Annotated in this window: 37 protein-coding genes; 12 read left to right on the plus strand and 25 right to left on the minus strand. The window is 74.5% G+C overall.

What is annotated here, in order from left to right:
- Positions 1-107 precede the first annotated feature (107 nt).
- Positions 108-3,644, minus strand: a complete 3,537-nt coding sequence (locus PV682_RS40275) for an ALF repeat-containing protein (RefSeq protein ID WP_319737400.1) — start codon at positions 3,642-3,644, stop codon at positions 108-110.
- Positions 3,645-4,044: 400 nt separating this feature from the next.
- On the opposite strand from PV682_RS40275, the gene PV682_RS40280 reads away from it, so the two are divergent.
- Positions 4,045-4,536 (plus strand): hypothetical protein, encoded by a 492-nt coding sequence (locus PV682_RS40280; protein WP_319737401.1) that lies wholly within the window; start codon positions 4,045-4,047, stop codon positions 4,534-4,536.
- A 96-nt stretch (positions 4,537-4,632) separates the two neighbouring features.
- Here the strand turns inward: PV682_RS40280 and PV682_RS40285 are convergent, their stop codons facing one another.
- Positions 4,633-5,247 carry a helix-turn-helix domain-containing protein gene (locus tag PV682_RS40285; RefSeq protein ID WP_319737403.1) on the minus strand — a complete coding sequence of 205 codons (615 nt, stop codon included), beginning with the start codon at positions 5,245-5,247 and terminating at the stop codon, positions 4,633-4,635.
- Positions 5,248-5,362: 115 nt separating this feature from the next.
- Here PV682_RS40285 and PV682_RS40290 point away from each other — a divergent pair, with 115 nt between their 5' ends.
- Positions 5,363-7,384: an NADPH-dependent 2,4-dienoyl-CoA reductase gene (locus PV682_RS40290; RefSeq protein WP_319737404.1), complete on the plus strand. Its 2,022-nt coding sequence runs from the start codon at positions 5,363-5,365 to the stop codon at positions 7,382-7,384.
- A gap of 21 nt (positions 7,385-7,405) precedes the next feature.
- Positions 7,406-7,945 (plus strand): PadR family transcriptional regulator, encoded by a 540-nt coding sequence (locus tag PV682_RS40295; RefSeq protein WP_319737406.1) that lies wholly within the window; start codon positions 7,406-7,408, stop codon positions 7,943-7,945.
- A 1-nt stretch (position 7,946) separates the two neighbouring features.
- Here PV682_RS40295 and PV682_RS40300 read toward each other — a convergent pair whose 3' ends face one another.
- Complete coding sequence (locus PV682_RS40300) at positions 7,947-8,468, minus strand: hypothetical protein (protein WP_319737408.1); 522 nt, start codon at positions 8,466-8,468, stop codon at positions 7,947-7,949.
- Between the two features lie 216 nt (positions 8,469-8,684).
- Between PV682_RS40300 and PV682_RS40305 the strand changes: the two genes are divergently transcribed.
- Entirely contained in the window at positions 8,685-9,365 is a 681-nt protein-coding gene (locus PV682_RS40305) for a glycoside hydrolase family 75 protein (protein ID WP_319737410.1), read from the plus strand.
- Here the strand turns inward: PV682_RS40305 and PV682_RS40310 are convergent.
- From PV682_RS40310 to PV682_RS40380, 15 genes are all read right to left on the minus strand, one after another.
- On the minus strand, positions 9,362-10,528 hold the full coding sequence (locus tag PV682_RS40310) for a macrolide family glycosyltransferase (RefSeq protein WP_319737413.1): 1,167 nt from the start codon (positions 10,526-10,528) through the stop codon (positions 9,362-9,364). The genes PV682_RS40305 and PV682_RS40310 overlap by 4 nt on opposite strands.
- Positions 10,529-10,688: 160 nt before the next feature.
- Positions 10,689-11,324 carry a CatB-related O-acetyltransferase gene (locus PV682_RS40315; RefSeq protein WP_319737415.1) on the minus strand — a complete coding sequence of 212 codons (636 nt, stop codon included), beginning with the start codon at positions 11,322-11,324 and terminating at the stop codon, positions 10,689-10,691.
- Between the two features lie 90 nt (positions 11,325-11,414).
- Positions 11,415-11,822 carry a dihydroxyacetone kinase phosphoryl donor subunit DhaM gene (gene dhaM, locus PV682_RS40320; RefSeq protein ID WP_109361226.1) on the minus strand — a complete coding sequence of 136 codons (408 nt, stop codon included), beginning with the start codon at positions 11,820-11,822 and terminating at the stop codon, positions 11,415-11,417.
- Positions 11,819-12,439, minus strand: a complete 621-nt coding sequence (gene dhaL / locus PV682_RS40325) for a dihydroxyacetone kinase subunit DhaL (RefSeq protein ID WP_319737450.1) — start codon at positions 12,437-12,439, stop codon at positions 11,819-11,821. The genes dhaM and dhaL overlap by 4 nt, the downstream gene beginning before the upstream one ends.
- A 2-nt stretch (positions 12,440-12,441) precedes the next feature.
- Positions 12,442-13,434: a dihydroxyacetone kinase subunit DhaK gene (dhaK, locus tag PV682_RS40330; RefSeq protein WP_319737419.1), complete on the minus strand. Its 993-nt coding sequence runs from the start codon at positions 13,432-13,434 to the stop codon at positions 12,442-12,444.
- A gap of 144 nt (positions 13,435-13,578) precedes the next feature.
- A complete protein-coding gene (locus PV682_RS40335; RefSeq protein ID WP_319737421.1) occupies positions 13,579-14,460 on the minus strand; it encodes a metal ABC transporter permease in 882 nt (293 codons plus the stop codon).
- On the minus strand, positions 14,457-15,308 hold the full coding sequence (locus PV682_RS40340; protein ID WP_319737422.1) for a metal ABC transporter ATP-binding protein: 852 nt from the start codon (positions 15,306-15,308) through the stop codon (positions 14,457-14,459). Before PV682_RS40340 ends, PV682_RS40335 begins: the two co-directional genes overlap by 4 nt.
- An 11-nt stretch (positions 15,309-15,319) precedes the next feature.
- On the minus strand, positions 15,320-16,258 hold the full coding sequence (locus PV682_RS40345; RefSeq protein ID WP_319737423.1) for a metal ABC transporter solute-binding protein, Zn/Mn family: 939 nt from the start codon (positions 16,256-16,258) through the stop codon (positions 15,320-15,322).
- Positions 16,259-16,381: 123 nt separating this feature from the next.
- Positions 16,382-16,813, minus strand: a complete 432-nt coding sequence (locus PV682_RS40350; RefSeq protein ID WP_407705822.1) for a Fur family transcriptional regulator — start codon at positions 16,811-16,813, stop codon at positions 16,382-16,384.
- Between the two features lie 92 nt (positions 16,814-16,905).
- The gene (locus PV682_RS40355) at positions 16,906-17,217 is read right to left on the minus strand and encodes an ArsR/SmtB family transcription factor (RefSeq protein WP_055720305.1); all 312 of its coding nucleotides are present in this window, start codon (positions 17,215-17,217) and stop codon (positions 16,906-16,908) included.
- A gap of 53 nt (positions 17,218-17,270) precedes the next feature.
- Complete coding sequence (locus PV682_RS40360; RefSeq protein ID WP_319737425.1) at positions 17,271-17,573, minus strand: hypothetical protein; 303 nt, start codon at positions 17,571-17,573, stop codon at positions 17,271-17,273.
- 207 nt (positions 17,574-17,780) lie between these two features.
- Positions 17,781-18,545, minus strand: a complete 765-nt coding sequence (locus tag PV682_RS40365; RefSeq protein ID WP_319737426.1) for a class I SAM-dependent methyltransferase — start codon at positions 18,543-18,545, stop codon at positions 17,781-17,783.
- Between the two features lie 94 nt (positions 18,546-18,639).
- On the minus strand, positions 18,640-19,848 hold the full coding sequence (locus tag PV682_RS40370) for an aminotransferase class V-fold PLP-dependent enzyme (protein ID WP_319737427.1): 1,209 nt from the start codon (positions 19,846-19,848) through the stop codon (positions 18,640-18,642).
- Between the two features lie 5 nt (positions 19,849-19,853).
- Entirely contained in the window at positions 19,854-21,173 is a 1,320-nt protein-coding gene (locus PV682_RS40375) for a pyridoxal-phosphate dependent enzyme (protein ID WP_319737428.1), read from the minus strand.
- A gap of 7 nt (positions 21,174-21,180) precedes the next feature.
- Positions 21,181-22,647 (minus strand): alanine racemase, encoded by a 1,467-nt coding sequence (locus PV682_RS40380; RefSeq protein WP_319737430.1) that lies wholly within the window; start codon positions 22,645-22,647, stop codon positions 21,181-21,183.
- A gap of 238 nt (positions 22,648-22,885) precedes the next feature.
- Between PV682_RS40380 and PV682_RS40385 the strand changes: the two genes are divergently transcribed.
- The 8 genes from PV682_RS40385 (at position 22,886) to PV682_RS40420 (ending at position 34,503) form a co-directional block, all read left to right on the plus strand.
- Positions 22,886-24,451, plus strand: coding sequence for an ABC transporter substrate-binding protein (locus PV682_RS40385; RefSeq protein WP_319737432.1), 1,566 nt, complete (start codon positions 22,886-22,888; stop codon positions 24,449-24,451).
- The gene (locus PV682_RS40390) at positions 24,448-25,398 is read left to right on the plus strand and encodes an ABC transporter permease (RefSeq protein ID WP_319737434.1); all 951 of its coding nucleotides are present in this window, start codon (positions 24,448-24,450) and stop codon (positions 25,396-25,398) included. The genes PV682_RS40385 and PV682_RS40390 overlap by 4 nt, the downstream gene beginning before the upstream one ends.
- Complete coding sequence (locus PV682_RS40395) at positions 25,395-27,848, plus strand: ABC transporter ATP-binding protein/permease (RefSeq protein WP_319737435.1); 2,454 nt, start codon at positions 25,395-25,397, stop codon at positions 27,846-27,848. Before PV682_RS40390 ends, PV682_RS40395 begins: the two co-directional genes overlap by 4 nt.
- A 15-nt stretch (positions 27,849-27,863) precedes the next feature.
- Complete coding sequence (locus PV682_RS40400; RefSeq protein ID WP_055720490.1) at positions 27,864-28,529, plus strand: TetR/AcrR family transcriptional regulator; 666 nt, start codon at positions 27,864-27,866, stop codon at positions 28,527-28,529.
- A 104-nt stretch (positions 28,530-28,633) separates the two neighbouring features.
- A complete protein-coding gene (locus tag PV682_RS40405; protein WP_319737437.1) occupies positions 28,634-30,229 on the plus strand; it encodes an MFS transporter in 1,596 nt (531 codons plus the stop codon).
- Entirely contained in the window at positions 30,216-30,962 is a 747-nt protein-coding gene (locus tag PV682_RS40410) for a class I SAM-dependent methyltransferase (protein ID WP_319737438.1), read from the plus strand. Before PV682_RS40405 ends, PV682_RS40410 begins: the two co-directional genes overlap by 14 nt.
- Positions 30,959-32,758: an ABC transporter ATP-binding protein gene (locus tag PV682_RS40415; protein ID WP_319737439.1), complete on the plus strand. Its 1,800-nt coding sequence runs from the start codon at positions 30,959-30,961 to the stop codon at positions 32,756-32,758. The genes PV682_RS40410 and PV682_RS40415 overlap by 4 nt, the downstream gene beginning before the upstream one ends.
- Positions 32,755-34,503 carry an ABC transporter ATP-binding protein gene (locus PV682_RS40420; RefSeq protein ID WP_319737440.1) on the plus strand — a complete coding sequence of 583 codons (1,749 nt, stop codon included), beginning with the start codon at positions 32,755-32,757 and terminating at the stop codon, positions 34,501-34,503. The genes PV682_RS40415 and PV682_RS40420 overlap by 4 nt, the downstream gene beginning before the upstream one ends.
- 92 nt (positions 34,504-34,595) lie before the next feature.
- Here the strand turns inward: PV682_RS40420 and PV682_RS40425 are convergent, their stop codons facing one another.
- From PV682_RS40425 to PV682_RS40455, 7 genes are all read right to left on the minus strand, one after another.
- On the minus strand, positions 34,596-35,621 hold the full coding sequence (locus PV682_RS40425) for a methyltransferase (RefSeq protein ID WP_319737441.1): 1,026 nt from the start codon (positions 35,619-35,621) through the stop codon (positions 34,596-34,598).
- A gap of 240 nt (positions 35,622-35,861) precedes the next feature.
- Complete coding sequence (locus tag PV682_RS40430; protein WP_319737442.1) at positions 35,862-36,647, minus strand: thioesterase II family protein; 786 nt, start codon at positions 36,645-36,647, stop codon at positions 35,862-35,864.
- A complete protein-coding gene (locus PV682_RS40435) occupies positions 36,644-37,756 on the minus strand; it encodes a cytochrome P450 (RefSeq protein WP_319737443.1) in 1,113 nt (370 codons plus the stop codon). The genes PV682_RS40430 and PV682_RS40435 overlap by 4 nt, the downstream gene beginning before the upstream one ends.
- Positions 37,753-38,856: a Gfo/Idh/MocA family oxidoreductase gene (locus PV682_RS40440; RefSeq protein WP_319737444.1), complete on the minus strand. Its 1,104-nt coding sequence runs from the start codon at positions 38,854-38,856 to the stop codon at positions 37,753-37,755. The genes PV682_RS40435 and PV682_RS40440 overlap by 4 nt, the downstream gene beginning before the upstream one ends.
- Entirely contained in the window at positions 38,853-39,968 is a 1,116-nt protein-coding gene (locus PV682_RS40445) for a saccharopine dehydrogenase NADP-binding domain-containing protein (RefSeq protein ID WP_319737445.1), read from the minus strand. The genes PV682_RS40440 and PV682_RS40445 overlap by 4 nt, the downstream gene beginning before the upstream one ends.
- Positions 39,965-45,385, minus strand: coding sequence for a non-ribosomal peptide synthetase (locus PV682_RS40450; protein WP_319737447.1), 5,421 nt, complete (start codon positions 45,383-45,385; stop codon positions 39,965-39,967). Before PV682_RS40450 ends, PV682_RS40445 begins: the two co-directional genes overlap by 4 nt.
- Positions 45,382-46,690, minus strand: a 1,309-nt coding sequence (locus PV682_RS40455; RefSeq protein WP_319737448.1) for a phosphopantetheine-binding protein, incomplete at its 5' end; no start/stop codon positions are given. The genes PV682_RS40450 and PV682_RS40455, both read right to left, overlap by 4 nt.

Genomic DNA, 46,690 nt, shown 5'->3' on the forward strand with positions numbered 1-46,690 from the left:
GCGTGGGGGGGGGGGTGTGTCTTGGGGTTATGTGTGTTTATGTGGTTATCGGGGGGGGGGGGGGGGGCGGGGGGCCCCCCCCCCCCCCCCCCCCCGACGGGATCAGGTCACGTCCGCGGACACGTCGCCGACGCCGACGGGTACGCGGTGATGACGCGGTACTTCTTGCTCTTGTACCGGGTCACGATGCACAGGAACTTCTCCCCGCCCTCGCCGATGGCCTCGGCGTACTCGGCGGCGAAGACCTTGTTGCCCGCGCTGACCTGAGGCGTCTGGCCCTTGACGCGCTCCCACGCGTCGTCGATCAGTCCCAGCACCTCGTCCTGGCCCTTGTTGACGAAGACGCCGTGCAGCGGCTTGTCCGGGTTGGGCCGGGTGTGCTCCATGATGTGGTCGATGCGGTGGGAGTTGCCCTGCGGCATGTAGACGAGGCCGCCGGGCGACTGGAAGATGTCGTTGCCCAGGTTCTGGAAGTTGGTCGGGCAGGAGGTCCCCGCCGCGAGCGCGGCCCGGGCCAGCGGCCGGACGCACACCGGGAACTGCGGCGTCTTGCCGAACAGCCGGCGGAAGAAGTCGTCCGCCTTGGTCAGCCACTTGCCGCCCTTGACCCCGGCCGCGCCCCATCCGGCGAACGGCACCATGCCGGCGCAGGACAGGCCCGCGTCGATCGCGTTGCCCTCACCGGCGTACCACAGGCAGTTGGCGCCGTCGGCGGCCTCGCCGAAGCCGGGGATCAGACCGAGGACGTCGAGGGTGAAGTGGCCGCCCTCGGAGAGGACCTGCCCCCAGTCGATGTCCTCCAGTTCGGCCATGTACGCGGCGAACTCCTCGTCCTCCGCGAGCAGTCCGAACTCCTCCGCCTCGGCCGCGGCCTCGGCGAAGTGCTGCCGGATCTCCTCCTGGAGCTTGCGGAACGCGACCTCGCCGGCCTGCGTCGCCGCCTTGCTCGCCGCGGCGGCGTCCTCACCGGCCGCGATCTTCGACGCGTACGCGGCGTCGGCCGCCGCCCACGCGTCGCTCGCCGAGACCTGCGCGGCGGCGGCCGAGGAGCGGGCCTGGCCCGCCGACACGTCGGCGCGCACCACGGCGGCCTTCGCGTCGGCCTCGGCGGCCCGCGCTGTCCGCGCGGACGCCGCCGCCTCGGCCGCGGACTTCTCCGCCGCGTCGGCGTGCGCGTCCGCCTGCCGGGCGTACTCGCCGGCCTCGGCGGCCGACTCCTTGGCCTGCTGCTCGTACCGGGCCGCGTCCTCGGCGGCCTTGCGGGCCTCGGCCGCCACCTTCGCGGCGAGCAGGGCGTTCTGCTGAGCCGTCGCGGCCACCCGCGCCGCCCCGGCGATCATGCCCTGGAGCCGGGACACGTGGGTCGCGGTCAGCCGGTCCTTGCGCACCGCCCGGTACTGGTCGACCTCGACGAACCGGTGCAGCACCTCCGGCGGACCGGCCAGCGCGACGTCGGCGGCGGCCTTCAGCTCGGGGCCGCCCGCGCTGTACAGCTGTACGGCGCGGACTCGCTCGTCGCTGGTGCGGGCCGTGTAGTACCCGGTGTGGACGAACTCCCGCATCGCGTCCGTCGAAGCGGAGTCCAGAGCGGCCTGCCCCGCCTTCTTCACCCCGGGACCGGCACCGGTGATCAGCTGCGTGATCCGGATCCGGTAGTCGTCCCGGGCCGCCTGGTGCTGGCCGGTCGCGATGAACGCGCTGATCCGCGCCGCGTCACCGTTCAGGGCCGTCTTCGCGGCCGTGCGGACCGCCGCGTACTCCGACTCCCAGGCCAGGTTGACGGTGCGCGCGTACTCGTCGCGCCGTACGGCCTCCGGCAGCCCGGTCCTGACGTATTCGACGACCAGCGCGTCCGAACCGGCGAGCGCCGCCTCGGCGGTGGTGACGCTCCAGGGCCCGCGCGTCTGCGCGATGTGCAGCGCGACCTTGCGGGCCTTGCCGGCGATCAGTGTCAGATCGGCGCCCGGCGCGGTGACCTCCTCCGCAAGGGACCGCGCCTCCTCGTCGGCCGCCCGAGCTGCCGTCGCCGCCTGCTGCTCACGCGTCGTGCGCTCGGTGTCGGCGCGCTTGAGCGCCTTGGCCTGCTCGACGTCGGCGTAGCGGCGGTCGGCCAGCTCCGCCGCCTCGACCTCGCGGGCGACGTCGTAGGTGGCCTTGGCCTCGACGACGGCCGTGCTCGCCGCGTCGGCGGCCTTCTTCGCCTCGGCCGCGTGCTTGGTCGACTCGGTCGCGGCCGTGGCGGCGTCACCGGCGTGGTCGGCGGCCTCCTCGGCGGCCTTGCCGGCGTTGCGGGCGTGCACCGCCGCCGAGTTGGCGGCGTCCCGGGCCGCGCGGGCGGCCTTGCCTGCCTTCGCCGCGAGCGCGACGGCACGGTTGGCCGCGCGGGTCGCCTCGGCCGCCTGGCGGCGTGCCTCGGCCGCCGCCGCGCTCGCCCGCTGGGCCTGCGCGCTGGAGACGTTGGCGTGACCGCTGGCGGCCTGTGCCGCCGCCGCGGCCAGGTCGGCGTTGGTGCCCGCGCCGGCGGCGGCCAGCGCCGCCTTCCCGGACTCGTCGGCGGCGATCGCCGCCTGGTCGGCGGCCTTCGCGGCGGTCTCCGCGCCCTTGGCCGCCGCGTACGCGCCCTCGGCGGCCTTGCGGGCGGCCGACGCCTTGGTGGCGTCGGTGGCCGCGTCGGCGGCGGCACTGCGCGCGCTCGCGGCCGACTGGGCGGCGGCGGACGCGGCGGACGCGGCCTGGGCGGCGGCGTTGGCCGCGATCCGGGCCGAGGTGTTGGCCGCCCGGGACGCGCTGATCGCCTCCTGCGCGGCCTTCGCGGCACCGTTCGCGGCGTCGGCGGCGCGGCCCGCCGCGTTGGACGCCTTGGTCGCGTCCTCCTTCGCGGCGGCGGTCTCGGCGGCGGCCTTCTGCGCCGCCTCCTTGGCGAGCTTCGTCGCCGCGATCGCCCGCGCGGAGGCCTCCTTCGCCGCCTCGGTCTCCACCTTCGCGAGCCGGCCGGACTCCTCGACCAGCTTCACCAGGTCCTCGATCGTGGCCAGCTCCTGGTCACGGGAGAGCGCGATGTACCGCCCCACCTCCAGGAACTCGGTCACGTCCTCCGGCGTCCCGTCGAGCGCGACCTGCGCGGCCTCACGCGTCGCGGGTCCGCCGGCGGACAGGATCTGCACGACCTCCACCCGCTCGTCGTTGCGGCGGGCGTCGTACTGCTCGTCGGTGATGAACCGCTGTACGTCCTCGGCGGTGCCCTCCAGAGCGGCCTGGCCCGCGCTCTTCACCTCGGGGCCGCCCGCGCTGATGATCTGCGTGGCGCGCACCCGCTGGTCCTGCTCCAGCGGCGCCCGCCAGCCCGACGCGATGAACGCGTCGAGGTCGGCGGGTGTCCCGGCCAGGGCGCGTTCGGCGGCCTCCCGGACGCCCCGGCCGCCCGCCGAGAAGATCTGCACGGTGGCCACGCGGTCGTCGGACAGCTCGGCGACGGCCCGTTCGCTGTCGAGGAACGCGCGCACCTGTGCGTCCGAGCCCAGCAGCGCGGCCTCCGCCGCGGCCCTGACGCCCGGCCCGCCGGTCTTCCAGGCCCGCAGTACGTCGCCCCGGGGCGTGCCGGGGATGTGGTCCGTGCCGACCGGCTCGCCGGGATCCGGCGGCACGGCCGCCTGCGCGGGCGTCGCGAGGACACCCGCGAACAGGGCGAGGAGAAGAGTGAGACAGAGCGCTCGTGCGGAATTACGTATTCCGTATGTTCTGTATCCGTGCGTTCTGGATGCGTGTGTTCTGTATCTGTGTGTCAAGACGGGGTCAAATCCTTTCTTTTCCACAGGAAGTCAGGACCCCGGAGCGCCGGGGCCATCCGGAGAATACGTGCTCTCCCACCTGGATGAAGGCTTGATGACGTACGATCGTGGCCGAGATCGACACGGTCGAACACGGGGGAATCATGCCAATGGAACGTAAAGCGCGGTGGGTGGAACCGGCGTGATGCCGTATCGGAGAATTTCCCCCTGAACGGCCCGTTTTCGTGCACTCCTATTCCCACACCGGAAGGAATCCATGGTGATTTCCCGCGCTCAGAAAATCCTCATCGCCGGCGCCGGGGTCGGCGTCGCGCTCACCGGGGGCGCCGCGCTCGCCATCGCCGCGCCCAAGGCGGCACCCGCCGCCGGGGACGAACCGCCCTACGCGGTGGAGAGCTTCGCCTACCCGGACGCGGCCCGCATCCAGGCCGAGCAGGGCATCAAGCTGGTCCGGGGCGACGGCCGCATCACCCTGGTGGCCTGCGACGACGCGGCCGACCAGATCAAGGTCCTGTCCCGGGCCGGCACCGGGGACTTCTGCTTCGCGGCGACATCGGCCACCGGGTTCCTCACCCTCGAACTCGCCGACGTCTTCGCCGTCCAGACCGAGAGCCACCCGGTCCGCGTCGAACTGAGCGCCGAGGGCCAGACCGAGACCGTCGACGTTCCGAAGAACGACTTCCAGGGCGTCGGCGAGGGCATCGGCAAGCCGCCGACGGTGCTCCTGGAGATCCGCGTCACCGGCTGACGGGGCGCCGAGGGGCGGGCGGCGTCGCGGGGGTCGCGGGCGGTGGGCGTCAGCTCTTCCGCGGCACGGCGCCGCGCCTCCTCTCCGGGGCGGTGATCACCTCGGCCCGCCCTTCAGGGCCGTGGAGCTGATCTGCCGGACCTGCGGCAGGGTCGTGACCATGTGGGCGACCACCCGGTCCGTCAGGCACGCGTGCTGGTGCGGGACGTCCCCGGGGAAGCGGGCGAAGTCGCCGGCCGCGAGGTCGACCGGCTCGGTGAGCGGGCCGGTGCGGAGCCTGCCGGTGATGACGTAGATGTGGTGGAGCGTGCCGGGTGCGTGCGGGGCGATGGGCTCGGGCCGGCCCGCCGCGCGTTCGAGGCGCAGGACCAGGGTGCGGACGTAGCCCGAGCCGTACACCTCGTCCAGGAGGCGCTCGGACCAGTTGCCGGCGGCGGACCACTCGCCCTCGTCGTGGCGCTGGACGTGGACGGGCATGCCCCACTCGGTGAGCAGGCGACGGGCCGGGACGTCCAGCGCGGCGCCGAGCAGGGAGAGCGTCTCGACCGTCGGGTTGCCGGAGCCCTGCTCGATCTTCGAGAGCGTCTGCTTGGACAGTCCCGAGCGCCGGGCCAACTCCCCCAGAGACATGGCCCGTTCGAGCCGGAACCGGCGGACGTTGCGCGCGACGAGGTCGTTCTCGTGGTCCGTGCCGTCACTTTTGATGTTCATGGCGTCAATGTTGGCGGACGGGAGTCCACCCTCGCGGCGAGTCTCTTTTGCAACTAGTTGCATAATGGCATCCGGCCCTCTACAACGGAGGGGCACACCCCCGAAGGAGGGCGCCATGAGTCCCAGTCGCTACCCGCATCTGCTGAGCCCGCTCGACCTGGGCTTCACCACGCTGCCCAACCGCGTCCTCATGGGCTCGATGCACGTCGGCCTGGAGGAGGCCGAGCGCGGCTTCGAGCGGATGGCCGCCTTCTACGCGGAACGCGCCCGCGGGGGAGTGGGGCTCATCGTCACCGGCGGTATCGCCCCCAACGACGAGGGCCGCCCGTATCCGGGAGGCGCCAAACTCACCACCGACGAGGAGGCGGACCGGCACCGGGGGATCACCGACGCCGTGCACGCGGAGGGTGGGCGGATCGCTCTCCAGATCCTGCACTTCGGCCGGTACGCCTACCACCCCGACCTGGTCGCCCCCAGCGCGGTCAAGGCCCCGATCAGCCCCCACACGCCCCGCGAACTCACGGCCGCCGAGGTCGAGAGGACCATCGACGACTACGTCCGCACGGCCCGCCTCGCCCGCGCGGCGGGGTACGACGGCGTCGAGATCATGGGCTCCGAGGGCTACCTCATCAACGAGTTCATCGCCGCCCCCACCAACCACCGCACCGACGAATGGGGAGGCCCGTACGAGAACCGCGTCCGGTTCCCCGTCGAGATCGTCCGGCGCGTCCGCGAGGCCGTCGGCGAGGACTTCATCCTGATCTACCGCCTCTCCATGCTCGACCTCGTCCCCGGCGGCTCCACGTTCGACGAGGTGATCACCCTCGCGAAGGCGGTCGAGGCGGCCGGCGCCACCCTCATCAACACCGGCATCGGCTGGCACGAGGCCCGCATCCCGACCATCGCGACGTCGGTGCCGCGCGGCGCGTACACGTTCGTCACGAAGAAGCTCATGGGCGAGGTGACGATCCCCCTCGTCACCACCAACCGCATCAACACCCCGGAACTCGCCGAGGAGTTGCTCGCCGACGGCGTCGCCGACATGGTCTCGATGGCCCGTCCGATGCTCGCCGACCCGGAGTTCGTGAACAAGGCGGCGGCCGGCACCCCCGAGGCCATCAACACCTGCATCGGCTGCAACCAGGCCTGCCTGGACCACACGTTCAGCGGAAAGATCACCTCCTGCCTGGTCAACCCCCGCGCCTGCCACGAGACCGAACTGACCCTGTCCCCGACCCGCCTGCGCAAACGCGTCGCGGTCGTCGGCGCCGGCCCGGCGGGCCTCGCCTGCGCGGTCACGGCGGCTCAACGCGGCCATGGAGTCACCCTGTTCGACGCCGCGAACGAGATCGGCGGCCAGCTCAACGTGGCCCGCAAGGTCCCCGGCAAGCAGGAGTTCGACGAGACGATCCGCTACTACGCCCACCAGTTGACGGCCCATCAGGTCGACGTACGCCTCAACACCCGCGTCGAAGCGGACGACTTGACCGGCTACGACGAGATCGTGGTCGCCACCGGAGTCGTCCCCCGCGTCCCCGACATCGAGGGCGTCGACCACCCCAGCGTCCTCGGCTACCTCGACGTCCTGCGCGACGACGCCCCCGTCGGCGACCGCGTCGCCATCCTCGGCGCGGGCGGCATCGGCTTCGACGTCGCCGAACACCTCACCGACAGCGGCGACAAGGCCCACGAGAACCCGGCGACCTACTTCCGCGCCTGGGGCGTCGACCCCGACCACACCACCCCCGGCGGCCTCACCACCCCCGACCGCCCCACCCCGCCCCGCACGGTCCACCTCCTCCAGCGCAAGCACACCAAGGTCGGCGCGGGCCTCGGCAAGACCACGGGCTGGATCCACCGCACCGAACTCAAGCACCGGGGCGTCACCATGACCCCCGGCGCGACCTACGACCGCATCGACGACACCGGCCTCCACATCACCGTCGACGGCCACAGCACGGTCCTGGAGGTCGACACGGTCGTCCTGTGCACCGGACAGGAACCCCGCCGGGACCTCTACGACGCGCTGGTGGCCGCGGGCCGTACACCGCACCTGATCGGCGGCGCCGACGTCGCCGCCGAACTCGACGCGAAACGGGCGATCAAGCAGGGCACGGAGATCGCCGCCGCCCTCTGACGCTCTCCCTAGGATGACCGCATGTCACTCCCGCACGCGATCCTCACCGCCCTGCTCGAAAAACCCTCGTCAGGGCTGGAGCTGACCCGCCGGTTCGACCGGTCGATCGGATACTTCTGGTCGGCCACGCACCAGCAGATCTACCGCGAGCTGGGAAAACTGGAGGCGGAGGGCCACATCCGCACCCTCCCCTCCGCCACCCCCGCACGCGGCCAGAAGAAGTCCTACGAGGTCCTCCCCGAGGGCCGCGCCGAACTCGCCCGCTGGACCGCCGCACCCCAGGACCCCAAACCCCACCGCGACGCCACCTTCCTGCGCCTGCGCGCAGCGGCCGTCGTCGGCACGGCCGGCCTCGCAGCCGACCTCGCTCGCCATCTCGCCCTGCACCAACGCCAGTTGGCAGAGTACGAGCAGATCGAGACCCGCGACTTCCCGCCCGGAGACGACAGCGCGCAGGCCAGGCTCCAGCACCTGGTCCTGCGCGCGGGCATCGCCCTGGAGACGTTCTGGATCAGCTGGCTCACGGAAGTACTGGCAGAAGTCCCCGAAGGGGACGCCTGATTCAGAGCCGGTACGGCCGGCGCCGGCGCCGCAGGAACCACCCCGCCGCCACCACCCCGAGCCCGGTCAGCGCCCCGCCCGCCGCGAGCGTGACCGTGCCGTAGTCCTTGATCCCGCCCCCGATCCCCCCGAGGACACCCCGCGTGGGCGCGGTGGTCGAGGAGGCGGTCGGGGTCGTCGACGCGGACACGATGATCGTCTGGGACCCGGCGTTGCGGCCGTCCGCGCAGTGGACCATCACCGTGTACGTGCCGGGCGTGACACTCGTCCACGCCGCCGACTGGCTCACCGTCGTCCCCGACAGCGCCACCTGCCGGCCCTGGCTGAAGCTGGTCTGGCTGCTGGTCAGCAGGGACGCGGTGCCGTAGTTGCCGCTCACCTGGCTGATACAGGTGCTGGTCACCACCGACACCGTCGACCCCGTCGTACTCACCGAGATCCCGGCCGCGAACGCCGGACCCGCGGCCAGCGCGACGGCCGCCGCGCTCGCCCCGGCACCGACAAGAAGCTGAAGTGTGCGCATGCGGCAAGCCAAAGCGGCCCGCCCGGGGCACGCACCCCGGGAGCCGCCGGGCAGGTGACGGATTCCTTCGTACGGCGCAACCGGGCACCCGGCCCTTCTGCCGGGCCGTCAGCGCGCGTGCACCGTACGGCCCCCTTGAGGTGGCCGAGGTGGCGGGAGGCCGCCAGATTTACCTGAGTGTCCGTCAAAGTCCCCCCGCGGAGAGGGTTTCTCTACGTGCGTCCCCAGTCGTTGACACTCGCCGTCGCCTGCCTCGCCCTGCTCGCCCCGACCTCGCCCGCCGTCCCCCAGGCGTTCGGCCTGCCCACCTCCGAGGGCCCCGTCGCGGCGGCCGACCTGCTGGCCAAGGTGCGGGGCTGCGACCCCGTCTCGCGCGGCAAGTACCGTACGGACGACGGCGCGCGGCGCACCGTACCCGTCTGCGGGACCCGCGACGCCGTGTTCTGGAAGGCCGACATGGACATCGACTGCGACGGGCGCCCCGGCCGGCACTGCAACCGGGCCGCCGATCCGCTGTTCGCGCCGGTCACCGCCTTCCAGCAGTCCGACGGACGCCAGCTCAGCGCGGAGACCCTGCCCTACATCGTCGTCCCCATGAAGAGCGCCACCTGGAACCACCGGGACAGCGGGGTGCACGCCGGTTCCGTCGCCGCCGTGATCTACCGGGGCCGGGTCCAGTACGCCGTGGTGGGCGACACCGGACCCGACGACATCATCGGCGAGGCGTCCTACGCCACCGCCAAGGCCCTCGGCATCCCGGCGGACCCGCGCACCGGGGGTGTGTCCTCGGGGGTGACGTACATCGTCTTCAAGGACTCACGGGTCAAGCCGATCGAGGACAGGGCGGAGGCGCTGGCGGTGGGGGAGCGGCTCGCGAAGCTGTTCGTCCGGAGCTAGATCAGCTCCTCGACGAGGTCAGCCGCCCGGCCCGTCCCCCCTTCCTTGCGGGCCGCGTCCCTCAACTCCGCCGACCTGCGCGCCACTTCGGGGTCGGAGGTCAGCTCCAGCAGGGCACCGCGCAGGGCCTCGGCCGTCGCGTCCGCCGTGTCGAGGCGGCGGGCGATGCCCAGCTCGACCAGCCGGTCCGCGTTCATGAACTGGTCGGTCGCCTGCGGGACGGCGATCATCGGGACCCCGGCGAGGAGGCCCTCGCCGCAGCCGCCCATGCCCGCGTGGGTGACGAACGCGTCGGCGCGGTCGAGGATCGCCCGCTGCGGCACCCAGGAGTGGACCTCGACGTTCGCCGGGATCGTCCCGAGGTCCGCCGGGTCGGTGTACTTGCCGATCTGGAGGACCACGTGCCAGCCGGGCAGGTCACCGAACGCGGCGATGCACTGCCGGTAGAACTCGGCCTGGCGCGTGAGCGCCGAGCCCAGGGACACCAGCAGCACGTTCTCCGCGTCGGCCGGGCGCGCCCAGTCCCCCTCGGCGGGGTCGAAGCAGGGGCCCACGAACGTCACCGTGGACATGTCGACGCGGTCCGCCTGCGGCTGCATCGCCCGCGTGATCGTCGCGACCGTGTGCGCCGGACGGCCCGCGAACTCCTCCATCGCGAGCGTCGACGCCCCGGACTCCTTGAGCCACGCGTCGAACCGCGCCCGGTACGCGTCCGCGCCCGGCAGCGCCCAGATGTGCGCGGCGACCTCCGTCTCGTACCCCTCCCAGGCCACGAAGGTCGGGGAGAACAGCATCAGGGGGCGGCCCTGGGACTCGGCGAGGACGCGGGCCGGGTACGCGCCGATGTCGTACAGGTAGAGGTCGGCCGGGTCCGCGTCGTAGACGACGCGGAGCTGGGGGAGGGCCTGGACCGCGTCGTCCAGGAACACGGACATCGCGCCGATCGGGTCCTCCGGCCAGTCGTTGTCGGCGACCGGGAGGACGGACGTGTACGGGACCAGCTCCGCGCCGGTCGGCTCGATGAGGTGGGCCACGGCGGGGTCGTTCGCGTAGGTCACGCGGTGGCCGCGGGCGACCAGTTCACGGATCACGTCGAGACTGGGCAGGACGTGGCTGACGGCGGGGATGCCGACCATCGCGATATGGGCACGGCGACGGGACATGGACGATCACACTCACTTCGGATCTAGGGATTCAGGACACGACGAAGCGCGGCCCGGCGGCATCGCGCGGGGCGCTGTGAGGGCCGTGTCAGCCGTAGATCTGAAGGAATCCGTACATGGAAACGACCTTAGCCCGGTCGGGTGGCGGCGCGCATCCGGATTACGGCGCCGCCGCTTCGAGTTCGTCGACGCTCCCCGACATGATCGTCCGCACGTGCGCGGTGATGTGCTCCAGCGGCCAGTCCCACCAGGCCAGCGCCAGCAGCCTCGCCACGTCCTCGGCGCCGAACCGGGAGCGGATCAGGCGGGCCGGGTTGCCGCCGGCGATGCCGTAGTCGGGGACGTCGGAGGTGACGACGGCACCGGTCGCGACGATCGCGCCGTGCCCGATCCGCACCCCCGGCATCACGGTCACGCCGTTCCCGAGCCACACGTCGTTGCCGACGACCGTGTCGCCCCGGTTCGGCAGGCCCGTGAGCAGGTCGAAGTGGTCGGCCCAGGCGCCGCCCATGGTCGGGAACGGGAACGTGGAGGGGCCGTCCTGGCGGTGGTTGGCGCCGTTCATGATGAACCTCACGCCGGTCGCGAAGGCACAGAACCGGCCGATGACCAGCCGTTCCGGGCCGTAGTGGTAGAGGACGTTGCGCGTCTCGAAGGCGGTCGCGTCGTCCGGGTCGTCGTAGTACGAGAACTCCCCGACCTCGATCAGCGGGGATGTGACCAGCGGCTTCAGCAGCACGACACGCGGCTGGCCGGGCATCGGGTGGAGGGTGGCCGGATCGGGCAGCACGGGCATGGCGGTCTCTCTCAGGAGGTGTACGGGGGCGGGGATGCCGCGTCCATGATCGTCCCGTGACGCCCGCCCCGCCCACCGCATGACCGCCCGTCACACCTTCCGGTACGCGTACGCCTCCCCGGCCGCCGCCTCCACGGCCGTCAGGTCCGCGCCGGTCGCCGCCGTGACCGCCGCCGCGATCGCCCCCTCCACGAAGGGCGCGTCCAACAGGCGGATGTCGTGCGGCAGTTCGTCGTCCTCCAGGAGCGCCTTGACGGTGAGGACGGCGCTCCCGAGATCGGCGAGGACGGCGACCCCCGCACCCCGGTCGACCTCGGCTGCGGCCCGCGTGATCAGGGCGGCGCTGGTGCCGAACCCGCCGCCCTCGGTGCCCCCGGCGGCGGCCACGGGTACGGCCGTACCGTCGCCCACCAGACCGCGCGCGAGGTCCGCGACGGACTGTGCGACGGCGGCGCTGTGCGAGACCAGCACGATCCCGACGAGCTTCTGATCGCTCATGGCGTTTCCTCCCCTTGCCCTTCCCCTCGGGTGTCGGCCAGCGCGGCGATCAGCAGGGCCGACGACGTCGCCCCCGGGTCCTGGTGACCCACGCTGCGCTCACCGAGATAACTCGCGCGCCCCTTGCGCGCCTGGAGCGGCACGGTCGCCGCCGCCCCCCGCTCGGCCGCGGCCCGCGCCGCCGCGAACCCGGCGTCGAGCGCCTCCACGGCCGGCACCAGCGCGTCGACCATGGTCTTGTCGCCCGGCGCGGCCCCGCCGAGCCGCATCACGGCCTCCACCCCGGCCCTGAGCGCCGCCGCGAACTCGGCCTCGCTCACCTCGGGCGCGTCCCCGAGGGCCTTGCCGGTGCCGCGCAGCAGCGTCCCGTACAGCGGCCCCGAGGCGCCGCCGACGGTGGATATGAGCTGCCGCCCGGCGAGCTGGAGGACGGCGCGCGGCGTCGCCGGCTCGTCCTTCTCCAGGACGGCGGCCACGGCGGCGAAGCCGCGCCGCAGGTTGGCGCCGTGGTCGGCGTCCCCGATGGGCGAGTCCAGCTCGGTGAGCCGGTCCGCCTCACGGTCGATCGAGGCGGCGGCGATGGTCAGCCAGCGGCGGAAGAAGTCGGCGTCGAGCATGGTCACATGCCCCAGCGCAGCCCGGCCGTGCTGACCGGCGCCTTCCACAGCCTCAGCAGCTCCTCGTCGACCTGGCACAGGGTGACCGACGCGCCGGCCATGTCCAGCGAGGTGACGTAGTTGCCGACCAGCGTGTGCGCGACGGCGACCCCGCGCGCGGCCAGGACGCGCTGGACCTCGGCGTTGAAGCCGTACAGCTCCAGGAGCGGCGTCGAGCCCATGCCGTTGACCAGGACGAGGACCGGGTTGCGGGGGTTCAGGTCCTCCAGGATCGCGTTGACCGCGAAGTCGGCGATCTCCCCGGACGTCATCATCGGACGGCGCTCGCGGCCCGGTTCGCCGTGGATGCCGATGCCGAGCTCCAGCTCGCCCGGCGGCAGGTCGAAGGTGGGGGAGCCCTTGGCGGGGGTGGTGCAGGCGCTCAGGGCGACGCCGAAGCTGCGGGAGTTCTCGTTGACCTGCCGGGCGATCGACTCGACGCGCTCCAGGGGCCGGCCCTCGTCGGCCGCCGCGCCCGCGATCTTCTCCACGAACAGGGTCGCCCCGGTGCCGCGCCGGCCCGCCGTGTACAGGCTGTCGGTGACCGCGACGTCGTCGTCGACCAGGACCTTCGCGACCTGGATGCCCTCGTCCTCGGCGAGTTCGGCCGCCATGTCGAAGTTCAGGACGTCGCCGGTGTAGTTCTTCACGATGAACAGGACCCCGGCCCCGCTGTCCACGGCCGCCGCCGCGCGGACCATCTGGTCGGGCACCGGGGACGTGAAGACCTCGCCGGGACACGCCGCCGACAGCATGCCGGGGCCCACGAAACCGCCGTGCAGCGGCTCGTGCCCCGAACCGCCGCCCGACACCAGGGCCACTTTTCCGGCGACCGGCGCGTCCCGCCGCACGATCACCCGGTTCTCGACGTCCACGACCAGCTCGGGATGGGCGGCTGCCATCCCCCGCAACGCGTCCGCGACCACGGTCTCCGGAACGTTGATCAGCATCCTCATCGGTATCTCCCGGGGAAGCTAGAAGACGGGCTCATCCCTGCATCTTCGCAGGCCGGAACCGGCGATGATACCGCTGGGCAGGCCCGTGCCGCGGGCGGGCGGCGAGGCCCTCCCGTCCCCGCCGCCCCCGGAGGCCGGCGTGTCTCAGGCCGGCCGCGGCTCCGCCCTTCTCGCCCCCCAGCGGCGGGTCCGGTAGGTGCCCGCGAGCCGGCACACGACGTAGAGGGTGAACGAGATCGTCGTGACGTACGGGCTGATGGGGATGCTGCTGCCCAGGGCGAGGAGGATGCCTCCCTCGATCGAGACGACGGCGAACACCACGCTGAGCAGCGGCAGCAGCACCGGCGAGGCGGTGATCCGGGCGGCGGCAGCGGCCGGGGTGACGACCAGGGTGAGGACCAGGAGCGCGCCGACGACCTGCACCGAGAGGGCGACGGCGAGTCCGAGCACGATCATGAAGGCGAACGACAGCCCCCGCACCGGCACCCCGCGCGCCTCGGCGACGTCCGGGTCGACACTGGCGAAGACCAGGGGCCGCCACATCACCACCAGGGCGGCCAGGACCACGGCGGAGGTGCCCAGCAGCCACGCCATCTGCGGGGTGTCCACGGCCACGATCTGCCCGGTCAGCAGGCCGAACTTGTTCGCCGCCCGGCCCTTGTAGAGGGCGAGGAAGAGCACCCCGAGGCCCAGGCCGAACGGCATGAGGATGCCGATCGCCGAGTTGCGGTCGCGGGCCCGCGCCCCCAGGACGCCGATCGCGCCCGCCGCGAGGAGCGAGCCGACGATCGAGCCCGCCACGACGTTCGCCCCCAGCAGCAGGGCCGCCGACGCCCCGGCGAACGACAGCTCGCTGATGCCGTGCACCGCGAAGGGCAGGTCGCGCATCAGGACGAACACCCCGGCCAGGCCGCCGATCAGGCCGAGCGCGGCCCCGGCGATGAGCGAGTTGCGGACCAGGGCGAGGAGTTCGCCGTAGTCGGCGTAGTTGAAGATCTGGTGCCAGATCCCGTCGGCGAGCGTCATCGGCGGGCTCCGTCGGTCTCGGGGAGTTCCTGCGGGTGGTGGGGGCGGGCGTCCGGCCCGTCGGGGGCGCCGACGACCACGACGCGGCCGTGGACGCGGACGACGTCGACCCGGGTGCCGTACAGCCGGGACAGGGAGCCGGAGGTCAGGACCTCTTCCGGGGTGCCGATCCGGTGGCCGCCCGGAGCCAGGTACAGCACCCGGTCCACCAGGTCCAGCACCGGGTTGATCTCGTGGGTGACGAAGACGACGGCCGTGTCGTGCGTGCGGCGCCGGGCGTCGATCAGTTCGGTGACGGCGCGCTGGTGGTTGAGGTCGAGGGAGAGCAGCGGCTCGTCGCACAGCAGGATGCTCGGGTCGGTGGCGAGCGCCTGCGCGACGCGCACGCGCTGGCGTTCACCGCCGGACAGCAGGCCGAGGGGGACATCGGCGTAGGCCGACGCCCCGACGGACGCGAGGATCTCGTCCACCCGGCGGCGGACCCCGGCCGTGCGCAGCCGGGGGCCGAAGCGGTGCCCGTCGATGCCGAAGCGCACCAGGTCGCGGGCGCGCAGCACGGCGTGCGCGGACAGCGTCGCCTGCTGGGGGACGTAGCCGATGTGCCGGCCGGCCTCGCGGGGCGGGCGCCCCAGGACCGTCAGCGTGCCCGAGGACAGCGGCCGGCGGCCGAGCAGGGCCTTCACCAGGCTGGTCTTGCCCGCCCCGTTCGGCCCCAGGACCGCGAGGAACTCCCCGGGGCGCACGTCGAGTTCGAGGCCCTGCCACACCACGCGCTCACCGTAGGACAGCGCGCCGCCGCGCAGACTGATCAGCGCGTCGGCGCCGGCCGTGCGCGGTACGGGGGCCATGGCCGGCCGCCTCACTTGTTCAGCGCGTCGGCGAGTGCGTCGACGTTGGCGGTCATCCAGCCGAGGTAGTCCTTGCCCTGGGGCAGGGTCTCGGTGACGGGGACGACGGGGACGCCCGCGGCCTTCGCGGCGTCCTCGACCTTCTGGGTCTGGGGCCCGGACGTCTGCGCGTTGTAGACCAGCGCCTTGACCTGCTTGCCGCTGTAGAGGGCCAGGGTCTCCTGGAGGATCTTCGGGGAGACGTCGTCGCCCTCCTCGACCGCCTCGCTGAACTCGCCGGGCGTCTTGTTGACCAGCCCGCTCGCCTCGGTCATGTACAGCGGCACGGGTTCGGTGATGCCGATGGCCTCGCCGCCGTGCCGCTTCTTGATGTCCGCCTCCTTGGCCTCCAGCGGCGTCAGCTTCGCCTTGAACACCCCGGCGTTGCGGGTGAAGGCGGCGGCGTCCGCCGGGTCGGCCTTGCCCAGGGCGGCGGCGATCCGGTCGGCGATCTTCGCGACGGCGGGGAAGTCGTACCAGACGTGCTCGTTGAGCTCGCCGCCCTTGGGCGCGGTGTGGCCGGAGACCTGTACCGCGTCGATGACCTCGGCGGAGGAGTTGCCGCCGCTCTTCAGCATGCGGCCGATGAAGTCGTCGTAGCCGCCGCCGTTCTCGATGACGACCTTCGCCTTGGACAGGGCCAGCTGGTTCTGGGTGTTGGCCTCGTAGGAGTGCGGGTCCTGGTCGGGGTCGCTGATGACCGACGTGATGGCGGCCTTGTCGCCGGCGATCTGCCGGGTGATGTCGCCGTAGACGTTGGTGGAGGCGACCACGGGGATCGCGGCCGGGGTGGTCGGGTCGGTTGCACCGCTTCCCGAGTCCGACGAGCTGCCGCAGCCTGCGAGCAGGGCTATCGAGGCGCCGGAGACGAGGGCCGCCAGACGGCGGGACGGGGACAGGGGCGCGGGCATGGGTCCTCCACGACGGGGGTGTTCGGGGGCTTTGCGAGCAAGTGGCCGGATCTGGGCCGGGCCGACATCAGGCTAGATGGCAATGAATGTCAAGACCACGAAACTGATCGTGCGATATGACAATCATTGCCAAGAATTGATGCTGCTCTTCGCTCCGCTGCCGTCGCCGGAAGGGTGGCACGTGGTGCAGATCCCGGTGAGTTCGACGGTGTGCTGCACTGCCGCGTAGCCGGTGGCGGCGGCCACCCGTCGCGCCCACTCCTCCACGACGTCGGAGTCCACGGGGCGGCTGCGTCCGCAGGTGCGGCACAGCAGGTAGTGGCGGTGGCCGTCGGCCGGGCGGATCCGGTAGAGGCGCTCGCCCGCTTCGTCGCGCACGACGTCCGCGCCGCCGGACGCCTCCAGGTCGCGCAGGGCGCGGTAGACCGTGGTCAGCCCGATCCGGACGCCGTCCTCGGTGAGCTGGTTGTGCAGTGCCTGGGCCGAGACGAAGTCGGGGCAGCCCGCGAGCGCGCGCATGACCGCTGTCCGCTGCCGGGTCTTTCGGCCGTCCACGGCAGGTCACCTCCCGGCGTTCGTGGACTCGTCATCCTCAAGTTAGATGAAAATGATATCCATGTCCATGTGAAGCCGGGCCGGACGCGGCGCTACTCCTGCGCGTGATGGATGGCGTCCAGGACGATGTGTGCCACGTGGTCGTCGGTGAGGGTGTACCGGGTCTCGCGGGCCTGGCGCCGGGCGGTGACGATGCGGGAGGTGCGCAGCACCCGCAGGTGCTGGGAGACCAGCGGCTGGCTCACTCCCAGGGCGTCCACCAGCTCGTGGACGTACTTCCCGCCGCCGGACAGCTCACGCACGATGCCGAGGCGCACCGGCGAGGCCAGCGCGCGCAGCAGTTCGCTGGCGGCCTGAAGGTCCGCGGCCGGCTCGCCCGCCGGGGGAGTGGGAATCGTCTCCATATGCGGACATTAGCATGTGGCAATAATTCCCGGCTCCCCCGTCACGGCACCGCTCAGTGGTCGTCCCAGTGCCCCTCGTGGGCGGCGTGGCGGTGGCCGTCGTGCACGTAGTCGGTGTGGTCGCCGTGCGGTACGGCGACGTGGCCGCAGCTGTCGCCGTGCTCGTGGTCGTGCCCCTCGTGGACGGCGTGCCCGGAGGTGGCGCACTCGTCGACGTGGTCGTCGTGGGTGCGGTGGAGGTGGCCGTCGTGGGCGTAGTCGGTGTGGTCGCCGTGCGGGATGGCGACGTGGCCGCAGGCGTCGCCGTGGGTGTGGGCGTGGCCGTCGTGGGTGCGGTGCTCGGTGGCGGTGGCCATGGTGGAACTCCTTGCTCGTGCTTGCGGGGTGCCCTGGGCTCTGCGTCCAGGCCGCGTATGGCGACATTAACATATAGCGATCCATGCATGTGTTGCGAGGGTCGGCCGCCGTTCGTCGCCTCTACGATCCTGCGCGCCGCAAGGTCATGACCGGACCAAACGGTGGCAATGGGTTGGGGAAAGCCCGGAGGGGCCAGGGGGTGGGCGTCAGCGGATGGCGACGACGACATGGCTGTCGCCGTACTGCCAGACCGTGCCGGCCTGCCCGAAGCCCGCCTGCCGCAGCAGCCGGACATGCGTGGCGGAGGACAGGGGCGCGGGCGGGGCCGTCCGGGCGCGGGCCTCGCGCTCGCGGCGTTCGGTGAGGAGGTCGGCCAGCTCGGGATCGCGCGCGACCGCCCGCCACCAGGAGGACCAGTCCTCGTGGGCGTGGGCCCGCCGCCGCGCCGCGTGCCGGCGCCCGACGTGCCCCGCCACCCCGGCGAGCCCGGGGGCGTCGGGCGGGAGGTGGTCGCCGTTGACGAGGACGCCGCCGGGCCGCAGGAGGGCCGCGACCCGGCGGTAGGTGAGCAGCAGCGCGTCCGCGTCCAGATAGTGCAGCGCCGTCGTCGACACGGCCGCGTCCAGCGGGCGCCCGAGGTCCAGGGCCTCGGTCCAGCCCGGCGCGCCGATGTCCGCGTCGACGTAGCGGGCCGCGTCGGAGTGGTGGGTGCGGGCCAGCTCCAGCAGCAGCGGGTCGCGGTCCACGGCCACGATGTCCGCGCCGGGCAGCCGCCGGGCCAGCCGGGCCGCGAGCGAGCCGGGACCGCAGCCCAGGTCGACGACGAGGGGCCGGCCCGGGCGGCCCGCGGTGATGTGCTCGACGACGTCGGCGATGACCGTGAAGCGCTCCTCACGGTCGACGGCGTACCGCTCCTGCTGGCGCTCCCAGCGCTCCACCCATCGCTCCGCCGTCGCCAGGCTCAGTCCCATCGGGTCGTGCCACCTTGCCGTCTCGCACCTGTCCGTGTCGGTCGCAGCAGAGGCTACAGGTGGAAACGGTTTCCATTCCTCTTCCCGGGCCGCGTCACGCGAGCGAGGCGAGGACGGTCAGCAACCGGTCGATCTCCTCGTCGGTGTTGTACACATGCAGGCTCACCCGGACCGAACCGGTCCGCTCGCCCGCGCTCCCCTGGCAGTGGTTGTCGGAGCGGACCATGAAGCCGTGGCTGAAGAGGATGAAGCCGAGGTCGCCGGAGTCGATGCCGCGGTGCCGGAAGGTGACGATGCCCTGGCGCCGCTGCACGGCCGTACCGGCGGCCAGACTGGCCTGGCAGCCGAGGACCTCGTAGCACTCCAGGGGGCGCAGCCCGTCGGTGAGGCGGGCGGCCAGGGCCACCGTCCACCGCTCGATCCGGTCGGTGCCCGCCGCGTCCAGCCAGTCCAGCGCGCAGGCCAGCGAGGCGATGCCGGCGGTGTTGGGGGTGCCGGCCCAGCCGCCCGGCGTGAAGGCGGGACCGCGCGCCTGGCGGGCCCAGACCGCTCCGGTGCCGGGCAGGGCCAGGGCCTTGTGCCCGGAGAAGGCGACGAAGTCGACGTCCAGAGAGGCCACGGACACCGGCAGATGGCCGACGCTCTGGGCGGCGTCCAGACAGATCACGGCCTGCGGGCCGACCGCCTCGCGCAGGCGGTGCACGTTCATGTTCCCGCCGTACACGTGATGGACGTGGGTGGCGGCGACGAACCGGGTGCGCGGACCCGCCAGGGCGGCCAGGGCGGTGTGGTCGTAGTCGCCGGAGGCGCGCTGGTAGGGCATCGGGCGGACGTGGACGCGCACCCCCTGGCCGGCCAGCAGCTGCTGAGCCTCAAGCCAGGGGGCGATGTTGGCCTGGTGGTCGGCGACCGGGACGACCATCTCGTCGCCGTCGGCGAGGAACGAGGGGAGCCAGTCGCGGGCGATGGTGCGCAGGCCCTCGGTGGTGCCGCTGGTGAAGTGGACGGCCGACCGCTGCGGGGCCGGGTCGGCGAGGAACCGCCCGATCCGGTCGCGGGCCTGCTCGACCAGGTCCGTGGTCCGGTTGGCCCACGGGTAGGTGCCGCGCCCGGCGTTGGCGTTGGACGTGGTGAGGTAGGTCTGGACGGCGTCCAGCACGGCCCGCGGCTTCTGGGCGGTGGCCGAGCTGTCCAGGTAGGCCAGCTCCGGATGTCCGGTGATGATCGGGAACTGGGCGCGCAGCCCGCGCTGCCACTCCCGCAGTTCGTCGGTGAGGCCCGGGCCCTCGGTCGTCGTGGTCATGGCGCTCAGTCCCGCACCAGGGGCGCGCCCGCGTCCCGCCAGGCGATGATGCCGCCGGTGAGGCTGCGGACGTCCGGGTGGCCCATGCGGGTCAGCAGGGCGGCGTAGCGGGCGGACTTCTCGCCGACCGGGCAGGCCAGCAGCACCGGCCGGCTGCGGCTGAAGGGCAGGCCGCCGCGCAGGAGTTCCCCGAAGACCTCGTCGACGATGTTGACCGATCCGTCGATGTGCAGCGCGGCGTACGCGAAGGGGCTGCGCAGGTCGACCACCAGGGGCTCGCCGGAGGCGATCCAGGTCCGGGCGTCGGCGACGCCGATGGCCGGGGCCGTGCGTATCTCGGCGTCGGTCAGGTCGGCCGGGGAGTTCGCGCGGCGCGGGCGCCCGAACAGGTCGGGGCGCCGGTCGCGGACGTAGCTCAGGTAGCTCTCGACGCGGTCGCAGACGATGAACACCGCCGACCGGCGCTCCGTCAGACCGCTGTCGACCGCGCGCAGCCGCCGTACGGCGCCGAAGTAGGCGGCTCCTCCGGTGGGGCCCGCGAGGATGCCGCAGCGGCGGTTGAGGGTCAGCATTCCCTCGATCGCCTCGTCGGAGGTGACGGCTTCGATCGTGTCGTAGGTGCCGGGGTCGAACAGGCCGACCTCGTGGGCCTCGTCGAGGGTGCGGATGCCGGGGACGAAGTCCGACTTGGCCGCGACCAGGCCGAGGACCTGGACCGAGGGGTCGTTGTCGCGCAGGACGCGGGCGACGCCCGTGGAGGAGCCGGCGGTGCCGACGCAGGCGATGAACCAGTCCGGGGCGCGGCCGTCCAGGTCCTTGAGGATCTCCGGGCCGGTGCCGGTGACGTGGGCCTCGGTGTTGCGGGGGTTGAAGTACTGGTCGGTGTGCAGGTAGGCGCCGCCCTGCTCGGTCAGCGTCCGGTGGAAGAGGGTCAGCGGGTCGTCGGTGGCGGTCGGGTCCAGGCATTCGCTCTGTCCCGGCAGTTCCTCGATCTGTGCGCCGAGCAGGAGCAGCAGGTCCTTGACCTCCGGGATGCGCATCCGGTTGGTGACGCTCTTGAACGTCAGACCGTGCATGCCCGCGAGCACGGCGAGCGCCTTGGCGGTGTTGCCGCTGGACAGCTCGACGACCTGGCTGCCGCGTTCGGCCGCCACGGCCAGGTGCGGGCGGGCCATGCTCCAGGCGGCCCGGTCCTTGACCGACCCGAAGGGGTTGAGCAGCTCCAGCTTGGCGTACAGGTCGATGTGCGTCAGGCCGTGCACGGCCGGGTCGATGCGCACCAGTGGGGTGTTGCCGATGGCCTCGGTGATGCTTTCGTACCTCACTCTGCGCTCACTCCGCTTCTCCCACGGGGATGGTCGGCCAGTACTGATCGTCCAGGCACCAGCGCCACGAGCCGCCGTCCTGCCAGACCGCGACCTTGCGGGCGGCGGGCTGCTGCTGGGCGCGGGTGGCGTGGAAGTCCATGCAGTAGGCGGCGGTGTTGACGAAGGCCAGCAGGTCGCCCGGCGCGGGGCGGCGGGGCAGGAAGACCGTGCGGCGCGTGATCAGGTCGCTCTCCAAGCACAGGCTGCCGAAGAGGTGGACCGCGACCGGCCGGTCCTCGCCGCGCCCTGGCGCCCGGGGGACGAGGAGGGGGTCCATCAGGACGCCGTGCTCCTCCAGGCCCACGTCGTCGGCCTTCGCCGCCAGCCGGACGTGGAGCACGCCGTCCGGCTCCTGGTCGCGCACCTCCAGGACCTTCGTGAGGGTCAGCCCGCACTGGTCCAGCAGGGCCCGGCCGGGTTCGGTGTACACGTCGTACAGGTGCTCCACCAGCAGCTCCCCCAGCGGGCGGCTGCCCAGGGACGGCGCCGGACGCCGCAGCAGCTGGTCGAGGTAGCGGGCTCCGGCGGCCGGCCGGTGGGCGGGGTAGAGGCCGAGGGCGCCGCGCAGCGTGCCGGACTCGTTGCGCAGGCCGTAGCCGTGCCCGCCCCAGGTCAGGGGCGGGCGGGTGCCCAGGACGGACGCCGTCAGCTCGGTCGTGTACCGCTCCCACTGCCCGCCGTCGGCGAGGTAGTCGAGGCCGAAGCCGCCGCCGAGGTCCACGGCGCGGGGCCGCATCCCGCGCCCGCGGCACTCCTCCAGGGCCCGCAGGCAGCCTTCGAGCGCGGTCGCCTTCTCGTCGGCGCTCGTGGTGTCCAGGTGGTACGCCGTCCCCACCAGGTCGACCGCGTCGCCGTGCCGTTCGACGCGGTCCAGCAGCCGGCCGAGCTCGGCCGCGGGCGTACCGAACCGGCTGCGCCGGCTCAGGACCTTGACGCCGGTCGCCTCGAAGCCCGACAGGCGCAGCAGGACCGGAACCCTGGGGAGCGCGTGCTTGCGCACGAGCGTGGCGAGCTGCTCCAGCTCGGAGCGGCTGTCGACGCCGACCGTGACCGAGGTGCGGGCGGCCAGCCACAGGAACTCCGGGTTCTTCGGGCCGGTGGCGAGGATCCGGCCGGGGGTGAAACCGGCGCCGAGCGCGTGCTGGAGCTCGCTCAGGGAGGCGACGTCCACGCCGCCGTCCGTGGCGGCCAGCCGCCGCAGCAGGGCACTGGACCGGGCGGCCTTGTGCGCGAAGAACACCTGGCCGGAGAGGTGGTGCGCGCCGTACACCGACCGGAACCGGTCGAGGTTCGCCGCGATCTGGTCGGGGACCACCACGTGCAGCGGGGACCCGAGCGCGTCGGTGAGCGTGTGCGCCAGAGCGGGGGAGTCCAGCAGCGAGCCGAGCCGCGGGCCCAGCCGCGGCGCGAGGTACAAGGGACGCCCGTCCATGCCCAGCCCCCTTTGCCCGCATGCCAGACCGGCACCCCGGATACGCCCCACCGCTCCCCGGGTTCGCCGTATAGCCCTTTTCCATTCCTCAGCCGCTTTACGCCTGGTACCGCCACTGCTGTGTCGGTACGCGGGGGCCCGGTGCCCGGCCGGGAGTCGTGTCCCGCTCGTTATTGAAAATGATTGTCGTCACGGGTAGGTTCGTTTACGTCGTATACCCACGGGAGAGGGAACCGGAGTGATAACTCGGCGTGCCGCGTTGCGCGGCGTCGCGGGAGGGGCGGTGGCGGTGACCGCCGCCGGAGCGCTGGCGGCCTGCGGAGGCGGGAGCGACCAGCAGCCCGCCGCGAAGGCGCCCGCCACCCCCCGCAAGGGCGGAAAGCTGCGGGCGGCGTTCATCGGCGGCAGCACGGAGTCCACCGACCCCACGCTCGCCGCGGGCGTCGGCATCGACTACGTACGAGCCCGCGTCGTCTGGGACGCCCTCGGCGAACTCGACGGCGGCAAACCGGTGTGGCGGCTCGCGCAGAGCGTCGAACCCAACGCCGACGCCACGCAGTGGACCGTACGGATCAGGAAGGGCGTCACCTTCAGCGACGGACGCGCGCTCACCGCGAAGGACGTGCTGTTCAGCCTCCGCACGCTGATCGCGAAGCGCAGCCCGCAGGCCGGGTTCATCGCGCACCTCGACCTGAACAAGGCGCGCGCCCGGGACACCTGGACGCTCGAACTGCCCCTCACCATGGCGGACGGGTTCTTCGACCTCGCCCTCGCGCACTCGATGTTCGTCTTCCCCGACGGCACCAAGGACCTCGCCAAGGCGGTGGGCAGCGGACCGTACGTCGTCAAGGAGTGGCAGGCCGGACGCAGCAGCCTCCTCGTGCCCCGGGCCGACTACTGGGACGCCGGCCACGGCGGCCCCTACCTCGACGAGCTGGAGCTGATCCCCGTCACCGACGCGGCGGCACGGCTCAGCGGCCTCAAGGCGGGCCAGTTCGACTACGCCGGCGGGCTCGCCCTGACCGCGCTGCGCACCGAACGCGGCAACAGCGCCCTGCGCCTCGACATCCCGCCCAAGGACCTGTGGGTCGACCTCAGCCTGCCCATGAACCTCGGGCTGAAGCCGTTCACCGACCCCCGCGTCGTCCGCGCCGTGAAACTCGCCCTCGACCGCGCCTCCCTGGTCCGCACGGTCACCCTCGGCCAGGGCGAGACGGGCAACGACCTCGTGGGCGCCCACCAGCCCTACTACGACACCGGCATCGCGCAGACCGCCTACGACCCCGAGCAGGCCCGCAGGCTCCTCAAGGACGCCGGACAGGAAGGGCTCGCCGTCCGTATCCGCACCTCCGACTACGACTACGGCACCGAGGAGAGCGCCACCGCGATGGTGCCGATGCTGGCGAAGGCCGGCATCACGGCGACGCTCGACAAGGTGCCCGCCGCCGACTACTACAGCGACTTCAAGACGATCCTCGCCACCCCCGTCCAGACCGCCGCCTACCACCCCAACCCGCTGCCGCTGGCGATCCGCACCTACTACGGCTCGACGGCCTCCTTCCCGCTCACCGGCACCAAGGACGCCCCCGCGCTCGACCCGCTGATCGCCGCCATGAACCGGGCGACCCGGGATCAGGAGCGGCGCACACGGGTCGCCGACGTGCTGGAGCACCTCCACGAACACGGCGGAGACGCCCTGTTCGCGCGCGTGCCGACCGTGTCGGGCTCGGCCGCGACAGCACACGGGGTCACGCCGCGCGGCTACGCGGACTTCCCCAGCCTGCGGGACGCGTTCGTCGAATGAGCACCACAGGCCGCCTGGGCCGGATCGGCGGGGCGCTGCTCGTCCTGGGCGCCGTGTCGGTGCTGGTGTTCGCCGCCACCGAGGCCGCCCCCGGCGACGCGGCCACCGCCCGGCTCGGCCCCCAGGCCACCCCGGCCTCCGTCGCCGCGCTGCGCGAACAGCTCGGCCTGGAGCGGCCCGCGCCCGTGCGGTACCTCGACTGGCTCGGGCACGCCGTCCGCGGCGACTTCGGCACGAGCTACGCCAACGGCCGCCCGGTCGCCGAGCTGATCGCCGACCGGTTCGGCAACTCCCTCGTCCTCGGCCTCGCCGCCACGGCCGTGCTCGTGCCGCTCGCCGTCGGGCTCGGCCTGTGGGCGGGGCTGCGGGCCGGGCGGCGCGGCGACCGGATCGTCTCCGGCGGCGCGCTCGCCCTGGCCGCCGTACCGGAGTTCGTCACCGGCGCCCTGCTGATGGCCGTGTTCGCCGCCGGGCTCGGCTGGCTGCCCGCGGTGTCCCTGCTCGGCGCCGGACAAGGGCCGCTCGACCGGCCCGCCGTGCTCGTCCTGCCGGTGCTCACCCTCGTCTCGGTGGGCCTGGCGCAGAACCTGCGGCTCGTGCGGGCCGGGGTCGCCGAGGCCGCCCGCTCCCCGGCGGTCGACGCGGCACGCCTCAACGGGGTGCCCGAGCACCGGGTCGCCCTGCGCTACGTCCTGCCCGCCGGACTCGGCCCCGCCGTTCCGACGCTCGCCCGCTCCGTCGCCTACCTGCTGGGCGGGGCGCTGGTCGCGGAGTCCCTCTTCGGCTACCCCGGGCTCGCCGCACTCCTGGTCGACGCCACGGCCGCCCGGGACGTCCCCGTCGTCCAGGCCGTGGCCCTGCTCGGCGCCGCCGTCGCGGTCACCGCGAACCTCGCCGCCGACCTGCTGGTCCCGCTCCTCGACCCCGTGCAGAGGCACCCGCGATGACCCTCACCTCCGAGCGCCCGCCGCAGACGGCCACCCCCGCAGGCGCACCGCAGCGCCGGCGGTGGCGCGGACGCGCCGCGCTCGCCGTCCTGCTCCTCGTCGTCGCCGTCGCCCTCCTCGGCCCCCTGTTCGCGCCGCACGCCGTCACCGACCCCGTGGACATCCCCTACGCCCCCGGCAGCGCCCGCGCCCCCCTGGGAACCGACCGGCTCGGCTCCGACGTGCTCAGCCGCGTCCTGTCCGGCGGCCGTGCGCTCCTGCTCGACGCCCTCGCGGTCACGGCCGCGGTCTGCGCCCTCGCCGCGCTGGCCGGCACCACCGCCGCCTGGCACAAGGGCTGGACCGACACCCTGGTCCTGCGCGTCGCCGACGTCCTGCTCGGTATGCCCGCCTTCCTGCTGCTGAGCGTGGTCGTCGTGGCCACCGGACGCGGCCCGTGGGGCGTCGCGCTCGCCACCGGGCTCGTCCTGCTGCCCGACAGCGTCCGCGTGGTGCGGGCCGCGACGCTGCGGATCCTGGCCCAGGACTACGTGGAGGCCGCCGTCGCACGGGGCGAGCGCACGGCGAGCGTGCTGGGCCGCGAGGTGCTGCCCAACCTCGCCCCCGTCCTCGCCGCCGACGCCGGAGTCCGCTTCCTCGGCGCGGTCACCGTCCTCGCCACCGCCGCCTTCCTCGGCTACGGCGCCCAGCCCCCGGCCGCCGACTGGGGCCTGATGGTGCTGGAGAACCGCGACGGCCTCACCCTGCAACCCCTCGCGGTGCTCGCCCCGGCCGCCCTCCTCCTCGTCCTCCTGCTCGCCACCAACCTCCTGCTGGACGCGGCCTTCCCCGGACCGGCCCAGGCACGGACGGCACGCCGCCGCCGTACGGCCGCCCCGGCGGCCGGCGACGCCCCGGACCCGGACGCCCTGCTCTCCGTACGAGGGCTGCGCGTGGAGAGCGAGACCGGGCAGCCCGTGCTGGACGGCGTCGACCTCGACCTCGCCCCCGGTGAACTCCTCGCCGTCGTGGGGGAGTCGGGCAGCGGCAAGAGCACCCTCGTCCTCGCCGCCCTCGGACGGATCACGCCGGGACTGCGGCACACCGCGGGCGAGGTACGGCTCGACGGGCACCCCGCGCTGGCGCTCGACGAGCGGCGCCTGCGACGGCTGCGCGCGGCCGTGTGCGGCTACGTCGCCCAGGACCCGCGCACCGCCCTCGCCCCGCACCTGCGGATCGACGCGCAGATCACCGAGGTGCTGCGGGCCCGCGGCGTCCCCAGGGCGCAGTGGCCGCAGCGCACCGGACGGGCCCTGCGGCTCGCCGGACTCGACCGGCCCTCGGAGATCCTGCGCCGCCGGCCCCACCAGCTCTCCGGAGGCCAGCGGCAGCGGGCCGCGCTCGCCGTCGCCCTCGCCGTGGAACCGCGCCTGCTGGTCCTGGACGAGCCGACCAGCGCGCTCGACACCGTCACCTCGGCGGCCTTCCTCGCCGACCTGACCCGGCTGCGCCACGAGACCGGCACGGCCGTCCTGCTCGTCTCCCACGACCTCGGCGCGGTGGCCGCCGTCGCCGACCGGGTGGCCGTCATGGACGGCGGCAGGATCGTGGAACTCGGCCCGGCGGACACCGTCCTGAGGCAACCGGCCGCCGCACCCGCACCGGCAGCCCCCACCCCGACGGACCCGGCACCAGGAACCCTCCTCAGCGCCACCGGCCTCACCCTCACCCGCCGCCACGCCTCCGTCCTCGACGACGTGTCCCTCGAACTCGGACCCGGCGACTGCCTCTCCGTCGTCGGCCCCTCCGGCTGCGGCAAGACGACCCTGCTGCGCTGCCTCGCCGGGCTCGACACCCCCACCGGGGGCGGGATCCGGCTGCACGGCGAGACCTGCGCACCCGACGTACGCGACCGCGACCCCCGGCAACGGCGGGCGCTACAGCTCGTCCCCCAGGACCCCTACGCCTCGCTCAACCCGCGCCACACCGTCGCCGCCATCGTCGGCCGCCCCCTCGTGCTGCGCGCCGGCCTCCCCGCCGGCCGGCGGCAGGCCGAGGTGGCGCGGCTGCTGGCACAGGTGGGCCTCGACCCGGCGCTGGCCACCCGGCTGCCCGGCGCGCTCTCCGGCGGCCAGCGGCAGCGCGTCGCCCTGGCGCGGGCGCTCGCCGCCGACCCCGAGGTGCTGCTCTGCGACGAGGTGACCAGCGCGCTGGACCCGTCCGTGGCGGCCGGAGTCGTCGAGCTGATCGCACGCCTGCGGGAGCGGGAGGGGCTCGCCGTCGTCATGGTCACCCACGACCTGTCGGTCGCCGCTCGCCTCGGCGGCCGGGTGGCCGTACTGCACGACGGCCGCATTCGCGAGACGGGACCGGCCGCCCGGGTGCTGAGCCGGCCCGAGCACGACGTGACCCGCGCCCTGGTGGCGGCCATGCCCGGCGCCAGGGCCCGGGGAGAGGACGCGACGCGGTGACTCTAGGGTGGCGGTATGCCGAGCAGGACGACCGACAGCGACGGGACACGCCCCGGGACGGGCAAGCGGCGCTCCCCGCTGAGCCGGGCGACCGTCGTGGCCACCGGCCGGCGGCTGGCCCGCGACGAGGGGCTGGCGGCCGTCACCCTGCGCGCGGTGGCGGCCGAACTCGGTGTGACGGCCATGGCGCTGTACCGGCACGTGGGCGAGAAGCGCGAGCTGCTGGTCGCCATGCTGGACGACGTGGCCGAGGAGCTGGTGATCGAGGACGGCCCCGGCTCCCCGTCCGACCGCCTGGTGCTGGCCTTCCGTTCCCTGCACGACCATCTGACGGCGGAGCCGTGGGTGGCGGAGGTCCTCAGGGGCGGCGACCTGTTCGGGCCGGCCGCCGCGCGCTTCGTCGAGCATGTCCTCGCCCTGCTGGCGGAGGCCGGGCTCGACGAGGAGCAGGCCGCCGACGCCTACTGGGCGCTGTGGTGGTACACCTTCGGCCACCTGTCGTACCTGCCCGCGCTGGGGCCCGAGGGCCGCCCCGCCCGGCATGAGCTGATGACCCGAGTCCGGATGGACGACCATCCCCGACTGGCCCGGATGCTGTCCCGGCCGCCGCGCGAGGGCGCGGCACAGGACGCGTTCGTGCCCGGTCTGAAGGCCCTCCTGCGGGGCCTGCCGGCGGACTGACTCCGGCGCCCCACCCCGGGCGCGAAGCCACAGCACCGCGTCGTGCGGCGCTGCCGTCCGCCCGTCCGTATACGTCGTATACCCATGTCTTCGAGGGGTTTCCCATGACCCAGGACGCACGCCCGCGACCGCCGGCCGAGACCGCCCCGGCGGCCGGCGGCGGCTGGCTGCTCGCCATGACGTCACTGGCCGCCGTGCTGATGACGCTGGACATCACCGTCGTCAACGTCGCGCTGCCCGAGGTGGCCGCCGACCTCGACGCCGGACTCACCGGACTGCAATGGGTGGTGAACGCCTACACCCTCGTCTTCGCCGCCCTCCTGCTGCCCGCCGGATCGCTCTCCGACCGCATAGGCCGCCGCCGGCTGTTCCTGACCGGCGTCGCCGTCTTCACCGCCGCCTCCGCGGGCTGCGGCGCGGCCCCCGGCGTCGGCACGCTGATCGCCTGCCGCGCCCTCCAGGGCCTGGGCGGCGCACTGGTGATGTCCACCGCGCTCGCCCTGATCGCCGGAGCCTACGAGGGCCGGCGCCGCCAGTCGGCCATCGGCATGTTCTCCGCGGCGGGCGGCGCCGCAGCCGCCCTCGGCCCGCTGGTCGGGGGCGCCGTCGTCGAGGGCCTCGACTGGCGGTGGATCTTCTACGTCAACCTGCCGGTCGGCGTCCTCATCGTGCTCGGCACCGTCCTGCGGGTGCCCCGCGACGACCGCGCGGGCCGGCTCCCGCGCCCCGAGGGGCGGTTCGACCTCGTCGGGCTGCTGCTGGCCGCCGGGTCGCTGCTCGGCCTCAACTACGGCCTGGTGACCGGCCCCGAGCACGGCTGGACGTCCCCCTCCGCGCTGCTCCCGCTCGTCGGCGGGGCCCTGCTCATCGCCGGGTTCGTGGCGTGGGAGACCCGGCAGCGGGACAACGCCCTGTTCGACGTACGGCTGCTGCGGGTGCCGTCGTTCAGCGGGGCGATCGTGCTCAGCTTCGTCTGCCGGGTGGTCAGCTTCGGCATCCTGCCCTACCTCATCCTCTGGCTGTCCGGCATGCTCGGCCACGGCCCGCTCGGCACCGGGCTGCGGCTGCTGGCGATGACCGCGTTCATCATGCTGGTCGCCCCCTTCAGCGGGCTGCTCCTCAAAGTGCTGCCCACCCGGGGCGTCATGGCCCTCGGCACCGGGATCACCGCGGCCGGCCTGCTCACCATGGCCCGGGTCGGACCCGACGACTCCTGGCTCGTGATGCTGCCGGGCCTGGTGCTGCTCGGCATCGGCGGGGCGATCGCCTTCCCGCCGCTGATGGGCATCGCCGTCGGCGTCGTACCGCCCGAGCGGGCCGGGATGGCCTCCGGGATGACCAACACCTTCTTCCCGCTCGGCACGGCGACCGGTGTGGCCGCCTTCGGCGCGGTGTTCGGCACCCGTATCGACCACGACCTCGACGACGCCAAGCTCGCCGCCCTGCACGTCCCCGAGGGGATGCGCCAGCAGGTCCGGGACTCCGTGGCCGCCGGCCAGTTCGGGCAGCTCGAACGCGCGCTGCCCGCCGGGGCCCGCGAACCCGTCCTGGACGCGGCCCGCTCCGCGCTCACCGCGGGACTCGCCACGATCCTCGTCGCGGCGGCCGTGATCAGCCTCCTGGCAGCCCTCGCCTCCTGGACCCTCATCCGCGACCAGGACCAGCTGACCGCCCCGGAGCAGGCCGATGTCCCTGCCTGACACCGGCCACGACCTGTACGGCGGCGCCGCCGAGTTCTACGACCTCCTGGCGGGCCCCACCTGGGCCCGGCTCGGCCCCCTCCTGCGCCGCGCCCTCGACGGCGCCGACCCGGCGGACGGCCCCCTGCTCGACCTCGGCGCCGGCACCGGCCTGTCCACCGAGGCCGCCGCCGACGCCGTCCCCGGGTCCCGCATCCTCGCCGTCGAGCCCTCCGCCGCCATGCGCGTCGCCCTCGCCACCCGGCTCGCCTGCCGGCCCGCACTCGCCGCACGCGTCACCGTCACCGCCGGCACGCTCCCCGACGTACGGCTACCGGACCGCCTGTGCGCGGCCGTCGTCCTCGGCGTCGTCGGCCACCTCGGCCCCGGCGAACGCGCCGCCCTGTGGCGGAAGCTGGCCGAACGGCTGCCGCCGGGCGCCCCCGTCGTCGTCGACGTCCTCGACCGCACCGCGCCCCCGACCCGCGCCCCGCTGCGGCTGGCGACCCGCCGCGTGGGCGACCTGCTCTACGAGTCGTGGAGCGAGGGCGCCGACGACGGCTGGACGCTCACCTACCGCGTCCGCGACGGCGAGACGGTCGTCCGCGAACACGCCGTCCCCCTGCCCTGGTCCGGCATCGGCATCGATGCCCTCGCCGGGGAAGCGGCGGCGGCCGGGCTCGCCTGCACCCCGCTCGCCACCGACTTCGCGGTACTCCGCCCCACCCACCCGACCCGAGAGGAACACCCATGACCGGCGCGGCCCTCGCCGACCCGCGAGAGGGCACCCCCGACACCCTCCCCGCCCCCACGACCCCGGCGAAACCGCCGGGACTCGGCGAACTCATCGCCCCCGTACGCGGACGCCTCACCGCCGCGATCCTCGCCCAGACCGCCGCGTCGGTCTGCTCGATGATCCCGTTCATCGCCGTCGCCGAACTGGCCCGCGCCCTCCTGGCGTCCGGCGGCCCCGACGAAGGCCGCGCCTGGGCCGCCGCCTGGACCGCCGTCGGCGCCCTCGTCGCCCGGCTCGTCCTGTACGCCGTCGCCGGAGTCCTCACCCACCACGCCGACGCCGACCTCCAGCTCGACCTGCGCCGCCGGCTCGCCCGCCACCTCGGGCGCGTACCGCTCGGCTGGTTCACCGACAACAGCTCGGGCGAGGTCAAGAAGGCCGCCGCCGACGACATCTCCACGCTGCACCACCTGGTCGCGCACACCGCGCTGGAGGTCACCACCGCGCTCGTCGCCCCGCTCACCGCCCTCGCCTACCTCCTGACCGTGGACTGGCGGCTCGCCCTCATCGCGCTCCTGCCCCTCTTGCTCGGCGCCCACTTCCTCAAACAGGCCATGTCCGGCGGCGAGGAGGTCACCGCACGCTTCTTCGGCTCCATGGGCGCCGTCAACGCCGCCGTCGTCGAACTCGTCCACGGCATCACCGTCATCAAGGCGTACGGCCGCACCTCCCGCGCCCACCGCGCCTACGACGACGCCGCCGACAGCTTCGCCGTCTTCTTCCGCGACTGGATCATGAGCACCACCCGGGCCAGCACCCGCGCCGCGCTCGCCCTCTCCGGCCCCGCCGCGCTGCTCCTCGCCACCGCCACCGGCACCCTCTTCGTCACCCAGGGCTGGGCCGAGCCCGTCGACCTCGTGCCGTTCGTCCTGCTCGGACCGGCCATCACCGGCTCCGTCCTGGGGCTCGCCCAGTCCGGGCACGCCGTCCAGGGCGGCGTGCAGAGCGCCCGCCGGCTCCACACGCTGCTGGCCGTCCCCCCGCTGCCGCAGGCGGCCGAGCCCAAGGCGCCGGGCGCGGACGGCCGGGTCGAACTGGAGGGCGTGAGCTTCAGCTACGACGGCACGACCGAGGTCCTCGGCGGCATCGACCTGACCCTGCGCCCCGGCACCGTCACCGCCCTGGTCGGCGCCTCCGGCTCGGGCAAGTCCACGCTCGCCCGGCTCGTGCCCCGTTTCTGGGACCCCACCGCCGGCACGGTCCGCGTCGGCGGCACGGACGTCCGCGACCTCGCCCCCGCCGACCTGTACCGGCAGGTGTCCTTCGTCTTCCAGGAACCGCACCTGCTGCGCACGACCGTCCGCGACAACATCCGGCTCGGCCGGCCCGACGCCGACGACACGGCCGTCGAGAGGGCCGCGCGCGCCGCGCACGTCCACGACCGGATCACCGCACTGCCGCGCGGCTACGACTCGATCATCGGCGAGGACGCCGTCCTGTCCGGCGGCGAGGCTCAGCGCCTCTCCGTGGCGCGGGCGCTGCTGGCCGACGCGCCCGTCCTCGTCCTCGACGAGGCGACCTCCTTCGCCGACCCCGAGTCCGAGGCCGCCGTCCAGCAGGCCCTGTCCGCGCTCGCCGCCGGCCGCACCCTGCTGGTGATCGCCCACCGGCTGGCGACCGTACGGGACGCCGACCACATCGTCGTCCTCGACGGCGGACGCATCGCGGAACAGGGCACCCACACCGAACTACTCGACCTGGACGGCCGCTACGCACACCTGTGGGCCCTCCAGCAGAAGGGAACCGCGCGATGACCGCGCTGCTGACCCGCGTCCTGGGCCACGAACGGACCGAGGGGCTGCGGCGCGTCATGCTCTGGGCCGTCCTCGCCGCCGTCCTCCAAGGCGCCGCCTACGCCCTCCTGGTCCCGCTGCTGACCCGGCTCCTGGGCGCCGAGCCCGCTGACGCGTGGCCCTGGGCCGGCGCCCTCGCCGCGGCCACCGCCGCCTACGGGGCCGCCGCCTTCGCCGCGACCGTGCGGGGCAACCGCTTCAGCGCGGACCTCGGACGCCACCTGCACCGCCGGATCGGCGACCACGTCGTCGCCCTGCCCCTGGGCTGGTTCGGCGGCGAACGCACCGGCGCGCTCGGCGAACTGGCGGGACAGGGCGTCGTCCAGGTGATGAACGCCGCCGCGAACCTGCTGCGCCCGCTGTGCAACGCCCTCGTCACCCCGGCCGTGGTCGTCCTCGCCACGCTCGCCTACGACTGGCGGCTCGCCCTGGCCATGCTGGCGGCGGCACCGGTCGCCGCGGGCGCCTACCGCTGGTCCGGGCGGCTGATCGGCCGCGTCGACCGGCAGACGCACGCCGCCGCCGTCGAGACCGCCGACCGGCTGGTGGAGTTCGCCCGCCACCAGCCCGCGCTGCGCGCCTTCGGGCGGACCGCCGAGGACCACGAACTCCTCGACGCCGCCCTGCGCGAGCAGCGCGCGAAGGCCCGCGCGGCCGTCCGCACCGGCGTCCCCGGCATCGCCGGCTTCGCGCTCGCCGTGCAGCTGTGCTTCACCTGCGTCCTGGTCCTCGGCACGGCCCTCGCCCTCGACGGCTCGGTCGGCGCGGGCGAGCTGATCGCCGTGCTCGTGCTCGCCGTGCGGTTCGTCGAACCCATGGGCGCGGCGGCCGAGCTGGGCGGGGCGCTGCGGGTCGCCCGCGGCACCCTGGAACGCCTGGACGCCGTCCTGGCCACCGCCCCGCTGCCCCAGCCGGCGGCCGGAGCGCCGCTGCCCGAGGAGCCCGGCGGCTCCTGCGGCATCGAACTCGACGCCGTCTCCTTCGGCTACGAGGACGGGCGCACGGTCCTCGACGGATGCGACCTGCGCGTCCCGGCCGGGCACACCGTGGCCCTGGTCGGGCCCTCCGGCTCCGGCAAGACGACGGTGACCCGGCTGATCGCCCGCTTCTGGGACGCCGGCTCGGGCACGGTCCGCGTCGGCGGCACGGACGTCCGCGACCTGACGACGGACCAGCTGATGTCCCGGCTGGCCATGGTCTTCCAGGACGTGTACCTCTTCGCCGGCTCCATCGAGGACAACATCCGCGCGGGGCGCGAGGACGCCACCGACGAGGAGGTGCGGGCCGCCGGCCGGCTCGCCCGCGTCGACGAGATCGCCGAGCGGCTCCCGGACGGCTGGGCCGCCCGCGTCGGCGAGGGCGGCGCGGCCCTCTCCGGCGGCGAACGGCAGCGGATCTCCATCGCCCGGGCCCTCCTCAAGCGGGCCCCGGTCGTCCTGCTCGACGAGGCGACCTCCGCCCTCGACGCCGAGAACGAGGCCGCCGTCCAGGACGCCCTGGCCGCGCTCACCGCCGACCGCACGGTCCTGGTCGTCGCCCACCGCCTCGACACCGTGCGCGGCGCCGACCTGATCGCCTTCCTGGACGGCGGGCGGATCGTGGAGCAGGGCACGCACGAGGAGCTGATGGCGCTCGGGGGACGGTACGCGGGGTTCTGGCGGGAGCGGGAACAGGCGCGGGGGTGGAGGCTGGCGGCACGGTCCTGAGCGCCTCCGGCGCTGAGAGGCGCTGAGAGGCGCTGTGAGGAAAAAAGGGGCGGGCGGCACGGTTCAGTACCGTGCCGCCCGCCCCTTGTGTGTCACCTGCCGCAGGTCACCAGATGGATGCCGGTCCCGGTGACCTGGCGCCCGGTCACCCGCAGGCCCGCGCGGGCCACCAGCTCGTCCAGCTGCCGGGGCGTCCGCTCGCGCCCGCCGAACAGCACCAGCAGCCGCAGATCCATCGCGGCGCCCACGTCGGCGCGGCGCCCCTCGGTGACCAGGTTCTCCACGACCAGGATCTCGCCGCCGCCGCCGGCGGTCGCCTCGGCGCAGCGGCGCAGGATGCGCACCGCGTCGTCGTCGTTCCAGTCGTGCAGCACCCAGGTGAGGAGATACAGGTCCGCGCCGGCCGGCAGCGGGTCGAAGAAGCTCCCGGGATGCACGTCCGCGCGCTGCGCGTGCCCGGCGGCGTCGAGCGCGCCCCGCGCCTCCTGGGCCGTCTCCGGCAGGTCGAGCAGCGTGCCGCGCAGCCCGGGGCGCGCGGTCAGCAGCCGGGCGAGGAGGGAACCGGAGCCGCCGCCGACGTCGACCACGTGCCCCTGCTCGGGCCACGGGTGGGCGGCGACGACCTCCGGCGCCGCGAACGTCGTGTGCACGGCCATCAGGTCGGCGTAGGAGCGGGCGAGGTCGGGGCTGTCCGTGGTGTCCTGCCACAGGGACCGGCCGTGCACGAGGGGATAGGCGGGCTCGCCGGTGCGCACGGTGTCGAGCAGCCGCCCGAACGCCTGGTCCATCCGCCCGCCCATGCCGTCCAGGTCGAACCAGGCCCGCAGCCCGAACGGCCCCCGCTCCCGCAGGAGTTCCGCCGCGGGCGTCAGCGCGTAGGTGTCCGGCCCCGGCTCGGCGAAGACACCCCGGCCGACGAGGACCCGCAGCATGCGGCGCAGGGCGTCCGCGTCGGCGCCCGCGGCCCGGGCCAGGTCGGGCAGGGCGGTGTGGCCGGCGGCGATGTGGTCGGCCAGGCGCAGGGTCGCCGCGACCCTGATCGCCCACGGCGTGACGAGGTCGGCGAGCGCGGTCAGGTCGACGCGCGCGGGGGCCGCCGTTTCCGGGAGGGGGGTCATGTCGCTCCAGTCGGGGTGGTCGGGGGAATGCGGGATGGGGGTGAGGGCGCGGCGTGTACGGGGCTGGGGAGGGGCGGTTGCCGGGCGCGCGGGCTGGTCGGGGGCACACGGGACACGGTCGGTGGGTGCGGGCGCGCGTCGCGTGTGGCGCGGGCGGTGGTGGTGCCGGGCTTGTCTTGTGGGGCTGCCGGGCGCACCGGGTTGCGGATCACGCGGTCGGTGGCGGTGTTCGCGGGGCGGTCAGGGGAACACGGGACAGATGGCGGGCGTGGGCGCGCCGCACGCGTCGAGGACGGCCGCGACGACCCGTTCGGCCTGTTCCACCAGGTAGAAGTGCCCGCCGGGCAACACCAGGCGGCGGAAGACGCCGGACGTGGCGTCGCCCCAGGTCGCCACGTCCGTCACCGTCGCCTCCTCGTCGCGATCCCCGGTGAGCGCGGTCAGCGGGCAGCGCACGCGGGCCGCCGGGGCCGGGCGGTAGGTCTCGACGAGCCGGTAGTCGGCGCGTACCGAGGGCAGCAGCACCGCCCGTATCTCCGGGTCGTCGAGGAGTTCGGCGTGGGTGCCGTCCAGGCGGCGCAGCTCGGCGGCGAGGCCGTCGTCGTCGCGCAGATGCACGGAGCCCGGCCGCTGGCGGCGCGGGCCGGGGCGGCCGGAGACGAAGACGTGCCGGGGCCCCACGCCCGATGCCTCCAGGCGCAGGGCGGTCTCCCACGCGACCGAGGCCCCCATGCTGTGGCCGAACAGGACGCGTTCCCGGTCCGGTCGGTCCCGGCGCAGCACCTCGGCGAGGGCCCCGGCCAGCTCGGCCATGGACGCGGCGGCCGGTTCCGCGAGCCGGTCCTGACGGCCCGGGTACTGCACGGCGAGCAGCTCGACATGGGGTGGCAGCAGCTTCCCCCACGCGGTGTAGAACGCGGCGCTGCCGCCCGCGTGCGGGAAACACACCAACGAGGTCGACGCCGTCGGCCGGGGTAGCGGGCGGCGCAGCCAGAGCGAGACGGCGTCGCTGGTCACAGGGGTCATTCGGTACTCCACAGGACGGGAAGCGTCGCCGGACCGCGGCTCATGAAGTCGCCGGCCCGGCGGAAACGGAAGTCGGGCGCGAGCCGCAGCCCCGGGTGCCGCTCGATCAGCACCTCGGCGGCGACCCGCAGCTGGAGCCGGGTCAGCGAAGCGCCGAGGCAGGCGTGCGGGCCCTTGCCGAAAGCCAGATGGGCCCGCAGCCCCGGCCGCCCCGGGCGGAACGCGTCGGCGTCCTCGCCCCACCGCGCCGGGTCCCGGTTGGCGGACGCGACCACGGCGATCACCCGCTCCCCGGCCCGCACCGGCGTGTCCGCCAGCACGGTGTCCCGGGTGGCGGTGCGCATCTGCCACAGCGCGGGCGGATCGAGCCGCAGCGACTCCTCGACCGCCTCCGGCAGGCCCTCGGTGCGCCAGTGGTCCTCCCGCAGCAGCCGCAGCACCAGATTCCCCAGCGCGTGGCGGAGGTTGGGCACACCGGCCACGATCAGGAAGTGCAGGAAGGTCACGGCCTCCGCGCGGTCCAGCCGCCCCAGTACGCCGCCCAGGGCGGGCCCCTCGGCGGCCCGCAGCGCCCACCGCTCGAACGCGGGCCACTCGGGGCGGGCCCGGTGCCCCAGCAGATCCGTGAAGCCGGCCGCCCAGCGGTCGTACGCCGCCGCGTCACCGTCGGCCACCCCGCAGAAGGCGGCCAGCACGGCGCGCGGCAGCGGGGCCGCGAACCCGGCGACGAGATCCGCTTCCCCCGTCAGCTCACCGGCCAGCGTCGTCGCGCGCTCCCGCACCACGGGCTCCAGCCCCGCCACCACGGTCCGCGCGAAGGCGGGGGAGAGCAGCCGGCGCAGCCGGGTGTGGGCGGGCGGGTCGAGCTGGGACAGGGCCAGCTCCCGGTCCGCTTCCGCCGTGTCCGGCACGGACGTGTTGTTGCGGCGGCTCGACCACACCTCCGGGGCCGCCAGCACCGCCCGCACGTCCGCGTCCCGGACCACCACGTGCCAGCCCGGCAGCGGCGAGGACACCGGGCGCTCGCGGCGCAGCGCCGCCAGCCTCGGGTACGGGTCGTCGGTGTGGCTCAGGTCGAGCGGGTTGAAGGCGGCTGCCACGCTGCTCACAGGCCCTCCCGCTCCCGTACGGCCGCCACCAGGTCCGGCGCGGTGACCGGCTCGGGCGCGGGGCGCCGGACCAGCTCGGGGTAGCCGAGCCGGGCCGTGAGGTCCTCCCAGATCTCGCTGAGCGTCAGGTGGTACTGGCCCGCCCGCAACGGGTCCTCGCCCGCCCCCGCAGCGCCCGCCATGGCCCGCAGCGCCCGCCGGACGCCCTCCGGCCAGACCTCGGTGTACACCTCCCGGTGCGTGGGAGCCTCGGCCGGGCCGACCGGCTGCACGCTCGGCAGCCGCACCAGCCGGTGGGCCTCGCTGTCGAAGTCCAGCTCGCCGTCGTCACCCCGGGGCGCGGGCAGGGCCGGGCTCCACAGCACGGGGCCGTGCGTGCTCGCCAGGGTGAGGGTGCCGCCGCTGAAGCCGAGCGCGGCACGGTGCAGCAGGTGGGTGTGGTTGTCGGGGTCCTCCGGGTCGAGCTGGTTCAGCACGCGCAGGGTGACCGGGACTCCGTTCAGCCGGCCCTCCAGCGTGCTGAACGGCCCGCCGCCGGGCGCGGGACCGGTGAACTGCCAGGGCCGCAGCCCGCCGAGCGCCTGGCCGAGGATGTCGACCAGGTCGTACGCCACATGGATGGCGCAGGCGCCCTCCGCGTACAGCAGTTCCTGCCGCCCCGCCAGATGCCGGGCGGCGGCGAGGAAGCGGCGTACCGGCGCGAGGTGCGGATAGAAGGTGTTCAGCCGGTACTGGACGCCGTTCGCGCGCGCGGAGCGCAGGCACGCCGCCAGCTCCACCCGGTGGATCGGGTGCTCGTGCAGCACGTGCACCCCCTGGTCCATCAGCCGCTGCGCGAGCGCGGCGCCCTCCCCGCCGCCGACCCCGTTCGGTACGACCACACAGGCCAGGTCGGCGAGGGCGGGCACGTCGTCCGGGTCGGTGAGCAGAGGGACGCCGTAGCGCTCGGCGCAGGCCTTGGAGCGGGCGCTGCCCCGGCCGAGGACGCCGGTCAGGCGGAACGGGAACTCCGGCCCCGGCTCGCGGAAGGCACTGAGGTAGACGCGGCCGAAACCGGTACCGCAGACGACGACTCGGGTCACAGGCTTCTCTCGGGTCACAGGGTTCCTTCTTCCACGGGCGGATGGGCCAGCGGGCCGTCCAGCAGACGCAGGCCGCGTACGGCGGGGGACCGGGCGATACGGCGGACCGTGCAGCCCGGGTCGGGCAGGCCGGCGAAGTGGAGCTGCCCGGGCGGGAGCCCGCCGTCGAGCAGGGCGAGCGCGGCGTGCGCGCAGGCCGTGCCGGTCAGGGCCGAGGAGTCGGTGCCGGTGAGCACCAGGGCGCGGCGCCCGTCGAGCTCGCAGGTGACGACGTGGTACGGCGTCCGCCCGGCGAGATCGGTGAGCGTGGCCCGCGACAGCTCCTCCGCCGCCCGGTCCACGTCCGGACCCGGGGCGAGCCCGGCGCGGTACCGGTCCAGGACGGCCCGGGTGGCCTCCCCGCCGAACACCGTGTACCAGCGCACCTCGCCGACCCCGTACCGCCGGGCGACCCCCACGGCCTCCTCGGTGAGGTACGGGATCGCCGTCACGTCCCCCGCGAAGTACGGCAGCCGCACCCCGCGCTCCACCGCGAGGGCCCCGGGCACCCGGCGCCCGCCGCGCCACACGGCGGTCACCTCACCGCCCGGCCGCGCGAGCCGGTCCATGAAGTCCCGGGCCGCGGCGGGCGGAAAGTGCGGAAGCCCACCGACCCGGACCGTCAGGGTGCCGGGCAGGCCCCCGGCCCCGGGCGGGCCGGGGAACAGGAGTCCCGGCAGCAGGCCCGCGAGGCCCGGCATCGATCCGGCGCCGATCACCGCCGTCCGCCACCGCAGCAGCCGCTCGTACGGTGGCGGGCCGGGCAGCTCGGTGGTGTCGTTGACGTCGGCCAGGTCCGCGCCCGCCGCGAGGGCGGCCTCGGCGACCTGGTGGCCGACGGCCCGGACGGGCCCGGTGGCGTTGACGACGACGCGGCAGCCGGCGCAGAACGCGGCGAGGGCACGGGCGTCGGCCACGTCGACCGGGTCCGGCCACACCTCGACCCCGGCGGGCAGGGCCCGGCCGGGCGGGCGGCGTACCGCCGCCCGCACCGGCCCGACGCCGAGCCGCAGCAGCTCCGCCAGCACGGCCCGGCCCACCGAGCCGCCCGCCCCGACCACGCCCACCGCGACCGGGGCGCCGCGCCTCACGGCGTGCCGCCGGCCGCCGAGGCCACCTGGGCGGCGTGCGGGGCGCGCAGGCAGCCGAAGTGGTCGCCGTCGACGTCGACCACCGTCAGGTCGCCGAGGCACACCTCGCGCCACAGCTCGTCCGCCTCCTGCCCGAACCCGGCCAGGAACCGCAGCCGGCCGCGCGGGCGCACGAGGGTGATGTCACCCGCGTACGGCTGGGTGGTGTGCAGCGAGGCGGCGGCGAAGGCGTGCCGGAACACCCGGTACAGGCCCGGCACATGGGCCGCCTCGCCGTCCCCGCCCAGGGTGCGCGCGATGGCCGCCAGCCGCTGAGGCTGCGGCACCTCGCCCAGCGCGCGCATCCGGCGGGCCACCGCCTCCAGGCGCGGTTCACCGCACAGCGCGGCGAAGGCACCGGCCGGCACCCGGCCGGGCGTGGCCTCCAGGACGGCCCGCAGCGCGGCGCCCAGCTCCTCCTCGTCGTCCGGGTACCCGGCCGCCACCGGGTCGGCGCCCAGCACCCGCGCGAAGGCGTGCTCGATCAGCAGCTCGTCCTCGCACACGAACGCGGGCGGGCTGCTGCTGACCACCGTCAGCTGTTCGACGTGCGCCCCGCTCTCGGTGAGCTGCCGGGCGATCTCGGTGGCGAGCTGTCCGCCCAGGCAGTAGCCGGTGAGCCGGAACCGTCCGGCTCCGGTCGCGGTCAGCCGCCGGACGTGCTCGGCCGCGAGCAGTTCCACGAACCTCTCCGCAGGGAGGTCCACGCACGCGTCCACGTCGCCGACGGCCAGCCCGACGAGCGGCCCGTGGTCGGCCAGCCGGGCGGCGAGGTCCCGGTAGGGGGCCATGGTGCCGATCCCCTCGTGCACCAGCACCTGGAGCACCCCGCCGTCCGGCGCGTCACCGAGCGGCAGCAGCGCGCTCGCCTCGCCCGCCCCCGCACCGGCCGCCTCGCCCGCACCCCGCAGATGGCGGGCCAGGGCGGCGACCGTCGGCCGGTTCAGCAGTTCCCGCAACAACGTGTCGAACTGCTGCTCCGCCGCCTCGGGCACCTCCTCGATCAGCCGGGCGGACAGCTGCGCGAGGATCAGCGAGTCCGCGCCGAGCTCGAACAGGCTGCGCTCACGGTCGACGGACGCGGCACCCAGCGCCCGGGCGACGACCTCGGCGAGCCGCTCCTCCAGCGCGTCGGCGGGCTTCGCCTCTCCGTCCGCCCGCTCGGCCCGCCCCGGGGCCTCCTCCGCCGCGACGGCGGCGTCGGCGGCAGCGGCGCGCCGGGCCAGGGCCTTGCGGTCCACCTTGCCGTTGGCCGTGAGCGGGAGCCCGTCCACGATGTGCAGCGCGGCGGGCAGCATGTAGGCCGGGAGCCGGGCCGCGAGGTGGTCGCCGACCTCGGCCGGGTCGACGAGGGCGCGGTCGGCCTTGAAGCGGACGGCGAAGACGTGCTGCCCCAGCGGCTCCAGGACGTGTCCCGCCTGCGGGAGGCACACCTCGGTGCGCCCGCCCGCCTCCGTGAAGAGCCGCAGCCACTGCTCACGGGTCACGAACGTGGCGTCGGACCCGCCGCTGCGCCGCACGTCCTCCGCGCCGGTCATCATGAACGCCTGCGAGATCAGGATCTCGTAGTGCTCCCGGGTCGGTTCGGTGACCAGCAGCAGCCCGCCGGGGACGAGCAGCGAGCGCAGCGCGGTGAGCGCCGCCGCCGTGTCCCGGGCGTTGTTCAGCACGCCCGCGCACACCACCACGTCGTACGCGTCGGGGGACAGGCCCTGCTCGACCGGGTCGCCGTCCACGTCGTACAGCCCGTACCGCAGCCGCGGGTCGGGGCCGAACCGTTCGCGCGCCCGGTCCAGGAAGAAGGGGCTGACATCCGTGAACAGCCACTCCACCGGACGCCCGTCGAGCGCGGCGAGCGCGCCCGCCGTGCTCGCCCCGGTCCCGGCGCCCACCTCCAGCACGCGCAGCGGCCGGCCGGGAGCCAGCCCCTCGGCCGCCGAGCGCAGGGCGGCGGCCAGGACGCGGTTGAGGTAGGCGGACATGACGTTCTCGCGGTAGGCCGCGTCGGCCGTCTCCATCCGGGCCCCGGGGAACAGCAGGTCGACCGCGCCGACCCGGTCCTGCATCAGCTCGCCCAACTGGTCCGCGTTGGCCCGCAGATAGGCCAGCAGCTCGACCGGGCCCAGCTCGTCGCTCCACACGGCGGCCACCCGGTCCCAGGCCGCCGGCGCCGACGGGGGCTGCCCGGCGAGCCGGTAGCGGCCCGGCTCCGGCACCTCCAGCAGGCCCTCGCCGGCCAGCACCGACAGCCAGCGCCGGATCACCCGGTGGTGGCGCGGTACGGCCGCCGTCGCGGCCACCTCGTCGGCGCTGTGCACGGCGTCGGGCGCCGCGAACAGGCCGCGGGCCCGCAGCGCCTCCAGCATCGACGCCAGCGACGCCTCGTCCAGCAGCCGGGCGAACGCGCCGATCAGCTCCGGCTCGGCGACCGTGACCGCCTCACCCGCCGCACGGGCGTCCCGCACCAGGGCCTCGTCCGGCCCGGCGGCCGGTTCGTCCGCGCGGCGCGCCGGCTGCGCGAAGGCGACCAGCCGGCGTTGCAGCGGATCGTCGCCTACGGCCAGGGCGGCAGCCGCCCCGATCGCCGGATGGCCCGTCAACGCGGCCTCGACCTCGGCGAGTTCGATGCGGTGCCCGCGGATCTTGACCTGCCCGTCCTCGCGGCCCAGGAACTCGATGTCGCCGCTCGGCAGCCACCGGCCCAGGTCACCGGTGCGGTACAGCCGCTCGCCGGTCACGGGATGGACGACGAACCGCCGGGCCGTGGCCTCCGGGTCGCCGTGGTAGCCGAGCGCCAGCCCGCTGCCGCCGATGCACAGCTCGCCCGGCACCCAGTCCGGGCGGGGGCGCAGGGCCTCGTCCAGGACGTGGAAGGTCTGGTTGGCGAGCGGCCTGCCGTACAGGATGCTCGGCCGGTCGGGGTCGACGGGCTCCTCGACGGGGTGGTGGATGGACCAGATCGCCGCCTCGGTCGCCCCGCCGAGGCTGATCAGCCGCAGTCCCGGCAGCAGGGCGCGCACCCGGTCCGGCAGCCGGACCGGGATCCAGTCGCCGGACAGCAGCCCGAGCCGCAGGTCCGACAGGCCCGCCACGTCCCCGGAGCCGGTGGCGGAGGCCAGGTAGTCGTGCAGCATCTGGAGCTGGGCGGGCACCGAGTTCCACAGCGTCACCCGGTGGCGGGCCGCCAGGCCGGCCCAGTGCGAGGGGTCGCCGCGCCGCTCCGGGTCCGGCAGGACGAGTGCGCCGCCGTGGGCCAGCGGCCCGAAGACGTCGTACACGGACAGGTCGAAGCCCAGCTGGGCGAGGCCCAGGACCCGGTCGTCGGGGCCCACGCCGAACCGGTGGTCGATGTCGGCGACCGTGTTGAGCGCCGCCCGGTGCGAGACGGCGACGCCCTTGGGCTCACCGGTCGAACCGGAGGTGTAGATGATGTACGCCGCCTCGCCGGGGTCCACCCGCCGCGGCTCGGGCGCCTGCGACGGCGGCTCCAGCGCGTCCACGGCGATCGACGGCACCGCGAACGTGCCGTCGAGACGCGTCTGCGTGAGGACGGCCCGCGCCCCGCTGGAGGCCAGCACCTGGGCGCGCCGCGCGGGCGGGTGGACGGTGTCGACGGGCACGTAGACGCAGCCGGCGTGCAGGGCGCCGAGCACGGCGGGGATCTGCTCCCAGCCCTTGTCCATCACGATCGCCACCCGGTCGCCCGCCGCGACTCCCGCCTCGCGCAGCCGCGCGGCCACCGCGTGGGCGTGCGCGACTAGGTCGGCGTAGGTCAGCGTGCGGTCGGGCGCGACGACCGCCGGCCGGGCGGCGTGGGCGGCGGCAGCGGTGAAGACCCGCTCGTGCAGCAGCCCGTCCGGCAGCGGTCGGGCGGTGGCGTTGGCCGCCGCGTGCCGGGTGGCCTGCGCCTGCGGCAGCCGCACCGGATCGCCGCCGTCCCACGGCGCGTCGGACACGGCCAGCTCCCGCACGAGCGCGGCGAACGCGCCGAACGCGTCGTCCACCGCCCCCTCCGGCAGGACGCCCTCCCGGACGTCCCAGCCCAGCAGGACCTCGCCGCCCGACTCCATCACCTGGCAGTCGATCCACACCTGCGGCGTCTGCGTCACCCCGTACACCACCCGCCCGACGCCGGTCCGCTGCGCCTCGGTGCCCTGGAGCGTGCTGGTGAACACCACCGGCATCAGCGCGGGCGCCGAGCGGCGGGCCGCCTCGCGCAGCACCTCGACGCCCGAGTACAGCCCGTGGTCGAGGTCCTCGAAGAGCTGCCCGCCGAGCGCCCGGGCCCGCTGCGCGAAGGACGTCCCGGCCTCGGGCTCGACCGCCAGCAGGGTCACGGACGTGAAGTCGCCGACCACCCGGCCGATGTCGGGGTGCACCGGACGCTTGGCGAAGACCGGCAGGTTGAGCGTGAAGCGCGGCTTGGCGCTCCACCGGCCGACGATCTCGGCGTAGGCGGCGAGCAGCACCGTCGACACGGTCAGGTCGCGCGCGGCGGCCCGGCCCCGCAGCGCCGCCGACTCGTCGGCGGTCAGCCGGTCCGCGAGCCGCCTGAACCGCACCTCCCCGCCCGGCTCCTCGGCCAGGACCGGCAGGTCGGGCGCGGGCGGCAGCGCGTCGAGGCGCTCCAGCCAGTAGTCCCGGTCCCGCGCCCAGCGGGCACTGTCGCGCAGCCGCCGCTCGGCCAGCACATGGTCACGGAAGGAGACCGGTACGGGGTCGAGCGGCCGCTCCGGCTCCAGGCACAGCCGCTCCAGCTCGCCCAGGAGCTGCTGGACGCCCGAGAAGTCGGTGACCAGCAGATCGACGGAGAGGTGTACGAGCAGCCGCTCCGGGGAGGCGGTGAGCCGTACGTCGAACAGCGGCCACACGGCCGGGTCGTACGTGCGCTGCGCCAGCTCGCCGCGGATCCGCTCGGCCTCCTCGGCCCCGGCGACGGGTATCCGGTGCGGCGGCACGTCCTTGAGGACCTGCTGGCCGTCCGGGTGGTACACGGTGCGCAGCGCGTCGTGCCGCTCCACCAGCGCCTCCCAGGCGCCGGCCACCCGCTCCGGGGCGACGGTGCCCGGCAGCTCGTACTCCAGGTAGGCGTGGCAGCCGATCCCGCCGTAGGCGAAGGCGTCCGTGCGGCCCAGGAGGTACGAGGACTGCACCTCGGTCAGCGGGAACGGCAGGTGCCGCCCGTCGGGGTCGGGCACCAGGGGCTCGGCGAACGGGTCGCGCAGATGGGCGAGTACGGCGTCGCGGCCGTCACGCAGCCGCTCGCGCAGCTCCTCGGTGAGGGCGCCCTGGGGCGCCCGGAAACGGATGCGGCCGTCCTCCTCCCACAGCTCGACTCCGACGGCGGCCAGTTCCGACACCAGCTCGGCGGCGCTCACAGCTCCCCCTCTTCCCAGTTCTGTTCGATGGTGTGTTCGGTCGTGCGGTGGGTGACGGCGGCGCCGAGAGCGGCCACCGTCGGGTGGGCGAAGAACGTCCTCAACGGGACTTCCACGCCGGTTCGTTCGCGCAGTCGCGCGATCAGCCGGGTGGCCAGGAGGCTGTCGCCGCCGGCCGTGAAGAAGCCCTGGTCCCGGCCCGCGGGCGGGCTGTCGGGCAGCAGCTCGGACCAGAGCGCGGCCACGAGTTCCTCGGCGGCGCCGCGTGGCGAGCCGCCCGCGCCGGACCGGACGGCCGGGGCGGTGGGCCGTGCGGCTCGCTCGCCGTCCGCGAGACCTGTGCCGAGGAGCAGCGCGTCCCAGTCGTCCGTGGCGGACAGCTCGTCCAGCAGGGCGAGTTGACGGTCCATCAGGTTCTGGGGCAGGTCGTCGGGCAGGAGGCCGGTCACCGCGTCCCAGGTGAGCCTGAGCCCGTCGGCGTCCTCCAGGACCTGGTGGTCGAGCCAGACCTGCGGCGTCTGGGACACGGACCAGTGCGGCGGCGTCAGCAGCCGGGCCCGCTCGTCGTCGATGCCGAGGGCGCTGGTGAACACCACGGGCATGGCGGCCTGCTCGGGCCCGCGTTCCTGGGCGAGCTGGCGCATCACCCACACGGCCGAGACCGCCCGGTGGTCGAGGTCGGTCCACAGCCGCGCCTGGAGTCCACGCAGCCGCGCGAGCCAGGACTCGCCCGCTCGCGGACGGTGGGCGGCCAGCAGCAGCGAGGTGAAGTCGCCGGCGATCCGGTTGATGTGCGGATGGACCTCCTGCCGGTCGAACAGGGTGAGGTTCACGGTGAGTTCGGGACTCTCCGCCTGCTCGCCCAGCGCCTCCGCGTACACGCCCAGGAGGAGGACCGACGGGGTGATGCCGTGGACCCGGGCCCGGTCCTGGAGCCGCGCCCACACCTGTGGCGGCAGGTGCGTCGCCCGGCGCGCGAAGTGCGGGCGCCCGACGGCGGACGGCTCGCGCAGCAGGGGCAGCCGGGGCGCCGGGGGCAGCTCCGGCAGCCGCTCCCGCCAGTACGCCCGGTCGGCGGCCACGGCCTCAGGCGAGGGCCGCACCGAGGTCAGGTAGTCCCGGAACGTCGGCTCCACCGGCGGCAGTTCGACGCCGGGATCGTCCCGGAGCTGCCGCAGCTCGGTGAAGACGATCATCATGCTGAGCCCGTCGAGGACCAGGTTGTCCAGGCTGACCCCGATCCGCGTACGGCGCTCTCCGTCCGCTGCCGTGTAGTGCACGGCGCGGACGTCGAACAGGGGCCAG

It is taken from the genome of Streptomyces niveiscabiei, from assembly GCF_033794345.1.
Taxonomy (GTDB): domain Bacteria; phylum Actinomycetota; class Actinomycetes; order Streptomycetales; family Streptomycetaceae; genus Streptomyces; species Streptomyces niveiscabiei.

Excerpts from the sequence above, each read along its gene's own strand:
- PV682_RS40280 (WP_319737401.1), top strand. The coding sequence starts at position 4,045 with ATGGTGATTTCCCGCGCTCAGAAAATCCTCATCGCCGGCGCCGGGGTC.
- PV682_RS40285 (WP_319737403.1), bottom strand. The coding sequence starts at position 5,247 with ATGAACATCAAAAGTGACGGCACGGACCACGAGAACGACCTCGTCGCG.
- PV682_RS40290 (WP_319737404.1), top strand. The coding sequence starts at position 5,363 with ATGAGTCCCAGTCGCTACCCGCATCTGCTGAGCCCGCTCGACCTGGGC.
- PV682_RS40295 (WP_319737406.1), top strand. The coding sequence starts at position 7,406 with ATGTCACTCCCGCACGCGATCCTCACCGCCCTGCTCGAAAAACCCTCG.
- PV682_RS40300 (WP_319737408.1), bottom strand. The coding sequence starts at position 8,468 with ATGCGCACACTTCAGCTTCTTGTCGGTGCCGGGGCGAGCGCGGCGGCC.
- PV682_RS40310 (WP_319737413.1), bottom strand. The coding sequence starts at position 10,528 with ATGTCCCGTCGCCGTGCCCATATCGCGATGGTCGGCATCCCCGCCGTC.
- PV682_RS40315 (WP_319737415.1), bottom strand. The coding sequence starts at position 11,324 with ATGCCCGTGCTGCCCGATCCGGCCACCCTCCACCCGATGCCCGGCCAG.
- dhaM (WP_109361226.1), bottom strand. The coding sequence starts at position 11,822 with ATGAGCGATCAGAAGCTCGTCGGGATCGTGCTGGTCTCGCACAGCGCC.
- dhaL (WP_319737450.1), bottom strand. The coding sequence starts at position 12,439 with ATGCTCGACGCCGACTTCTTCCGCCGCTGGCTGACCATCGCCGCCGCC.
- dhaK (WP_319737419.1), bottom strand. The coding sequence starts at position 13,434 with ATGAGGATGCTGATCAACGTTCCGGAGACCGTGGTCGCGGACGCGTTG.
- PV682_RS40335 (WP_319737421.1), bottom strand. The coding sequence starts at position 14,460 with ATGACGCTCGCCGACGGGATCTGGCACCAGATCTTCAACTACGCCGAC.
- PV682_RS40340 (WP_319737422.1), bottom strand. The coding sequence starts at position 15,308 with ATGGCCCCCGTACCGCGCACGGCCGGCGCCGACGCGCTGATCAGTCTG.
- PV682_RS40345 (WP_319737423.1), bottom strand. The coding sequence starts at position 16,258 with ATGCCCGCGCCCCTGTCCCCGTCCCGCCGTCTGGCGGCCCTCGTCTCC.
- PV682_RS40355 (WP_055720305.1), bottom strand. The coding sequence starts at position 17,217 with ATGGAGACGATTCCCACTCCCCCGGCGGGCGAGCCGGCCGCGGACCTT.
- PV682_RS40360 (WP_319737425.1), bottom strand. The coding sequence starts at position 17,573 with ATGGCCACCGCCACCGAGCACCGCACCCACGACGGCCACGCCCACACC.
- PV682_RS40365 (WP_319737426.1), bottom strand. The coding sequence starts at position 18,545 with ATGGGACTGAGCCTGGCGACGGCGGAGCGATGGGTGGAGCGCTGGGAG.
- PV682_RS40370 (WP_319737427.1), bottom strand. The coding sequence starts at position 19,848 with ATGACCACGACGACCGAGGGCCCGGGCCTCACCGACGAACTGCGGGAG.
- PV682_RS40380 (WP_319737430.1), bottom strand. The coding sequence starts at position 22,647 with ATGGACGGGCGTCCCTTGTACCTCGCGCCGCGGCTGGGCCCGCGGCTC.
- PV682_RS40390 (WP_319737434.1), top strand. The coding sequence starts at position 24,448 with ATGAGCACCACAGGCCGCCTGGGCCGGATCGGCGGGGCGCTGCTCGTC.
- PV682_RS40395 (WP_319737435.1), top strand. The coding sequence starts at position 25,395 with ATGACCCTCACCTCCGAGCGCCCGCCGCAGACGGCCACCCCCGCAGGC.
- PV682_RS40400 (WP_055720490.1), top strand. The coding sequence starts at position 27,864 with ATGCCGAGCAGGACGACCGACAGCGACGGGACACGCCCCGGGACGGGC.
- PV682_RS40405 (WP_319737437.1), top strand. The coding sequence starts at position 28,634 with ATGACCCAGGACGCACGCCCGCGACCGCCGGCCGAGACCGCCCCGGCG.
- PV682_RS40410 (WP_319737438.1), top strand. The coding sequence starts at position 30,216 with ATGTCCCTGCCTGACACCGGCCACGACCTGTACGGCGGCGCCGCCGAG.
- PV682_RS40415 (WP_319737439.1), top strand. The coding sequence starts at position 30,959 with ATGACCGGCGCGGCCCTCGCCGACCCGCGAGAGGGCACCCCCGACACC.
- PV682_RS40420 (WP_319737440.1), top strand. The coding sequence starts at position 32,755 with ATGACCGCGCTGCTGACCCGCGTCCTGGGCCACGAACGGACCGAGGGG.
- PV682_RS40425 (WP_319737441.1), bottom strand. The coding sequence starts at position 35,621 with ATGACCCCCCTCCCGGAAACGGCGGCCCCCGCGCGCGTCGACCTGACC.
- PV682_RS40430 (WP_319737442.1), bottom strand. The coding sequence starts at position 36,647 with ATGACCCCTGTGACCAGCGACGCCGTCTCGCTCTGGCTGCGCCGCCCG.